This is a genomic window from Streptomyces sp. NPDC034099 (assembly GCF_055575415.1).
The window spans coordinates 534,026-590,898 of the sequence record NZ_JBVISR010000004.1 but is presented as its reverse complement, the minus strand read 5'-3'; the positions used below and the strand labels follow the sequence as shown (position 1 = coordinate 590,898).

50 protein-coding genes and 1 tRNA gene (2 of these 51 running past the window's edge) are annotated in these 56,873 nt (G+C 71.5%); 29 read left to right on the top strand and 22 right to left on the bottom strand.

Translation table 11 applies throughout. The annotated features are described in order from the left end of the window. On the top strand, positions 1-598 hold the 3' portion of the coding sequence (locus ACZ56V_RS15155; RefSeq protein ID WP_468942489.1) for a tyrosine-type recombinase/integrase. Its footprint begins 779 nt before the window's first position; the window shows 598 of its 1,377 coding nt (coding positions 780-1,377); its start codon lies off the left edge, out of view; its stop codon occupies positions 596-598. Between the two features lie 137 nt (positions 599-735). Here ACZ56V_RS15155 and ACZ56V_RS15150 read toward each other — a convergent pair. Continuing rightward, a tRNA-Ser gene (locus ACZ56V_RS15150) sits at positions 736-820 on the bottom strand. Positions 821-884: 64 nt separating this feature from the next. Beyond that, positions 885-1,475 (bottom strand): TetR/AcrR family transcriptional regulator, encoded by a 591-nt coding sequence (locus tag ACZ56V_RS15145; protein WP_398911277.1) that lies wholly within the window; start codon positions 1,473-1,475, stop codon positions 885-887. A gap of 71 nt (positions 1,476-1,546) precedes the next feature. Here ACZ56V_RS15145 and ACZ56V_RS15140 point away from each other — a divergent pair, with 71 nt between their 5' ends. Beyond that, the gene (locus tag ACZ56V_RS15140; RefSeq protein ID WP_468942486.1) at positions 1,547-2,440 is read left to right on the top strand and encodes an NADP-dependent oxidoreductase; all 894 of its coding nucleotides are present in this window, start codon (positions 1,547-1,549) and stop codon (positions 2,438-2,440) included. An 86-nt stretch (positions 2,441-2,526) separates the two neighbouring features. On the opposite strand, the gene ACZ56V_RS15135 is transcribed toward ACZ56V_RS15140, so the two are convergent. Further along, the gene (locus tag ACZ56V_RS15135) at positions 2,527-4,140 is read right to left on the bottom strand and encodes a S1C family serine protease (RefSeq protein WP_468942483.1); all 1,614 of its coding nucleotides are present in this window, start codon (positions 4,138-4,140) and stop codon (positions 2,527-2,529) included. Positions 4,141-4,402: 262 nt separating this feature from the next. On the opposite strand from ACZ56V_RS15135, the gene ACZ56V_RS15130 reads away from it, so the two are divergent. The 3 genes from ACZ56V_RS15130 to ACZ56V_RS15120 all read left to right on the top strand — a co-directional run bounded on the left by ACZ56V_RS15130 (position 4,403) and on the right by ACZ56V_RS15120 (position 7,144). Beyond that, the gene (locus ACZ56V_RS15130; RefSeq protein WP_468942480.1) at positions 4,403-5,230 is read left to right on the top strand and encodes a glycerophosphodiester phosphodiesterase family protein; all 828 of its coding nucleotides are present in this window, start codon (positions 4,403-4,405) and stop codon (positions 5,228-5,230) included. 127 nt (positions 5,231-5,357) lie between these two features. Next, on the top strand, positions 5,358-5,996 hold the full coding sequence (locus ACZ56V_RS15125; RefSeq protein WP_356366657.1) for an ATP-binding protein: 639 nt from the start codon (positions 5,358-5,360) through the stop codon (positions 5,994-5,996). Between the two features lie 182 nt (positions 5,997-6,178). Then, entirely contained in the window at positions 6,179-7,144 is a 966-nt protein-coding gene (locus ACZ56V_RS15120; RefSeq protein ID WP_398911283.1) for a DUF5926 family protein, read from the top strand. A gap of 243 nt (positions 7,145-7,387) precedes the next feature. Here the strand turns inward: ACZ56V_RS15120 and ACZ56V_RS15115 are convergent, their stop codons facing one another. Next, positions 7,388-8,137, bottom strand: coding sequence for a hypothetical protein (locus ACZ56V_RS15115; RefSeq protein ID WP_468942476.1), 750 nt, complete (start codon positions 8,135-8,137; stop codon positions 7,388-7,390). Between the two features lie 54 nt (positions 8,138-8,191). Continuing rightward, a complete protein-coding gene (locus tag ACZ56V_RS15110; protein WP_467378667.1) occupies positions 8,192-8,857 on the bottom strand; it encodes a bifunctional DNA primase/polymerase in 666 nt (221 codons plus the stop codon). A gap of 649 nt (positions 8,858-9,506) precedes the next feature. Here ACZ56V_RS15110 and ACZ56V_RS15105 point away from each other — a divergent pair. Together ACZ56V_RS15105 and ACZ56V_RS15100 are read left to right on the top strand one after the other, a co-directional pair. Next, complete coding sequence (locus tag ACZ56V_RS15105) at positions 9,507-10,940, top strand: PP2C family protein-serine/threonine phosphatase (RefSeq protein WP_468942472.1); 1,434 nt, start codon at positions 9,507-9,509, stop codon at positions 10,938-10,940. Positions 10,941-11,073: 133 nt separating this feature from the next. Beyond that, a complete protein-coding gene (locus ACZ56V_RS15100) occupies positions 11,074-12,567 on the top strand; it encodes an aminopeptidase P family protein (protein WP_398911291.1) in 1,494 nt (497 codons plus the stop codon). Between the two features lie 69 nt (positions 12,568-12,636). On the opposite strand, the gene ACZ56V_RS15095 is transcribed toward ACZ56V_RS15100, so the two are convergent. Continuing rightward, a complete protein-coding gene (locus ACZ56V_RS15095) occupies positions 12,637-13,101 on the bottom strand; it encodes an ATP-binding protein (RefSeq protein WP_356366669.1) in 465 nt (154 codons plus the stop codon). Positions 13,102-13,342: 241 nt separating this feature from the next. Between ACZ56V_RS15095 and ACZ56V_RS15090 the strand changes: the two genes are divergently transcribed. The 9 genes from ACZ56V_RS15090 to ACZ56V_RS15050 all read left to right on the top strand — a co-directional run bounded on the left by ACZ56V_RS15090 (position 13,343) and on the right by ACZ56V_RS15050 (position 23,411). Next, entirely contained in the window at positions 13,343-14,191 is an 849-nt protein-coding gene (locus ACZ56V_RS15090; RefSeq protein ID WP_398911294.1) for a hypothetical protein, read from the top strand. Positions 14,192-14,321: 130 nt separating this feature from the next. Beyond that, complete coding sequence (locus ACZ56V_RS15085; RefSeq protein ID WP_356366673.1) at positions 14,322-15,080, top strand: YcnI family copper-binding membrane protein; 759 nt, start codon at positions 14,322-14,324, stop codon at positions 15,078-15,080. Positions 15,081-15,212: 132 nt separating this feature from the next. After that, entirely contained in the window at positions 15,213-15,863 is a 651-nt protein-coding gene (locus ACZ56V_RS15080) for an SCO family protein (protein ID WP_468942467.1), read from the top strand. Positions 15,864-15,907: 44 nt separating this feature from the next. Further along, positions 15,908-16,393, top strand: a complete 486-nt coding sequence (locus ACZ56V_RS15075; RefSeq protein ID WP_468942464.1) for a copper chaperone PCu(A)C — start codon at positions 15,908-15,910, stop codon at positions 16,391-16,393. A 13-nt stretch (positions 16,394-16,406) separates the two neighbouring features. Further along, the gene (locus ACZ56V_RS15070) at positions 16,407-18,389 is read left to right on the top strand and encodes a copper resistance CopC/CopD family protein (protein WP_468942461.1); all 1,983 of its coding nucleotides are present in this window, start codon (positions 16,407-16,409) and stop codon (positions 18,387-18,389) included. Positions 18,390-18,397: 8 nt separating this feature from the next. Next, complete coding sequence (efeB, locus tag ACZ56V_RS15065) at positions 18,398-19,774, top strand: iron uptake transporter deferrochelatase/peroxidase subunit (RefSeq protein ID WP_467378680.1); 1,377 nt, start codon at positions 18,398-18,400, stop codon at positions 19,772-19,774. 78 nt (positions 19,775-19,852) lie between these two features. Next, entirely contained in the window at positions 19,853-20,785 is a 933-nt protein-coding gene (gene pheA / locus ACZ56V_RS15060) for a prephenate dehydratase (protein ID WP_468942457.1), read from the top strand. Positions 20,786-21,294: 509 nt separating this feature from the next. After that, positions 21,295-22,572 (top strand): serine--tRNA ligase, encoded by a 1,278-nt coding sequence (gene serS, locus ACZ56V_RS15055; RefSeq protein ID WP_356366684.1) that lies wholly within the window; start codon positions 21,295-21,297, stop codon positions 22,570-22,572. Beyond that, positions 22,569-23,411 carry an HAD family hydrolase gene (locus tag ACZ56V_RS15050; protein ID WP_398911306.1) on the top strand — a complete coding sequence of 281 codons (843 nt, stop codon included), beginning with the start codon at positions 22,569-22,571 and terminating at the stop codon, positions 23,409-23,411. Before serS ends, ACZ56V_RS15050 begins: the two co-directional genes overlap by 4 nt. A gap of 218 nt (positions 23,412-23,629) precedes the next feature. Here the strand turns inward: ACZ56V_RS15050 and ACZ56V_RS15045 are convergent, their stop codons facing one another. Genes ACZ56V_RS15045 through ACZ56V_RS15030 form a run of 4 tightly spaced genes read right to left on the bottom strand, consistent with a single transcriptional unit; the run spans position 23,630 to position 27,129 of the window. After that, positions 23,630-24,349, bottom strand: coding sequence for an ABC transporter permease subunit (locus ACZ56V_RS15045; protein ID WP_076975264.1), 720 nt, complete (start codon positions 24,347-24,349; stop codon positions 23,630-23,632). An 11-nt stretch (positions 24,350-24,360) separates the two neighbouring features. Then, a complete protein-coding gene (locus tag ACZ56V_RS15040) occupies positions 24,361-25,272 on the bottom strand; it encodes an ABC transporter ATP-binding protein (RefSeq protein ID WP_356366690.1) in 912 nt (303 codons plus the stop codon). After that, positions 25,269-26,177 (bottom strand): ABC transporter permease, encoded by a 909-nt coding sequence (locus ACZ56V_RS15035; protein ID WP_356366692.1) that lies wholly within the window; start codon positions 26,175-26,177, stop codon positions 25,269-25,271. Before ACZ56V_RS15035 ends, ACZ56V_RS15040 begins: the two co-directional genes overlap by 4 nt. After that, the gene (locus tag ACZ56V_RS15030) at positions 26,167-27,129 is read right to left on the bottom strand and encodes an ABC transporter ATP-binding protein (protein ID WP_087808431.1); all 963 of its coding nucleotides are present in this window, start codon (positions 27,127-27,129) and stop codon (positions 26,167-26,169) included. The genes ACZ56V_RS15035 and ACZ56V_RS15030 overlap by 11 nt, the downstream gene beginning before the upstream one ends. 265 nt (positions 27,130-27,394) lie before the next feature. Between ACZ56V_RS15030 and ACZ56V_RS15025 the strand changes: the two genes are divergently transcribed. The 6 genes from ACZ56V_RS15025 to ACZ56V_RS15000 all read left to right on the top strand — a co-directional run bounded on the left by ACZ56V_RS15025 (position 27,395) and on the right by ACZ56V_RS15000 (position 33,047). Continuing rightward, entirely contained in the window at positions 27,395-28,240 is an 846-nt protein-coding gene (locus tag ACZ56V_RS15025; RefSeq protein WP_468942451.1) for a M24 family metallopeptidase, read from the top strand. Next, positions 28,237-29,994, top strand: a complete 1,758-nt coding sequence (locus ACZ56V_RS15020) for an SDR family oxidoreductase (RefSeq protein ID WP_468942448.1) — start codon at positions 28,237-28,239, stop codon at positions 29,992-29,994. Before ACZ56V_RS15025 ends, ACZ56V_RS15020 begins: the two co-directional genes overlap by 4 nt. Positions 29,995-30,104: 110 nt before the next feature. Then, positions 30,105-30,653 carry an RNA 2'-phosphotransferase gene (locus ACZ56V_RS15015; protein WP_398911314.1) on the top strand — a complete coding sequence of 183 codons (549 nt, stop codon included), beginning with the start codon at positions 30,105-30,107 and terminating at the stop codon, positions 30,651-30,653. A gap of 6 nt (positions 30,654-30,659) precedes the next feature. Next, entirely contained in the window at positions 30,660-31,118 is a 459-nt protein-coding gene (locus ACZ56V_RS15010) for a hypothetical protein (RefSeq protein WP_467378690.1), read from the top strand. A gap of 52 nt (positions 31,119-31,170) precedes the next feature. Then, complete coding sequence (locus ACZ56V_RS15005) at positions 31,171-32,076, top strand: LLM class flavin-dependent oxidoreductase (RefSeq protein ID WP_468942443.1); 906 nt, start codon at positions 31,171-31,173, stop codon at positions 32,074-32,076. Between the two features lie 86 nt (positions 32,077-32,162). Beyond that, positions 32,163-33,047: an HAD family hydrolase gene (locus ACZ56V_RS15000; protein ID WP_398911320.1), complete on the top strand. Its 885-nt coding sequence runs from the start codon at positions 32,163-32,165 to the stop codon at positions 33,045-33,047. Positions 33,048-33,092: 45 nt separating this feature from the next. Here the strand turns inward: ACZ56V_RS15000 and ACZ56V_RS14995 are convergent, their stop codons facing one another. From ACZ56V_RS14995 to hisC, 6 genes are all read right to left on the bottom strand, one after another. Next, positions 33,093-34,142 (bottom strand): M23 family metallopeptidase, encoded by a 1,050-nt coding sequence (locus ACZ56V_RS14995; protein WP_468942439.1) that lies wholly within the window; start codon positions 34,140-34,142, stop codon positions 33,093-33,095. Between the two features lie 122 nt (positions 34,143-34,264). Next, a complete protein-coding gene (locus ACZ56V_RS14990; RefSeq protein WP_467378698.1) occupies positions 34,265-35,947 on the bottom strand; it encodes a sensor histidine kinase in 1,683 nt (560 codons plus the stop codon). Between the two features lie 79 nt (positions 35,948-36,026). Then, positions 36,027-39,545, bottom strand: coding sequence for a thiol reductant ABC exporter subunit CydD (cydD, locus tag ACZ56V_RS14985; RefSeq protein WP_468942435.1), 3,519 nt, complete (start codon positions 39,543-39,545; stop codon positions 36,027-36,029). 80 nt (positions 39,546-39,625) lie between these two features. Further along, a complete protein-coding gene (gene cydB, locus ACZ56V_RS14980; RefSeq protein WP_468942432.1) occupies positions 39,626-40,630 on the bottom strand; it encodes a cytochrome d ubiquinol oxidase subunit II in 1,005 nt (334 codons plus the stop codon). A 20-nt stretch (positions 40,631-40,650) separates the two neighbouring features. Then, positions 40,651-42,156: a cytochrome ubiquinol oxidase subunit I gene (locus ACZ56V_RS14975; protein WP_398911330.1), complete on the bottom strand. Its 1,506-nt coding sequence runs from the start codon at positions 42,154-42,156 to the stop codon at positions 40,651-40,653. Positions 42,157-42,447: 291 nt separating this feature from the next. Further along, positions 42,448-43,527: a histidinol-phosphate transaminase gene (gene hisC, locus ACZ56V_RS14970; protein ID WP_356366716.1), complete on the bottom strand. Its 1,080-nt coding sequence runs from the start codon at positions 43,525-43,527 to the stop codon at positions 42,448-42,450. 401 nt (positions 43,528-43,928) lie between these two features. Between hisC and ACZ56V_RS14965 the strand changes: the two genes are divergently transcribed. From ACZ56V_RS14965 to ACZ56V_RS14955, 3 genes are all read left to right on the top strand, one after another. Beyond that, positions 43,929-45,041, top strand: coding sequence for a LacI family DNA-binding transcriptional regulator (locus ACZ56V_RS14965; RefSeq protein ID WP_003975000.1), 1,113 nt, complete (start codon positions 43,929-43,931; stop codon positions 45,039-45,041). Between the two features lie 346 nt (positions 45,042-45,387). Beyond that, positions 45,388-46,494 (top strand): Ser/Thr/Tyr protein phosphatase SppA, encoded by a 1,107-nt coding sequence (sppA, locus tag ACZ56V_RS14960; RefSeq protein WP_398911333.1) that lies wholly within the window; start codon positions 45,388-45,390, stop codon positions 46,492-46,494. A 182-nt stretch (positions 46,495-46,676) separates the two neighbouring features. Next, complete coding sequence (locus ACZ56V_RS14955) at positions 46,677-47,549, top strand: hypothetical protein (protein ID WP_356366720.1); 873 nt, start codon at positions 46,677-46,679, stop codon at positions 47,547-47,549. Positions 47,550-47,573: 24 nt separating this feature from the next. On the opposite strand, the gene ACZ56V_RS14950 is transcribed toward ACZ56V_RS14955, so the two are convergent. Then, positions 47,574-49,025, bottom strand: coding sequence for a VWA domain-containing protein (locus ACZ56V_RS14950; protein ID WP_468942427.1), 1,452 nt, complete (start codon positions 49,023-49,025; stop codon positions 47,574-47,576). A 79-nt stretch (positions 49,026-49,104) separates the two neighbouring features. Next, the gene (thiC, locus tag ACZ56V_RS14945; protein ID WP_468942425.1) at positions 49,105-50,931 is read right to left on the bottom strand and encodes a phosphomethylpyrimidine synthase ThiC; all 1,827 of its coding nucleotides are present in this window, start codon (positions 50,929-50,931) and stop codon (positions 49,105-49,107) included. Positions 50,932-51,184: 253 nt separating this feature from the next. Here thiC and ACZ56V_RS14940 point away from each other — a divergent pair, with 253 nt between their 5' ends. Continuing rightward, positions 51,185-52,732 (top strand): YibE/F family protein, encoded by a 1,548-nt coding sequence (locus ACZ56V_RS14940; RefSeq protein WP_468942422.1) that lies wholly within the window; start codon positions 51,185-51,187, stop codon positions 52,730-52,732. Positions 52,733-52,780: 48 nt separating this feature from the next. Here the strand turns inward: ACZ56V_RS14940 and ACZ56V_RS14935 are convergent, their stop codons facing one another. The 4 genes from ACZ56V_RS14935 to ACZ56V_RS14920 form a co-directional block, all read right to left on the bottom strand. After that, positions 52,781-53,218: an SsgA family sporulation/cell division regulator gene (locus ACZ56V_RS14935; protein ID WP_007388906.1), complete on the bottom strand. Its 438-nt coding sequence runs from the start codon at positions 53,216-53,218 to the stop codon at positions 52,781-52,783. 100 nt (positions 53,219-53,318) lie between these two features. Beyond that, the gene (locus ACZ56V_RS14930) at positions 53,319-54,044 is read right to left on the bottom strand and encodes an IclR family transcriptional regulator (protein WP_468942678.1); all 726 of its coding nucleotides are present in this window, start codon (positions 54,042-54,044) and stop codon (positions 53,319-53,321) included. Between the two features lie 318 nt (positions 54,045-54,362). Next, complete coding sequence (locus ACZ56V_RS14925; protein ID WP_007388908.1) at positions 54,363-54,575, bottom strand: DUF5326 family protein; 213 nt, start codon at positions 54,573-54,575, stop codon at positions 54,363-54,365. 143 nt (positions 54,576-54,718) lie between these two features. Beyond that, entirely contained in the window at positions 54,719-55,036 is a 318-nt protein-coding gene (locus ACZ56V_RS14920; RefSeq protein WP_468942675.1) for a cupin domain-containing protein, read from the bottom strand. A 59-nt stretch (positions 55,037-55,095) separates the two neighbouring features. On the opposite strand from ACZ56V_RS14920, the gene ACZ56V_RS14915 reads away from it, so the two are divergent. The 3 genes in view from ACZ56V_RS14915 to ACZ56V_RS14905 are tightly spaced (at most 5 nt apart) and all read left to right on the top strand, a layout consistent with a single transcriptional unit that may run on beyond the window. After that, positions 55,096-55,473, top strand: coding sequence for a phage holin family protein (locus tag ACZ56V_RS14915; RefSeq protein ID WP_104633764.1), 378 nt, complete (start codon positions 55,096-55,098; stop codon positions 55,471-55,473). A gap of 5 nt (positions 55,474-55,478) precedes the next feature. Then, the gene (locus tag ACZ56V_RS14910) at positions 55,479-55,973 is read left to right on the top strand and encodes a low molecular weight protein-tyrosine-phosphatase (protein WP_356366730.1); all 495 of its coding nucleotides are present in this window, start codon (positions 55,479-55,481) and stop codon (positions 55,971-55,973) included. Next, positions 55,970-56,873, top strand: the 5' portion of a protein-coding gene (locus ACZ56V_RS14905; RefSeq protein WP_467378710.1) for a cystathionine gamma-lyase. It continues 275 nt past the right edge of the window; the window shows 904 of its 1,179 coding nt (coding positions 1-904); its start codon is at positions 55,970-55,972; its stop codon lies beyond the right edge, outside the window. Before ACZ56V_RS14910 ends, ACZ56V_RS14905 begins: the two co-directional genes overlap by 4 nt.

Here is a 56,873-nt window from a genome sequence, read left to right as displayed (position 1 = left end):
GTTCTTCGCATGCATCTACTACGCCGCCCTGCGACCCGAGGAAGTGTCCATGCTCAGCGCCGACCAGTGCGACCTCCCCACCGAGGGATGGGGGCGGCTCCTGCTCGCCGGCGCTCGGCCGCAGGTGGGCTCCGCGTGGACGGACGACGGCAAGCCGTACGAGGAGCGTCAGTTGAAGCACCGTGCCCGCCGGGCGGTCCGGCCCGTGCCCATCCCGCCGGTGCTGGTCGGCATCCTGCGTGCTCACCTGGACTCGTGCGGCACCACGGCAGAGGGACGACTGTTCAGCGCTGTACGCGGCGGGCCGGTGCGGTCGCAGGAGTACGGCGCGGTATGGAAGGAAGCTCGCAGGAAAGCGCTCACGGCCGCGCAGGTGGCCTCTCCGCTGGCCGCGATCCCGTACGACCTGCGGCATGCGTGCGTATCGTTCTGGCTTCGCTCCGGGGTGAGCCTCGCCGAGACCGCCCGACGCGCGGGACAGAGCGTCGCCGTCCTCCAGCGCTACTACGCCAAGGTGCTGGACGGCGAGGAAGCCAAGATGAACGCGCTGATCGAGCGGGGGTTGGCCGAGCACGAGGGCGACGCCGACGGCTCCTGATTCTTGGCCGCAGGTTGGCCGCACGCACTGGTCAGGGGTGGGAAACCGGCGAGTCAGGGTGAGACAAGGTCACGCGGAAGGGGTGCCGCTCCGGAGAGCTGCACCCCTTCTGACCTGCTAGGTCTCTGACCTGCCTGCGGTGGGTGTGGGATTTGAACCCACGGTGACTTGCGCCACGACGGTTTTCAAGACCGTTCCCTTAGGCCGCTCGGGCAACCCACCTCCGCACCGTCCCGCCCTGGGGCGGAGCGGGTACAGCCTACCGGCAGCGTCCGCCGTGCGGGGCTCACGTATGGCGTGGGGGGCGGGCCGCCTGCCAGGCCGCCTCGATCATCGGGAAGATCTCGTCGAGGGCGGCCTCCGGGTCGGGGGCCTCGCGGGACAGTGAGTAGGCGTCGATCACGAACCGCGCGAGGGTGCGGGCGGCGGTTTCGCTCCGGGTCAGGGTGGGGTCGGCGGCGATGGCCTCGGCCAGGGCTTGCGCGTGACGCAGACGGACCGACTCGTCGTACTTCCGCAGGGCGGGGGAGGTGTCGATCATGCGCCAGATCGGGGCGGCGCTGTCCGCGGTGCAGTGCCGGACCAGGGCCAGGACCTCGCGGCGCAGCGCGGGGATCAGTGGCTCGTCCGGCGCCCGCTCGGTGACCGCGCGCGTGAGGCGGTGCTCGAAGTCCTCGTCCTGCTCGAAGACCAGGGCCTCTTTGGAGGCGAAGTGGGAGAAGAGCGTGGTGACGGCCACGTCGGCCTCGGCGGCCACGTCACGGATGCCCACCGCGTCGTACCCGCGTTCCAGGAAGAGCCGCAGCGCGGTGTCGGCGATCTTCTGACGGGTCGCGGCCTTCTTGCGCTCACGGCGGCCCGACTGCTGCACGGTCATGCCCCGCAGGCTAGCAGGTACGAAACAATAACCGTTATGAAAAACTATCCGTTAGTGCTACGGTCGGCCGCATGAAGAAAGTGAGCTTCGAGGAATTCGGCGGTCCGGACGTGCTGCGGCTGGTCGACGCCGAGGAGCCCCACGCGGGCCCCGGCCGGATACGCGTCGCCGTGCGGGCGGCGGGAGTGAATCCCGTCGACTGGCGGGTCAGGGAGGGGCAGGTGCTCGGGGCGCATCCGGTCCGGCTGCCGGCCGGGGTCGGGCTGGACGCCGCAGGGGTGGTGGACGAGATCGGCGAGGGGGTCACCGGGGTCGAGATCGGGGACCGGGTGTTCGGCGAGGGCACCGACACCTACGCCGAGTTCGCCGTGCTCGGGGCCTGGGCGCGGATGCCGGAGGGGCTGACCTTCGAAGAGGCGGCCGGGTATCCCTCCGTGGTGGAGACCGCGTTGCGCGTCATCCGCGAGGTCGGCGTACGGCCCGGACAGACGCTGCTGGTCAGCGGCGCGTCGGGGGGAGTCGGGTCGGCGGTCCTGCAGATCGCCCGCGCGCGCGGCATCAGGGTGATCGGCACGGCCGGTGCCGCCAACCAGGAGTACCTGCGCGGCCTCGGTGCCGTCGCCACGACGTACGGCGAGGGCTGGGTCGAGCGGGTGCGGCGGCTCGGCGACGTCGACGCGGCTCTCGATCTGGCCGGTTCGGGTGTGATCCGCGAGCTGGTCGAGCTGGCCGGGGCGCCGGAGAAGGTCGTCAGCATCGCCGATCTCGGGGCGCCCGAGTTCGGTGTCCGGTTCTCCGGCGTGGCCGGGAGCGTGCCGGTGGCGCTCGCCGAGGCCGTCGACCTGATCTCGCGGGGGAAGCTCCACATCCCGGTCGAGAAGTCGTACTCGCTCGCCGAGGCCGCGGCCGCGCACAGCGACAGTCAGGCCGGTCACGCGCGCGGACGCCGGGTCATCGTCGTCTGAAGCGAGTCCCCACCCCCTGACGCACTTCGCCACCGGGGCGACCCCGGTGGCGAAGTGCGTTGGACGTGAGGGGTGGAGAGCGCCGGTCAGTCGTCGCCGAGCTTCGAGCCCAGGGTGACCTCGGTCGTGTGCTGCTTGCCGCCCCGCTCGTAGGTGACGGTGACCTCGTCGCCGGGCTTGTGGGTCCAGATCTCGCCGATCAGGGTCGGACCGCTGTCGATCACCCGGTCGTCGAGCTTGGTGATCACGTCACCGGGCTTGAGGCCCGCGTCGTCGGCGGGGCCGCCCTTCTCGACCGGGTCGGAGCCGCCCACGCCCTGCTCGGTGAGCTTGGCGCCGTTCGTCGTCTCCTCCAGGGAGACGGAGGCACCGATCTTCGCGTACACCGGCTTGCCGGTCTTGATCAGCTGCTGGGCGACGAACTTCGCCTGGTTGACCGGGATCGCGAAGCCCAGGCCGATGGAGCCGGCCTGGCCGGTGCCGAAGCCGCCGTTGCCGGTCGACTGGATCGCGGAGTTGATGCCGATGACGTTGCCCTGCGCGTCGAGCAGCGGGCCGCCGGAGTTGCCCGGGTTGATCGACGCGTCGGTCTGCAGGGCGCTCATGTAGGACGCCTTGCTGTCGGCGCTGCCGTCGCTGGAGGCCACGGGACGGTTCTTGGCGCTGATGATGCCCGTGGTCACGGTGTTGGACAGGCCGAAGGGGGCGCCGATGGCGATCGTCGAGTCGCCGACGGCGACCTTGTCGGAGTCGCCGAGGGAGAGCGGCTTCAGGTCCGAGGGGGCGTTCTCGAGCTTGATGACCGCGACGTCGTAGCCCTGGGCGTGGCCGACCACCTCGGCGTCGTACTTCTTGCCGTTGGGGAAGGTCGCGCTGAGCTTGCCGCCGTCGACCGCCTCCGCCACCACGTGGTTGTTGGTGACGATGTGGCCTTCCTTGTCGAAGACGAACCCGGTGCCGGTGCCGCCCTCGCCGTTGCTTCCCTCGGCCTGGATGGTGACCGTGCTCGGCAGCGCTTTGGCGGCCACGCCGGCGACGGTGCCCGCTTCGCGCTTGACGGAACCGCCGGTGTCGGAGGCGGAGACCGTGGTGGAACCGCCGTCGTCGTTGTTCCTGGCAAGGGTGTAGCCGAGACCGCCGCCCAGACCGCCCGCGACCAGCGCGGCGATCAGCACACCGGCGAGCACACCGCCACGTCCGCGGCCCGGCTTCGGCCCGGGCTGCTGGTACGAGGCGCCCCAGCCGCCCGCTCCGCCGCCCGCCCCGCCACCGGGGCCTTCGCCGAAACCGCTGCCGTAGCCGTTGTGGCCGCCTCCGCCGTACGTCGGAGTCTGGGCGCCGGGGGCGCCCGGGGTACCGGGCGGCGGGGGCGGGGGCCACGAAGCGTCGGGAGCGGTGGATCCCTGCGGGACCTCGCCGCCCTGGGATGCCTGATGCCCCTGGGGCTGGGGTGCCTGATGCGCCTGATGCGCCTGGGGCGCCTGGTGGTCCTGCGGCGACGCGCCCTGAGGCACCGTGTGACCCTGCGCCGCGGTCGGGGCCTCGGCGGGGGGAGCCGCCGGGGCGTCGGGGGCGGAGGCGGGCGCCTGGTGCGGGGCGGGCGGCGCGGGAGGCTGGGCGGAGGCAGCGGGAGCATCCACCGGCACGGGAGGTGCGGACGGGGCCGGGGGTACCGCGGTGCCCTCGTTCTCGGTGCTCACAGCTTCTCTCCTCGTTCCACGGCTGGTTGTCGCTCACCCTGGTCGCGCTCAGCCACGCTCACGCGCTGCTCCACGGTCCGGCGCGATGCGGATGTGCTGGTGCTTTTGTATGCCATCAGCTTTTCCCACGGGCCGTCAGAGCACCATAAGCGGTAGCTGTGGGTCCCCGACCGTCCTTTATATAGGTCATCCAAGACTAAACGGACGCGTTGTCGTTTCAGCCGATGGCACGTCTACCCGCCCGCGGTGGCACCATGACGCGGTGACTCACGCACGACAGCACCGGATTCAGGTCGTCGCCCACCGTGGCGCCTCCGAGGAGGCACCCGAGCACACCCTCGCCGCATACCGTAAGGCGATCGAGGACGGGGCGGACGCCCTGGAGTGCGATGTGCGCCTGACCGCCGACGGCCACCTCGTCTGCGTCCACGACTGGCGCGTCAACCGTACGTCGAACGGCCGCGGCGCGGTGTCCGCGCTGGAGCTGGCCGACCTCGCCGCCCTCGACTTCGGCACCCGCCGCACCCGGGAGTTCTGGCGCACGCGCGACGAGCAGCCCGACTGGGAGCACCGCCCCGAGGACCGGGAGGAGACCTCCGTCCTGACCCTGGAGCGGCTGCTGCAACTGGTCGCCGACGCGGGGCGGCGCGTGGAGCTGGCGATCGAGACCAAGCACCCCACACGCTGGGCGGGGCAGGTGGAGGAACGACTGCTGCTGCTCCTGAAGCGGTTCGGACTCGACGCCCCGGACTCGGTCGAGGAGTCCCCGGTGCGGGTGATGAGCTTCTCGGCCCGGTCGCTGCACCGGGTGCGGGCCGCCTCGTCGACGCTGCCGACGGTCTATCTGATGCAGTTCGTCTCGCCCCGGCTGCGCGACGGGCGCCTGCCCGCGGGTGTCCGGATCGCGGGCCCCTCGATGCGGATCGTGCGCAACCACCCCGCGTACATCGAGCGCCTGAAGCGGGCCGGTCACCAGGTGCACGTGTGGACGGTGAACGAGATCGCCGACGTGGATCTCTGCTCCGACCTGGGCGTGGACGCCATCATCACCAACCGGCCGCGCGCGGTCCTGGACCACCTGGGCCGCTGATTCGTCCGCGGCTCTTGACCCGGCGACCCGGCTGCTCCATTCTCCGGTCTCGGCCACACCGGCCAAATCCAGCCAGGCGATTACGGGGAGTGCTCCGGCGCGTTCGGTACGTGTTCGACCGTGTCGAATGCGTCACCGTGCGGCGATCGGCCGGTTTCCGGCTCAGGGCGATGGGGCATCCACACCGTGGCGTGGGGCGAAGGAGGTCTCGGGGGTGGCGTTGGTGGTGGCACAGGAAGTGCCCACGTCGTCGAGCATGGCCGTGCCCCATGGCCCTGCGGGCGTGGGGGAAGCGAGACACCGCATGCGCGATCAGTTGCGCAGGGGCGGGGTGGCGGAATCGGTCATCGACGACGCTGTACTGGTCCTTTCCGAGCTGTTGAGCAATGCGTGCAAGCACGGTCGCCCCCTGGGCGACGCCCTGGCCGGGGACGGCGACGTCCGGGCCGCGTGGCAGGTGGACGCGGGCGGCCGGCTCCTCGTGGAGGTCACGGACGGTGGCGGCCCGACCCGCCCGGCGCCGGCGACGCCCTCGGTCACCGCGCACGGCGGCCGCGGGCTGAACATCATCACGGCACTCGCCGACGACTGGGGCGTACGGGACGACGCCCGCGGAGAGGTCACGGTCTGGGTCGTCGTCCACGACGACGTGCACGACCCGGACGCCGGGCACCGGCGCGACGACTTCGCCACCCGCATCTCGGCACCGGCGGTGTCGGAGATCCCCGGCCTGGACTTCGCGGACGCCTTCGAGGACCTGGCCTGACCCGTACGACGACCTGCCTGAGCCGTACGACGACGCGCGCCGGTCCGGTGGCGGTGTACGGGGCCGGGCTTGGCGGCGAGTTGTCCACAGGCGGCCCGTCGTCCACAGGGTCCCGACGGCCGGAGTGGGAACGGCTAGGCTCGCGCCCGTACGAGTAGAGCCGTAACCGGGAGACACCCACGATGGCCAAGAAGCGACCCCAGACGAAGGCCAAGCGGCCCCAGCTCGACGATGCCGAGATCCCGGTCGTCGGCGCCCGCGAGCCCTGCCCCTGCGGCAGCGGCCGCCGGTACAAGGCCTGCCACGGCCGGACCGCCGCGCAGGCCACGACCGCGCTGGTGCAGCGCCCGTTCGAAGGGCTGGCCGGCGAGTGCGACTGGGTGGCGCTGCGGGAGCTGGTGCCGGCGGCCACGGTCGAGCTGACCCTGCGGGACGGCCTGCCCGAGGGCGTCCCCTCCGTCACGCTGGCCACGGTGCTGCCGATGGCCTGGCCGGCCCTGCGCCGCGACGACGGCTCGGTCCTGCTCGGCCTGCAGAACGACACGGCGTCGGGCGACATCAGCCGCGACCTCGCCGACACCCTCGCGCGGGCGCTGACCGCCGAGCCTGGCACCCCGGTGCAGGGGCGCCGCGCGCCGGCCGACGGTCCGCGGCTGCAGGACCTGCTCGCGCCCGACGGCGCGTTCGAGCCGGAGGTGCACTCGGGCTTCGAGTTCTGGGTGCCGGACCCGGCCAACGCCACGCCGGACGTCACCGCCTCCCTGGAGCGGGCCAACGCCGCGGCCATCCCGACCGTCCGGCTGCAGGGCGTGGACGCCGCCTACTGGTGCGAGACGCCGGACAAGAACCACCTGCGCTGGGTCATGCCGCACGAGGAGGAGCGGCTTCTGGACGCTCTTGCCCGGCTGCACGCCGCGGGCCGGTCGTCCCTCGGCGAGGGCACCCGCCTCGTCGGTTCCTTCCGCGCCCACGGTCTCACCGTGCCGGTGTGGGACCTGCCGAGCGAGGTCACCGCGCAGGACATCGAGAAGCCGGCCGCGGAGTTCGCCGAGCGGCTCGCCGAGGCCCTGGCCACGGACGCTCCGCTCACGCACGACGAGCGCCGGGCGCGCGGTGGCCTGACCAACCGGCAGGTGACCCTCAGCTGACGTACAGCCGTGCGGGCCGCTCCGGCTGACCGACCGGTCAGCCGGAGCGGTGGCTCGCGGTCGGGTGACTCCGGTCACAACTCCCGTTGCGGACAAGCCAGTCGGTGACCGGAAACAAGAGATCGAATTTGCTAACCGCCGATCTCTTGTTACCGTTCCAGTAGCCCGGTTGCTGGTGCATCCCCCGTCGCCAGCAACCGGGTCTTTCCATGCGCCCGGTCGCGCACTCACCGCAGTCGCCGGTCAACTCCCCGTCCCCGCAGGCAGTTTGCCGACGTCACTCCCGTCGCCCCCGCCGTCTCCGTCGCCGCCGCTCCCGGCCCGCAGCAGCAGCGGCCCGTACCCGGCCCGGTGCGCGAACTCCGCGACCGCCGCGTACCCCGCCAGGCCGCCCCCGCTCGCGCCCTCGGTGTCCTCCGGCGGCGTCTCGCAGGTGCCCGGCGCGTCCTCGACGCCCACCGCGCAGCTGGTCCGCACGCTGCGTCCGTCGGGTCCCATGAGGCTCAGTACGGACTCGAGCGGGCCGCCGGTGGCGTTGCGGTAGTAGGTCCGCGCCCAGGTCTCCGTCCCCCGGGCCAGCACACAGGTCTGCGCCTCGATGCCCGCGGGCGAGGTGAGTTCGGGGCCGCAGCGCGTGGCCAGTGCGGGGCCGAGCGGCAGCGGCGAACGGGACGGCGCGAGTCCTTCCGTGGCGCGGTCGACTCCCCCCGCCCCAGACCCGGATTCGGGCCCCGCCCCGAGCCCGGGCCCCGATCGGTCCCCCGCCCCCGCGACGGAGGCCGACGCCTTGCCGTCACCGCCCCGCGCGAGGAGCGGCACGGCCGTCGCGACCTCGGCGTCCGGGTCGCCCGAGGGCCCCGCGGACGCCACCGCGAACGGCAGTACGACCGCGCAGACCACGACAGCCGCGAGTCCGTACAGACGGATCCGCCGGCGGTCCGGCCCATTGCGGCGCGGCCCGACGGCGCGGTGCTCCCCTGCGTGTTGCGGCATGCTCGGACGATAACGACCGGGGGCGGGCGCGGACTTCCGCGCGCGCCGACACCCCTACAACTCGGGCGCGCTCACACCCGTACGAGTGAGGGCGTCGACCACGGCGTCCACCACGGCCTCCACGTCGGGCACCCAGGGCGAGGCGGAGCCGGGCAGCGGCGCCCGCTCCCAGCGGACGCCACCGGCGCCGGTCTCGGACGGGGGCAGCGCGAGATAGCCGCCCTCGCCGTGGAAGCGCAGGGAGCCGGGGACGAAGTCCTTGGCGTAGAGCAGCTCGCCCAGCTGCTCCATGGAGTACGGCTTCACCAGCAGCGCCCAGCGGGTGGGCGAGGCGACGACCGGGCCGAGCCGCAGCCCGGCGCGGTCGAGCGCGGTGAGGGCGTGGGCGGCCGGCAGGGCGGGCAGGGAGACGGCGCACGGGGCGCTGCCTCCGGTGGCCATGACGATCGGCGCGGTCGGCCTGTTGGTCCACCACCAGCGCACCATGCGGGCGTCGGTGGTCGCCGCGAGGAGACCGGGGTCGAAGGGATGTGCGCCCGGCACCGTGCACTCCGGGTCGGGGCAGCCGCAGCGTGACCGCGCCCGCGGTTCCGCCGCCGCGCCCGGGAGTACGGGCCACTGCCATTGTGTCGCGTAGGTCAGGGCCGCGCCGATCAGCTCAGGCTGCCCGTCGTCGTGCCGGGACAGGAGCCTGCGTCGCCTTCCGAGGATCTCGCGCATGAGCGCTCGTTCCTTTCCGTTGCACGCCTGGCAACACCGTGGTCTCTTCACACCATGTGTCGATCACTTCGCTGTGCGTTGCTGGTGGCGCATCACACCCCTGCCGAGAGACGTCCCCACGGGGGCACGTCTCCGCCAAGGGCAAGGGAAACCCCTGTGGGTCGAGCACTGACTGCGTCCGTGACGGTTCCGGCCACTGCGTCTGGCAAGAGCATGGCGTGGCGCGGGGGTGGCGAAGTCTGGCGTTTTGCCGTCGCGCGTATTTCTCTCCGCCTCCGCCACGGGAGGATGGGGCACGGTCGTCGGTGGATAGGACGCCCGGGTCCGTCGCCGGGTTCCAGGTGGTCCCCAACCACCCCCGGCCTTCTCCGAGTACGTACCCATCACGACCGCTGTGACGCTCCGTGAAGCACCCCCAGTCGACCGCAACAAGGCGTCCTCTGGGGCAGTTTCAAGCCAATTTCGCTTTTCCGCAAGGGGCCGGGAACGATGCCGCTCCGACCCCACGGACACCAGGAATCCCAGCAGGACAATGCTGGACATCCCCTTACGAGTGCGTGTACATGTGGAGACACTGCTGGCGGCGCAGAATGACATGGGGGTTCGCGATGCTTTTGAGCAGTAAGCGCCGGTCGGAAGACCGGACGCCATGAACGCCCCGCAGCCTGCGAAAGTGGCTGGAATCGATTCAACGGTTCCGTCTCCCGCACACACTGTCGCGTCCGCCGCCACGGGCACCGCCCAGGCGGCCGACCCCCCCACCACGGACGCCGCGGCCGTCGCGGACGGCTCGGGCACTCCTTGTGCCCCCGGGGCCCTGCTCCAGGACCGGCTCGCCGGCTGGGTCTCGGACCTCACGACCCTGCACGAACTGACCGAACGCCTGGTCCGCACGGACACCCTCGCCGACGGCCTCCAGGAAGTACTGCGCGCCGGAGCCGCCCTGGTCGGCGCCCGGCGCGGGCTCGTCGTGCTGGAACCGGCCGACGGACTCGGCCCCGGCACCACCGTCGGCCTCGGCCTGGCCCGCGCCGACCTCGGCCACATCGAGACCGTGCCCCGCAGTTCCCTGACCTACGGGCGGATCCTGGACGGACTGCCGGTCGACCAGGACGGCATCGCCGAACCCGACCTGCTCGCCGAGAAGACCCTCGACCCCCGCCACCGCGAGGTCGCCGCCCGCCTCGGCTACGCCGCCAGCTACACGCTCCCCCTGTCCGCCGAGGGCACCGGGCGCCTCGGCGCAGCCGTCTGGCTCTACGACGAACCCGCCGAACCGGGTGAGCGGCAGCGCCACCTCGCCGGTCTGTACGTCCGGTACGCCACCCCGCACCTGGCCCGCCTCCTGGAGGTCGAGCGCACCCGCGCGTCCATGGCGACGATGGCCGAGGAACTGCTGCCCTCGCGACTGCCCCGGGTGCCCGGCGTGCAGCTCGCCGTCCGGCACCGCACCGGACCGCCGGGCGGCGGCGACTGGTACGACGCCCTGCCGCTGCCGGACGCCGCACTCGGCCTCGCCGTCGGTTCCGTCACCGGGTCGGGGCCCAGCGCGGTCGCCGCGATGGGGCGGCTGCGCGCCTCGCTGCGGGCGTACGCCGTGATGGAGGGCGAGGACCCGGTCGCCGTCCTGTCCGACCTGGAACTGCTGCTGCGGCTCACCGAACCGGCCCGCTCGGCCACCGCGCTGTTCGGCTACTGCGAGCCCGCGCTGCGCCGGATCACCCTGGCCGGTGCCGGACACAGTCCGCCGCTGCTGATCGGCCAGCGGCGCACGGAGTTCGTCGAGACCTCCGTCTCCGCGCCGCTCGGCATGCTCGCCTGCTGGGAGGCGCCCAGCGTGGAGCTGCAGGCCGAGCCGGGAGAGACGGTTCTGCTCTACACCGACGGGCTGCTGCACCGCACCGGCGACCGGGCCGACCGTGCCTTCGCCCGGCTGCACGCGGCGGCGGCCGGCGTCCCCCGGGCCGCACGGCAGGACCCGGACGCGGTCGTCGAGCACGTCCTGCGCACCGTGCTCCCCGACGGGAAGGCGGAGGCGCACTCCGAGGAGGACGTCGTTCTGCTGGCGGTCAGGTTCGATTAACGGTCACTGACGCCCCGCATGCCACGAATAACGGACGGTAGTGCGCGGGGCGTAACAGGCCCTTCGGCCCTGGGCCCCCTTCTGTACGACCGTACGATGGGGGGTGGTCCAGTGCCGTACTAGGAGGATGACCGTGGCGGATGAGCTCACCCCGGCAGTATCTGATCTTGCTGCTGACGCAGCGGGCCCGGAGACCCCGGACGAGTCCGAAGAGCCGATCAAGCAGCGCAAGAACGGCCTGTACCCGGGCGTGTCCGACGAGCTGGCCGAGAACATGAAGTCCGGCTGGGCCGACACGGAGCTCCGCGACCTGGAGCCGATCCCCCAGGCCGCCGAGACCGCCGCCCGCCGTGCCGCCCTGTCCGCCCGCTTCCCCGGCGAGCGCCTGGTGATCCCCGCGGGCAACCTCAAGACCCGCTCCAACGACACGGAGTACTCCTTCCGTGCCTCGGTCGAGTACACGTACCTCACCGGCAACCAGACCGAGGACGGCGTCCTGGTGCTGGAGCCCAGGGGTGACGGCCACACCGCGACGATCTACCTCCTGCCGCGCTCGGACCGGGAGAACGGCGAGTTCTGGCTGAACGGGCAGGGCGAGCTGTGGGTGGGCCGCCGCCACTCCCTCACCGAGGCCGGAAAGCTGTACGGCATCCCCGCCTCCGACGTCCGCGAGCTGGCCGACAGCCTGCGCGAGGCCACCGGTCCCGTGCGCGTCGTGCGCGGGTACGACGCCGGCATCGAGGCGGCCCTGACCGACAAGGTCACCGCCGAGCGCGACGAGGAACTGCGCGTCTTCCTCTCCGAGGCCCGTTTGGTCAAGGACGAGTTCGAGATCGGCGAGCTGCAGAAGGCCGTCGACTCCACCGTGCGCGGCTTCGAGGACGTCGTGAAGGTCCTCGACAAGGCCGAGGCGACCAGCGAGCGCTACATCGAGGGCACCTTCTTCCTCCGCGCGCGCGTCGAGGGCAACGACGTCGGCTACGGCTCCATCTGCGCCGCCGGACCGCACGCCTGCACCCTGCACTGGGTCCGCAACGACGGCCCGGTCCGCTCCGGCGACCTGCTGCTGCTGGACGCGGGCGTGGAGACGCACACGTACTACACCGCCGACGTGACGCGCACCCTGCCGGTCAACGGCACGTACAGCGAGCTGCAGAAGAAGATCTACGACGCCGTGTACGACGCCCAGGAGGCCGGCATCGCGGCGGTCAGGCCGGGCGCCAAGTACCGCGACTTCCACGACGCCGCCCAGCGCGTGCTGACCGAGCGGCTGGTCGAGTGGGGCCTGGTCGAGGGCCCCGTCGAGCGGGTCCTCGAGCTGGGTCTGCAGCGGCGCTGGACGCTGCACGGCACCGGTCACATGCTCGGCCTGGACGTCCACGACTGCGCCGCCGCGCGCGTGGAGTCCTACGTCGACGGCACGCTGGAGCCCGGCATGGTGCTCACCGTCGAGCCGGGTCTGTACTTCCAGGCCGACGACCTGACCGTGCCCGAGGAGTACCGGGGCATCGGCGTGCGCATCGAGGACGACATCCTCGTCACCGCCGACGGCAACCGGAACCTGTCCGCGGGGCTGCCGCGCCGGTCGGACGAGGTCGAGGAGTGGATGGCCGCACTGAAGGGCTGATCCGCACCCGCCGTTCGACGGCCGGGCACCACGCGGGTGCCCGGCCGTCGGCGTGTCCGGACCCTGGCGTCACACCGCCACCAGCGGGGCGTTCTCGCGCCACTTGAGGATCTTGTCGAAGCTCACCACGGCACCGGCCCGCCCCGGCGCACTGCCGATGTGGACATGGTCGGCGAGCTCCCGGATGAGACACAGGCCGCGGCCGCTCTCCGCCTCCTGGGGCGCCGGGTGGACAACGCCCTGCGGCCCGCCCGGAGCGGCGGCGGGGAAACCGGGGCCCGTGTCGGCGACCTCGATACGGCAGCGCTCACCGTCCAGGTAGGCCGTGACGCGGTACGCCTCGCCGGGGCCGCCGCACCCGTCGTCCCCGCCGTGCTCGACCGCGTTGGCGCAGGCCTCGCTCAGCGCGACGGAGAGGTCGAAGGAGATGTCCGGGTCGACGCCCGCGGTCTCCATGGTGCCGATCAGCAGGCGGCGGGCCAGGGGGACGCTCGCAGCCTCGCGCCGCAAATGGAGTGACCACCAGATGCTCATGCTCCAGCCTCCCGGCCGCGGCTCGACATACCGATACGTATTGCCCCTCACACCCCGGCGTAAGCACGCCGAGCCCGTGACACCGCTCATCTGGCGGATGCGTCGCCCTCGTCGGCCGGTGTATGCGGGGCGACTCGTACCAGAGGGTGACCTTCCCTCCCGTTCCCCGTCTTCCGGTCGTACGGCATCTTGTGGACCTGCCGTACGGCGTGCGGGCCGTGAGTGCGATGATGAGCCCGCCATGACTGCCCCCCACCCGCCAACGGCGCGCTCCGGGAACGATCTCCGGATCCTGCGGGCCGCGGTGTTCGCCGCGGTCTGCGTCGTGCTGGCCGCGGCGGGGCACACCCTCGCCTCCTGCGCCACCGTTCCGCTGTGGTCGCTGGGCGCGGGATTCCTCGGGGCGGTCCTGGTCGCCGTGCCGCTCGCCGGCCGCCTGCGCTCGCTGCCCGGCATCGCGCTGCTGCTCGCCGTCGGACAGACCGCGCTGCACGCCCTGTTCGGGCTGGGCCAGCACGGCACCACCGCGGCCACGGCGTCCGGTACGGCCGCCGCGTCCGGCGGTGGGGCGGGCGCGCTGTCCGACGCCTCCCTGGTCCAGCAGGCCGCGCGGCTGGTCTGCGGCACCACCGCGGCGGCGATCAGCCCGACCCAGGCCGAGCGGATCCTCACCGACGCGCGGGTCGCCCCGGACGTCACCGCCGGCGCGGCGCACCACCCGGCCGACGCGCTGTCCACCGCCGGTACCTCCGCCTCGTTGCTGCCGTCGCTGCCGATGCTCCTCGGTCACGTCCTCGCGGCCCTGGCCGCCGGCTGGCTGCTGCGGCGCGGGGACCTGGCCCTGGCCCGGCTCGTCGAACTGTCGGCGCACTCGGCCCACTCCATGGCCGAAGCGGCGTTCGTCCGCGCCCTGCGCGCGGCGCTCTCCCTGGTGCGCGCCCTGCACGCCGGGCTGGCCGGCGCCCCCGGCACCGGCCCGCGTCGGCCGCACACCACCCTGTGGGTGCCGCCGCGGCCCCGTACCACCGCACTCCAGCACACGGTCATCAGGCGCGGCCCGCCGAGTGACGCGTTCGCCCTCGCCGCCTGACACGACGCGACCGTCATCCCGCTTCGGGAGGGGACGCCGTCGTGCGGCACGCGCGCGTGCGCGCATCCCTCCCGTCACCCGGCACCGGCTGCCCGGCACCGGTGTCCCCACGAAGCGGAGTACTCCGTCCATGAAGGCTTCCCGTATCGCCGCCGCCGGCGCCGTGTCCGGCATCGCCGTCCTCGCCCTGTCCGCCCCCGCCTTCGCGCACGTCAGCGTGCAGCCGGAGGGCCCGGCCGCCAAGGGCGGCTACGCGGTCGTCGACTTCAAGGTCCCCAACGAGCGCGACAACGCCTCCACCACCAAGCTGGAGGTCAACTTCCCGACCGACCACCCGCTGGCGTCCGTCATGCCCCAGCCGGTGCCGGGCTGGAAGGCCGAGGTCACCAAGGCCAAGCCGGCCAAGCCGCTGGAGTCGCACGGCAAGCAGATCACCGAGGTGGTCACCAAGGTGACCTGGACCGCCGACGGCAAGGGCGTCGAGCCCGGCTACTTCCAAAAGTTCCCGGTCTCCGTCGGCGCGCTGCCCGAGGACGCCGACCAACTGGTGTTCAAGGCGATCCAGACGTACTCCAACAAGGAGGTCGTGCGCTGGATCGAGGTGCCGCAGGAGGGCCAGGAGGAGCCCGAGACCCCGGCGCCCGTGCTCAAGCTGTCGGCCGCCGAGGACGACGCCCACGGCGCGTCGGGCTCCTCGGACGCGAAGGCCGACGACACCGGGGCGGCCGCGCAGAACACCGCCGCCGACGCCTCGTCGGACTCCGGCTCCGGCAACGGCAGTGACACCACCGCCCGGGTCCTCGGCATCGTCGGCATCGTCGTCGGTGCGGCGGGCGTCGGCTACGGCGTGCTGGCCGGCCGTCGGCGCGACTCCGGCGCGGCGGCGTAACGACGCCGCGCCGGTGCGCCGGCACCACCTCGCCGGCGCATCCTCACGTCCGGTGCGCGCCGCACACCGTCCGTCGGTCCTCCGACGGACCCCGGCGCGCACCGGAGCACCTCACATCTGGGACATTTTTCTATGCGCAAGAAGACGTTCGCCACGGCCGCCCTGCTCGCCGCCGCCTGCCTGACGCTGTCCGCCTGCGGCAGCGGCGCCGACAGCGACAAGCCCGTGACCGTGGTCTCCGAGGACAACAGCCAGCAGGCCGCCACCGTCCTCGACAAGCCCTTCGAGAAGCCCGACCTGGTCCTCACCGACACCCAGGGCAAGAAGTACGACCTCCGCGAGCAGACCGCCGGCAAGCCCACCCTGATCTACTTCGGCTACACCCACTGCCCCGACGTCTGCCCGCTGACCATGAACAACATCGCCGTGGCCAAGAAGCAGCTCCCCCAGGCGGAGCAGGACAAGCTCCGCGTCGTGTTCGTCAGCACCGACCCGGAACGCGACACCCCGGCCGCGCTCGGCAAGTGGCTCAAGGGCATCGACGCGCAGATCGTCGGCCTCACCGGCGACTTCGACACCATCCAGGCGGGCGCCCGCACCCTCGGCATCTCGATCGATCCGCCGACCAGGGACAAGGACGGCAAGATCGTCTCGACCCACGGCACCCAGGTCGTCGCCTTCTCCCCGAAGTCGGACGCGGGCTACGTCCTCTACGGCGAGGACGCCACGGTCGACGACTACACCAAGGACCTCCCCAAGCTCATCAAGGGGCAGAACCCGTGAGGCCGCCCGCGCGAGGGCCCGTGCGGCGGCCCGCGGGGAGGCTTGTGCGGCGCCGTCCCGCCCTCGCCGCCGTCGCGGTGATCGGCGCCCTGGCCCTCACGGGCTGCGGCGGCTCGGACTCCGCGGCCTCAGGCGCCGAACTCTCCGTCGGCACCGCCTACATGCCGCAGCCCGTCTCCGCCTCGATGGCGGCCGGGTTCCTCACGATCACCAACGAGGGCGACTCCGCGGACGAACTGACCTCCGTCACCAGCGAGGCCGGCGAGGTCACCGTGCACGAGACCGTCGGCGGGACCATGAAGGAGGTCGACCGCCTCGAGGTCCCCGCCCACGGTCAGCTCGTGTTCAAGAGCGGCGGAAACCACCTGATGTTCGAAAAGCTGAAGCAGCAGCCGAAGCAAGGACAGTCCGTCGCCGTTGAACTGCACTTCGCGCACTCCGACCCCGTCACGGTCAAGCTGCCCGTGAAGGCGGCCACCTATCAGCCCAACACCGGACACTCCGGGCACTCCGAAGACTCCGGACACTGAGGGAGGGACCACCTTGACGCAGACCATCGCCCCGCGCCTGCGGACCCTGGTGCTGCTGCTCCTGGCCGCGGCCTGCGCGCTGCTGGCCGGCGCCGGACCGGCCTCCGCGCACGCCGCGCTCACCGGCAGCGACCCCCGGGAGGGGGCGGTGGTCGACAGGGCTCCGGCCCAGGTGTCGCTCACCTTCTCCGAGTCGGTCTCCATGGACGACGACTCGCTGCGCGTCCTCGACCCCAAGGGCAAACGCGTCGACGACGGCAAGCCGTCCGGCACGGGCGGCACGACGTACTCCGTGAAACTGCACGCCGGGCTGCCCGACGGCACCTACACGGTGACCTACCAGGTCGTCTCCGCCGACAGCCACCCCGTCTCCGGCGCCTACACCTTCTCCGTCGGCGCCCCCTCCGAGACCTCGGTCACGGTCTCCGGGCAGGAGGCGGGCGGCGGATTCGTCGGCGGTCTGTACGGCGTCGGACGGTACGTGTCGTACGCCGCCTTCGCCGTCCTGGTGGGCGGCGCCGCCTTCGTGCTCGCGTGCTGGCCACGCGGCTCCGGGGTGCGCGTCGTACAGCGGTTCGTCGTCTCCGGCTGGCTCGCGCTGACCGCCGCCACCCTCCTGCTCCTCCTGCTGCGCGGCTCCTACACCGGTTCCGGGAAGGTCGCCGACGTCTTCGACCTGGGCCTGCTCGGCGAGGTGCTGCAGACCAAGTCCGGCGCCGCGCTGGTCTCCCGGCTGCTGCTGCTGGCGGCGGCCGCGCTGTTCATCGCCGTGCTCTTCGGCGCGTACGACAAGCGGGAGGACGAGGAGAGGCGGGACCTCACCTTCGGGCTCGCGGTCGGCGGGAGCGTCGTGGCGGCGGGCCTCGCGGCGACCTGGGCGATGTCCGAGCACGCCTCCGTCGGTCTCCAGGCGGGCCTCGCCATGCCGGTCGACGTCGTCCACCTGATCGCCGTCGCCACCTGGCTCGGCGGACTCACCGCGCTGCTCGTCGCCCTCTACCGCGGCCCGGCGGACACACCGGTCCCCGCCGTCGCCGTACACCGGTTCTCGCGCATCGCCTTCGGCAGCGTGATCGCGCTGGTGGTGACCGGCACCTACCAGTCCTGGCGCCAGCTCGGCTCCTGGACGGCCTTCACCGACACCCGGTACGGGCAGCTGCTCCTCGTGAAGCTCGGGCTCGTGGCGGTGCTCGTCGGCGTCGCCTACTTCTCGCGCCGGTGGACGGCACAGCTGGCGGAGGCGACGCCCGCCGGGGCCGCGCGGGGCGCGGCGACGGCGTCCGCGAAAGCCGCCGTGAAGGCGGCCTCCAAGACTGCCGGGAAGGCGTCCGCGAAGAGCTCCGGGAAGCCGACGGGCTCCGGGAACGCGAAGGTCGCCGAGAAGGCGTCCGGCGCGGGAAAGGACTCCGGCGGCTCCCGGCGAGCCGCCCAGCTCGCCCGACAGCGCGCGGCCGTGGACGCCGCCCGGCAGAAGCGGCAGCGGGACGCCGACCCGAACCGCTTCGGACTGCGCCGCTCCGTGCTCGCCGAGGCGAGCGTCGCCGTCGTCCTGCTCGTGGTGACCACCGTCCTGACCCAGACCGAGCCGGGCCGCACCGAGGAGGAGGCCAAGGCCGCCGGCACGTCCTCCGCCACCAGCTCAGCGCCCTCCACCGGCGCGGTGACGCTGGACATGCCCTTCGACACGGGCAGCCAGAACGGCAAGGGCGTCATACGGGTCGAGCTCGACCCCGCCCGGGTCGGCGCCAACGCCATGCACCTCTACGTCGAGCGCCCGGACGGGACCGCCTTCGACATCCCCGAGGTGAAGGTGGCCCTCACCCAGAAGGCGAAGGACATCGGGCCCCTGCCCGTCGTCCCCGACCACATCACCACCGGCCACTGGTCGGCGAGCGGAGTACAGATCCCGATGGCCGGCGACTGGGAAGTCGCCGTCACCGTGCGCACCTCCGACATCGACCAGGTCACCGTCTCCAAGAACGCGCAGATCGGCTGAATCGCACCATGGCTGACCAGTCCATCCCGGAGGCCCGGAACCACGGGGCGACCCGTGCGAAGCCCGGCGGCGACACCGGACCGACCGGGCCACTCGGCTCGGAGAGCACCGGGACCGCCAAGAACGCCGAGAGCACCACCGCTGCCGGAGGCATCTCACGACGGCGACTGCTCGGCACCGCCGGTGCCACCGGGCTCGTCCTCGGCGCGGCGGGCGCCGCCGCGGGTTATGCCGCCGCGCCGTCCTCCGCCGCGACTCCCCTCACCTCGCTCGGTAGCGAGCAGGCGATGTTTCACGGGAAACATCAGCCCGGCATCACCACCCCCCTGCAGGCCCGCGGCCACCTCATCGCCTTCGACCTCGCGGCCGGGGCCGGCCGCAGGGAGGCCGCCGCGCTGCTGCGTCGCTGGTCCGACACGGCCCGACGGCTGATGGCGGGCGAGCCTGCCGGAAGCCGTGACACGGACGTGGCCCGGGACGCCGGGCCCTCCTCGCTGACCGTCACCTTCGGATTCGGGCACAGCTTCTTCGCCCGGACCGGCCTCGACAAGCAGCGCCCGGTCGCCCTCGATCCGCTCCCCGACTTCTCCTCCGACCACCTCGACAAGAACCGCAGCAACGGTGACCTGTGGGTGCAGATCGGCGCCGACGACGCCCTGGTGGCCTTCCACGCCCTGCGCGCGATCCAGCGCGACGCCGGGACGGCCGCCCGTGTCCGCTGGCAGATGAACGGCTTCAACCGTTCGCCCGGCGCCACCGCCCACCCCATGACGGCCCGCAACCTCATGGGCCAGGTCGACGGCACCCGCAACCCCAAGCCCGCCGAGGCCGACTTCGACAAGCGGATCTTCGTGCCGGAGGAGCCGGAGCCCGGGAGGGGCGCTCCGGCCTGGATGGCGAACGGCTCCTACGTCGTCGTACGCCGCATCCGCATGCTCCTCGACGACTGGGAGAAGCTGTCGCTCAAGGCCCAGGAGGAGGTCATCGGACGCCGCAAGTCCGACGGGGCACCGCTGTCCGCGGGGAGCGACGCCACCGAGACGACGGAAATGGACCTGGAGAAGACGGACGGCTCCGGAAAGCTCGTCGTTCCGATCAACGCCCACGCCCGCATCACCCGGCCCGACCAGAACGGCGGCGCGGCCATGGTCCGCCGACCCTTCTCGTACCACGACGGATTCGACGCCGACGGCGTCCCGGACGCCGGACTGCTCTTCATCTGCTGGCAGGCCGATCCACTGCGCGGCTTCGTGCCCGTACAGCGCAAGCTGGACCGGGGCGACGCGCTGTCGCAGTTCATCCGGCACGAGGCGAGCGGCCTGTTCGCGGTCCCGGGCGGGGCGTCGGAGGGAGAGTACGTGGGGCAGCGGCTGCTGGAGGGGTGAACCGCGACGCGTCACCCCCGGGAGGGGCTCGGGCGGGACGCGTGAGCCGGGCCTCCCCGGGCCCATTAGGGTGAGTACATGCCAGCCAGTTACGCGTATCTCGGCCCTGAAGGCACCTTCACCGAAGTCGCCCTGCGCACCCTCCCGGAGACGGCGACCCGGGAACTGGTCCCCTACGTCTCCGTGCAGTCCGCACTCGACGCGGTGCGCACCGGCGAGGCCGAGGCCGCGTTCGTGCCGATCGAGAACTCCGTCGAGGGCGGCATCACCACCACCCTCGACGAGCTGGTCGCCGGCCAGCCGCTGATGATCTACCGCGAGGTGCTGCTGTCCATCACCTTCGCGCTGCTGGTCCGCCCCGGCACCAAGCTGTCGGACATCAAGACGGTCACCGCCCACCCGGCCGCGCAGCCCCAGGTCCGCAACTGGCTCAAGGCGCACCTCCCGGACGTCGCCTGGGAATCGGCCGCCTCCAACGCGGACGGCGCCCGCCTGGTGCAGGAGGGGCGGTACGACGCGGCCTTCGCCGGTGAGTTCGCCGCGGAGCGCTACGGTCTCGAGGTGCTGGAGGCCGACATCCACGACGCGGAGAACGCCCAGACGCGCTTCGTGCTGGTGGGCCGCCCGGCCCGGCCCGCGGCACCGACCGGGGCGGACAAGACGTCGGTCGTGCTCTGGCAGCGTGACGACCACCCCGGCGGCCTGCGTGATCTGCTGGGCGAGTTCGCCACCCGCGGTATCAACCTGATGCTGCTGCAGTCCCGCCCGACCGGTGCCGGTATCGGCAACTACTGCTTCTGCATCGACGCCGAGGGGCACATCTCGGACCGCCGGGTGGCCGACGCGTTGATGGGCCTGAAGCGGACCTGCCTCCAGGTGCGCTACCTCGGGTCGTACCCGCGCGCGGAGGTCGAGCCCTCGGAGGTGGACGCGCTGCGGCCGGGCACCTCGGACGAGGCGTTCGTGGCGGCGGCGGACTGGGTGGCGCGCTGCCAGGACGGCCGGTTCTGATCGCCGGGCCTATCTGCTGATTTTCGTTGTCCACAGAAGTTATCCACAGGTCCGCTTCTCGACCTGGGGACAAGTCGATAACGAAGTGGCATTTGGTCGACAAATCCCCCTACGGGCCCCCACTTCACCCACCGAGGTCCAGGTCACCCTTCGTCCACCTGTTTCTTGCGCCCCATTCTCCGGAGTGACACCGGGTGCCCCGTTTCCACTCGAAAGTGGGGGCGTGGAGGGTTTGGGCAGCTCGGCTCCACGAATTGGGAACGATCACTTCCGTGCATCCACAGATCTTTCGCACACCCTGTGGATAACTTTCCCGGACTGTGGATTCCTGTGGACAGCCACGCCCCAAGTCCCGTTCTCCACAAGGGGATCCGGTCAACCCGACGCCCATGCGACGCCTCGTTCCGGGGAGGCCGCAACACTTCATTGACCCGTCGGACGGGACGTGAGGGCCGCGTACGGCTATAGCGGGTCGAGAGCCGACACCGCGCACCGGTAGCCTTGACCGCGTGATTGACCTTCGCCTGCTCCGTGAGGACCCCGACCGTGTGCGCGCCTCGCAGCGCGCCCGTGGAGAGGACGTCGCGCTCGTCGACTCCCTCCTGTCCGCCGACGAACGGCGCAGGTCGTCCGGCGTCCGCTTCGACGAGCTGCGCGCCGAGCAGAAGGGCCTCGGCAAGCTGATCGGCAAGGCCACCGGGGACGAGAAGGCCCAGCTCCTCAAGCGGGCCGAGCAGCTGAAGACCGACGTCAGGGCCGCCGACACCGAGCGCGACGCGGCCGACGCCGAGACCCAGGAGCTGCTCCAGCGGCTCGGCAACCTCGTCCATCCCGACGTGCCCGTCGGCGGCGAGGAGGACTTCGTCACGCTGGAGACGCACGGCACGCACCGCGACTTCGCCGCCGAGGGCTTCGAGCCCAAGGACCACCTGGAACTGGGCCAGCTGCTCGGCGCCATCGACGTGGAGCGCGGCGCCAAGGTCTCCGGCTCGCGCTTCTACTTCCTGACCGGCGTGGGTGCCCTCCTGGAGCTGGCGCTGGTCAACGCGGCGATCGCCCAGGCCACGGCGGCCGGCTTCACGCCGATGCTGACCCCGGCGCTGGTGCGCCCGCAGTCGATGGCCGGCACCGGCTTCCTCGGCCAGGCCGCCCAGGACGTCTACCACCTCGACAAGGACGACCTGTACCTGGTCGGCACGTCCGAGGTGCCGCTAGCCGCGTACCACATGGACGAGATTCTGGACGCCGAGCGCCTGCCGCTGCGCTACGCGGGCTTCTCGCCCTGCTTCCGCCGCGAGGCGGGCTCGCACGGCAAGGACACCCGGGGCATCTTCCGCGTGCACCAGTTCGACAAGGTCGAGATGTTCTCCTACGTCCTCCCCGAGGACTCGCAGGCCGAACACCAGCGCCTGCTGGAGTGGGAGAAGCAGTGGCTGACGTCGCTGGAGCTGCCGTTCCGGGTGATCGACGTGGCCTCGGCCGACCTGGGGTCCTCGGCCGCGCGCAAGTACGACTGCGAGGCGTGGATCCCGACCCAGGGCAAGTACCGCGAGCTGACCTCGACCTCGGACTGCACCGAGTTCCAGTCCCGCCGGCTGTCGATCCGCGTCCGCGAGGGCAAGAAGGTCCGTCCGCTGGCCACGCTCAACGGCACGCTGTGCGCCGTACCGCGCACGATCGTGGCGATCCTGGAGAACCACCAGCAGGCCGACGGTTCGGTCCGCGTGCCCGAGGTGCTGCGCCCCTACCTGGGCGGCCGGGAGGTCCTGGAGCCGGTGGCCAAGTGACTGACACCGGCACCGCCACGGTCCCCGGCACCGGACCCGCCGGGGGCTTCCCCTACCGGTTGGTCGCGACCGACCTCGACGGCACGCTGCTGCGCGGCGACGACACGATCTCGCAGCGCACCCGTGACGCGCTCGCCGCGGCCACCGCGGCGGGCGCCGCCCACATCGTGGTCACCGGGCGGGCGGTGCCGTGGACCCGGCACATCCTGGACGACCTCGGCTACGACGGGCTGGCCGTCTGCGGTCAGGGCGCGCAGGTCTACCACGCCGGGGAGCACCGGCTGCTGACCTCCGTCACCCTGGACCGGCAGCTGGCCGGGGTGGCGCTGGCCAAGATCGAGGCGGAGACCGGCCCGCTGTACCTGGCGGCGAGCCGGGACGGCCTGGAGGGCGACGTGCTGGTCGGCCCGGGCTACGCGGTCGGGGGCGACCTGCCGGCCGTGCCGTTCACCGACGCCTCGGACCTGTGGTCGGCGCCGCTGAACAAGATCTACATCCAGCATCCGACCCTGTCCGACGACGAGCTGGCCGAGGTCGCCCGACGTGCGGCGGGCGGCTTCGTCACGGTCGTCATGGCCGGCGCGGGCGTCGTCGAGCTGCTGCCGCTGGGGCTGTCCAAGGCCACGGGTCTGTCGCTGGCGGCCCGCCGGCTCGGTCTGAAGGCGGCGGACACGATCGCCTTCGGCGACATGCCCAACGACATCCCGATGTTCGGCTGGGCCGCCCGGGGCGTGGCGATGGCCAACGCCCACGAGGAGCTGAAGGCGGTGGCCGACGAGGTGACGTCCTCCAACGACGAGGACGGCATCGCGGTGGTACTGGAGCGGCTGGCCGCCTGATGCCGGCCCGGAGCTCTTCGGCGTAGCTCCCGCGACGCACGGTCCGGACGGCGCCGGCGTCCCCGTCGGTCGGCCCACGCGGGGCATCCCGCGTGCTCGAAGCGGCCTCCCGTTGCGCCGTCACCGTCCGGCCTCGTGCATCCCCCACAGTGCCGTCACGGGAAGCCGGACGCCACCGATTAAAAGGGGACGTAGGTCGCGTTACCGACGGGCCGCGATCACTCCTCCCCGGCGAGCGTCAGCGACCGCAGCTTCTGGCCGGCGTACCAGGTGGCGAGCACGGTCACCGCGGCGAGCAGCACCGTCGCGGTCGGCAGGCCGACGTCGGAGGTCACCAGGTTCCCGTCGGCGACCTTCTGGGCCACCGCCAGCGACCACTGCTGGACGCTGAGCGTGCGGGCGCCCGGCACCAGGGAGCCGAACAGCGCCTCCCAGACCAGGGCGTAGACGAGCCCGAAGACCACCGCGTGCCGGGACACCGTGCCCAGCAGCAGGAACAGCGCGGCATAGGCGATGGAGGCGACCAGCGCGGCGATCGTGTAGGCGACGGCGATCTGCTGGCCGTTGCCGTTGAGGAGCAGACCGGCGAGCAGCGTCGGCACGGCGGAGAAGACCATCGTCACGGCTATGGCGACGATCAGCTTGGTGAAGATGATCGTCGGCCGCTTGATCGGCTTGGACAGCAGGTACACCACCGAGCCGTCGTCGATCTCGGGGCCGATGGCACCGGTGCCGGCGATGACGCCGATGATCGGCACCATGGTGGCGAGGGCGAACCCGCCCAGCACGTCCGCGGTGGTCTGGTCGTCGGCTCCGGCGAGCGCGCGCACCGCGACGGCGATGACGAGCAGCAGCAGGGGGAGCGCGCCCAGGATGAGCGCCCGGCGGCGGCCGAGCAGGGCCCGGTAGGTGAGCCGGGCGACTGTGGGGTCGTACATTCTTCGGCCTCCTACGCCGCGACGAGATACGAGAAGACGGACTCGAGGGACTCGTCGGACGGCGAGACCGTGAGCAGCCGGATGCCGTGGTCGCGGGCGACCTTCGGCAGCAGGGCCGTGAACCGGCCGAAGTCGACGGCCTGGATGCGCAGGGCGCCCTCGGCGAGGTCGACCTCGATGCCGGACGTCGACGGATCGGCGATCAGCGCCGCCGCGAGGGCCCGGTCGTCGCTGGAACGCACCAGGTACCGGTGGGGCCGGTCGGTCATCAGGCGGCGGATCTTGCGGAAGTCGCCGCTGGCCGCGTGGCGTCCGGCGACGATCACCTCAATGTGCCAGGCGAGCTGTTCGACCTCTTCGAGGATGTGCGAGGAGAACAGCACGGTGCGGCCCTCGTCGCCCATGCGCCGCAGCAGGTCCATCAGCTGCATGCGCTGGCGGGGGTCCATGCCGTTGAACGGCTCGTCGAGCAGGAGCAGCGACGGCTGGTGGACGAGGGCGGAGGCCATCTTCACGCGCTGGCGCATGCCCTTGGAGTACGTGGCGATCTTGCGGTCCTGGGCGTAGGCCATCTCCACGGTGGCGAGGGCCGCGTCGGCCGCCTTGGCACCCAGGCCGTGCAGTTCGGCGTTGGCGAGGACGAACTCGCGGCCGGTGAGGAAGTCGTACATCGCCTCCCGCTCGGGGACGATGCCGATGTGCCGGTAGATGTCCTCGTTGCGCCAGACCGGCTGGCCGTCGAGGGTGACGCTGCCGGTGGAGGGGGCGAGGAAGCCGCCCATCATGTTGATGAGGGTGGACTTTCCCGCGCCGTTCGGGCCGAGCAGGCCGGTGACACCGGGGCCGATCGTCATGGTGATGTCGTTGACGGCGACCACGTTGCCGAACCAGCGGGAGACGTGGTCGATGTTCAGCGTGGTCACAGTCCCACCTTCTTGTAGCGGCGCATCAGCAGGCCGTAGGCGCCGGCGATCAGGCCGAGGGTGACGAGGACGTAGACGGCGCCCTCCCCGTTGCCCGGGCCGACCCCGCCCGGGAAGGCCGATGTGGCGCCCAGGAAGGCCGATGACACTCCGTCGATCAAGGTGATCGGCGAGAACAGGCCGATCCATACGACGGCCCCGGAGCTGCTCTGGACGTCCGCGATGGCCTGGAGCGTGGAGACCGCGCCGTAGGTGATGGTCAGGACGGCGATGACGGCGGCGATGCCGAAGCCGCGGCGCGGGGTGACCGAGGCCACGACCAGTCCGAGACCGGCGAAGAGCAGCGAGAGCAGTGCCACGGAGACCAGTCCCTGGGCGAACCCCTTGGTCTGGTCCGCGAAGTCGAGTTTGGCGAGCAGTGCGCCCACGTAGAGCACCAGCAGCGGTGCGGCGGTGAGGATGAACAGGGCGGAGGCCAGCGACGCGTACTTGGCGCGGACGTAGTCGGCGGTCTCGATCGGCCGGGAGAAGTACAGCGGCACGGTCTTGAAGCGCAGGTCGCGCGAGACGGACTGGGGGGCCTGGGACGCGACGTAGAGGCTGATGACGGCTTGCAGGACGATCGCGTAGCGCGTGTAGTCCACGGGCAGGTCGTTGGCCTTGGTGGCGACGGCGACCGCGACCATGATGGCCGCCGGGAGGCACATCACCACGAACAGCAGCATCGGCAGCACCTTGGACTTGGCCGAGCGGCCGAGGCCGTAGGCGCCGCGCAGGGACTGCGAGTACAGCGAGCGGCGGGCGTAGGCGCGGCCGAGGCGGGGGCCGTCGTAGCTGCGATAGCCGATGTTGTGGATGCGGGTCTGGTCACCCGGGACCGTGGCTGTGGGCTGTTCAGCTGCCATGGCCGACCGCCTCCTTCCGTTCTGCGTCGCTGTCGGTGAAGACCTCCGAGATGTGGTGCCGGCGCTGCTCCATGCGGACCAGGCCGAGGCCGAGGTCGGCTATGACGTCACGGACCAGGTCGTAGGTCTCCTCGCCCGCCGAGGTGAGCAGCAGGACGTGGCCGGCGCCGGGCAGGCCGCTGCCGTCCTGGACCGTGACCCCGCGCGCGTCGAGCGCGTCGCGCACCGCGCGGGTGCCGTCGGGGTGTTCGTCGGTGTCGGTGACCTCGATCGCGAGGGTCGTGGTGGTCTGGGTGAAGTCCGTGGTGGAGCTGGAACGCAGCAGCTTGCCGCCGTCCACGACGACGACGTGGTCGCAGGTGCGCTCCAGCTCGCCCAGCAGGTGCGAGGTGACCAGGACGGAGATGCCGAAGTCGGTGTGGATGCGCCGGATGAGGCCGAGCATCTCGTCGCGGCCGACCGGGTCCAGGCCGTTGGTCGGCTCGTCGAGGAAGACCAGCTGGGGGTCGTGGACGAGGGCCTGCGCCAGCTTCACGCGCTGCTTCATGCCCGTCGAGTAGCCGCCGATGGGGCGGTAGCGCTCCTCGTACAGGCCGACGTGGCGCAGGGTGTCGGCCGTGCGCTCGCGGGCGGCGGTGGGCGGCAGGCCGGACATGCGTGCCATATGGACGACGAACTCGGTGGCCGAGACGTCGGGTGGCAGGCAGTCGTGCTCCGGCATGTAGCCGACCCGCTCGCGGATGTCGGCGCCCTTGGTGGCGACATCGAGTCCGAGCACTTCGGCCCGGCCCTCGGTGGCGGGAGACAGACCCAGCAGGATCTTGATCAGGGTGGATTTGCCGGCGCCGTTGGCACCGACGAGTCCGGTCACACCGGGTCCGACGTCCACGGAGAGCCGGTCGAGCGCGGTCACCCGGGGGAACCGCTTGCTCAGGCTTTCGGTCGCGATCACAGTCACGTGAATGACAGTAGTGACGCCCGCCACTGCCGTCGTCAGACCGCAGAGCCGTCTTGGCGTCAGACTCGAGTAGTACGGGCCCGTAGGGGATGCCGTACCTGAGAGCCACGGGCGGGCCTTCCGGGCCGCACGGGCCGCCTGACGGACCGCCCTATTGACGTTGGGTCTAACAACTGGGAGATTCGGCGGCGTCACGTTACGGGCGAGTAGCACGGTCGGCGCGGACCGCGCCGGGACGGCGGAACGGGGGTGGCACGGCATGGGGGGCACGACGACGGCGGCCGGACTCCGCACGGAGCTGCGGGGATTCCGGGAGGCGCAGCGTCTCGCCTACGCGTGCGCCGAGGCCGTGGCCGCCCGGCTGGAGCCGGGCGTGACCGAGCGGGACGCGGCCCGCATGCAGCGCGAGTGGCTGCGGGCGCGGGGCGTGCGGGACTGGTTCCACCTGCCCTTCGCCTGGTTCGGCGACCGCACGGCGTTCACGGGCTTCCGCATCCCGCTGCAGTTCTTCCCCACGGGCCGCCGGCTGGAGCCGGGGATGCCGTTCATCCTTGACATGGCCCCGGTGCACCGCGGTTTCACCGCGGACATCGGCTACTCCGGAGCACTCGGCCCCAACCCGGTGCAGCACCGGCTGGCGGCCGACCTGGCCGCCCACCGCGAGCTGATCCTGCGCGAGGTGCGCGAACGCAGGCCGCTGCGGGAGATCTACGAGGACGTGGACCGGCTCATGGTCCGCCAGGGCTGTGCCAACCGGCACCGCGCCCATCCCTTCGGCGTCATCGCCCACAAGGTGGACCGGGTGCGGGAACGGCGGCTGTCCCCGCGCCTGTTCGGGTTCGGCACCCAGTCGCTCAAGGGCTCGGCGGGCGACGCGCTGCACGGCCACCGCGAGGGCTGGTCCCCGCTGTGGTCGCCGTACCGCTTCTCCGACCACCCGCCCCGCGCGGGGCTGTGGGCGGTCGAACCCCACCTCGGTTTCCGGGGTACGGGCGCGAAGTTCGAGGAGATCCTGGTCGTGACCGACTCCGCGGATCCCGAGGAGAGCGCCTTCTGGCTGGACGACGATCTGCCGCACGTGCGGCGCTGGGCGGAGGAGACATGACGGTGCTGAACGGGGCGCGGGAGCGCCGGGTGCGCACGGGCGGGGTCGAGCTGTGCGTGGCCGAACTGGGCGATCCGCGGCAGCCCACGGTCGTCCTGGTGCACGGCTACCCGGACAGCAAGGAGGTCTGGTCCGAGGTCGCCGCCCGCCTGGCCGGTGCCTTCCACGTGGTCCTCTACGACGTCCGCGGCCACGGCCGGTCCACCGCGCCGAGCCCACTGCGCGGCGGGTTCACCCTGGAGAAGCTGACGGACGACTTCCTGGCCGTGGCCGACGCGGTCAGCCCGGACCGCCCGGTGCACCTGGTGGGCCACGACTGGGGCTCGGTGCAGTCCTGGGAGTTCGTCACGGTCAAGCGCACCGAGGGCCGCATCGCCTCCTTCACCTCGATGTCCGGGCCTTCCCTGGATCACTTCGGGCACTGGATCGACAAACGCCTCAAGCGGCCCACCCCGCGCCGGGTCGGACAGCTCCTCGGCCAGGGCGCCAAGTCCTGGTACGTCTATCTGCTGCACACCCCCGTGCTCCCGGAGCTGGCCTGGCGCGGCCCCCTCGGCAAGCGCTGGCCGGGCATCCTGGAGCGCGTCGAGAAGGTGCCCGGCGGCGGCTACCCGACCGCCTCCCTTCCGTCGGACGCGGCGCACGGAGCGTGGCTGTACCGGGACAACGTGCGGCCCCGGCTGCGCAGGCCGCGCAAGGACGCCTACGCGCACGTGCCCGTGCAGCTCATCACGCCCCTGGGCGACGCGTTCCTGTCGGAGCGGCTCTACGACGACCTGGAGCTGTGGGCGCCGCGGCTCACCCGGCGCACGCTCCCCGCGAAGCACTGGGTGCCGCGCACCCGGCCGGACCGGCTGGCGGACTGGATCACGGAGTTCGTCACCGCCACCGAGGACGGCCGCTCCGGGACCGGGGCGAACGGCAAGCACGCCGACCGTTTCGGCGGGCAGCTGGTCCTGGTCACCGGTGCGGGCAACGGCATCGGGCGGGCGACGGCGTTCGCCTTCGCCGAGGCCGGCGCGCGCGTGGTGGCCGTCGACCGGGACGCCGAGGCCGCCGCCCGGACCGCGGAGCTGTCCCGGATGATCGGTGCGCCGGCCGCCTGGGCGGAAACCGTCGACGTCTCCGACGAGCAGGCCATGGAGAAGCTGGCGGCCAGGGTCGCCGCCGAGTACGGCGTGGTGGACGTGCTCGTGAACAACGCCGGGATCGGCCTGTCGGGCTCCTTCTTCGACACCACGCCGGAGGACTGGAAGAAGGTCCTCGACGTCAACCTGTGGGGCGTGATCCACGGCTGCCGCCTGTTCGGCCGGCAGATGGCCGAGCGCGGGCAGGGCGGTCACATCGTCAACACCGCGTCGGCGGCGGCCTTCCAGCCCTCCAGGGCGCTGCCCGCCTACAGCACCTCCAAGGCGGCCGTGCTGATGCTGAGCGAGTGCCTGCGCGCCGAGCTTGCCGATCAGGGGATCGGTGTCACGGCGATCTGCCCCGGCCTGGTCAACACCAACATCACCGCCACCGCGCACTTCGCGGGCGTGGACGCCGCGGAGGAGAAGCGCCGGCAGCAGCGCACCGCGCGGCTGTACGGGGCGCGCAACTACCCGCCGGAGAAGGTGGCGGACGCCGTCCTGGAGGCGGTCGTGCACAACAGGGCGGTGGTGCCGGTGACGCCGGAGGCGCGCGGCGCTCATCTCATGTCCCGCTTCGCGCCACGGGTGCTGCGGCGCCTCGCCCGGGTGAAGCCGCCTCTCTAGTTTCCACAGAGATCCCCAACCAGCCTGTGGATAACTGCACTTGACTGTGGATCAAACCTCGACGGCTAAATGGTTCGCGTGACGCGTGTCTCACTAGGCAGGCTGGTGCCATGCAACAGGAACGCTCGGTGAAGGTGTCCAAGTATCTGTCGAAGCACCTGCGCCACCAGCCGGAGAGGATCGGGCTCACGCTCGACGAGGGCGGCTGGGCCGAGATCGACACGCTGATCGCCGCGGCGGCCGCGCACGGCTTCCGCTTCACCCGCGAAGAGCTGGACCACGTGGTCGCCACCAACGACAAACGGCGCTTCGCGGTCGAGGGCACCCGCATCCGGGCCAGCCAGGGCCACAGCATCGACGTGGATCTCCAACTGCCCTCGGCGACCCCGCCGCCGTATCTCTACCACGGGACCGTGGTCCGGCATCTGGAGGCCATTCGCGCCGAGGGCCTGCGGCCGATGAACCGGCACGCCGTGCACCTCTCGCCGGACCGCGAGACCGCGACCCGGGTCGGAGCCCGACGTGGCCGGCCGGTCGTGCTCCCGGTGGATGCCGCCGCCATGCACCGCGCCGGTCACGTCTTCCACATCAGCGCGAACGGGGTCTGGCTGACGCAGCACGTGCCGTCCCGCTACCTGCGCTTTCCCGCTCCGCACTGACCCCGCATGATCGAGGGCATGGAGCACCTGCCGAGCACCCAGTCCGCCGTCACCGCCCTCCGTGCCGTCGCCGAGGAGCACGCGCTGGAGATCGAGGTCACCGACGACATCGGCGCCGACCAGACCTCCCGTGGCATGGCCGCGGGCGTGGGGGTGACCACCGACGCCGACGGCTCCCTCCCGCACGAGGCGTTCGTCGAGTTCGGCGGGGTTCCCCGGGTGAGCGTCCGGCTCTTCCACGAGGGCGATGCCCTGGTCACCGTCGAGAACGTGGAGTTTCCCGATGTCGAACGCGACGACGTGCCCGCGTTCCTGCGCTCCGTCTTCGGCGGCCTCGCCTACGTCCATGGGCGCCGTTTCCCGCCCGGATACCGCCTGATCGTGCCGCTGCCGGGCGACCGGGCGCACAAGGAGCACGTGTCGATGCTCCTCCTCACGCCGTGGCTGAGCAGTCGCGTACGGTGACGCCGCACGCTGTTTCACGTGAAACCGACGAGGGCCGCATAGGCTCGGAGACATGAGTCTGCGCCTGAGCACCGTGATCCTTCCGTACCGCCGCTGGCACGAAGGCGGCCGTTCGACCTGGACGCGGGCCGAGCAGCTCGGCTTCCACACGGGTTACACCTACGACCACCTCTCCTGGCGCAGCTTCCGGGACGGACCGTGGTTCGGTGCCGTACCGACCCTCACGGCCGCCGCGGCCGTGACCGAGCGGCTGCGACTGGGCACCCTGGTCACCTCGCCGAACTTCCGGCACCCGGTGACGCTCGCCAAGGAACTGATCTCCCTCGACGACATCTCCGGCGGACGGATCACGCTCGGCATAGGAGCGGGCGGCACCGGCTTCGACGCCACGGCGCTGGGCCAGGAGCCGTGGACGCCGCGAGAGCGGGCGGACCGGTTCGGCGAGTTCCTGCCGTTGCTCGATCGGCTGCTGACCGAGGACGCCGTGTCGTACGAGGGCGATTTCTACTCGGCGCACGAGGCCCGCAACATCCCGGGCTGTGTACAGCGGCCCCGGCTGCCCTTCGCGGTGGCCGCGACCGGCCCACGGGGGCTGGCGCTCGCCGCCCGGCACGGTCAGGCGTGGGTGACCACCGGCGACCCGAAGCTGTTCGAGAACGGCACCCCCGAGCAGTCGGACCGGGCGCTGCGGCAGCAGGGCGACCGGCTGGCCGACGCCTGTGCCGCGATCGGCCGCGATGTGGGAGAGCTGGACCGGGTCCTGCTCACCGGTTTCACACCGGAGCGCAGTCGCCCGCTGGAGTCCGTGGACGCGTTCGTGGACTTCGCCGGACGCCACCGGGACCTGGGCTTCACCGAGCTCGTCGTCCACTGGCCGATCCCCGACTCGGACTTCGCCGCGGACGAGAAGGTCTTCGAGCGGATCGCCATGGAGGCACTGGCACAACTGAAGGAATGAGGGCGTGGCATCGAGCGGCCACGGGGAGTCACGCATGCGAGCCGTAGCTCACAGATGTGCGGACCCTCGCACGGGCGTGCACGCACATGCGTGACAATGACCGGGTGACCTCAGCGACCCGACAGCCCGAGCCCCCGGCCGCCGCCACCCGCCCGCGGCTCATCGCCACCGACCTCGACGGCACCCTGCTGCGCGACGACAAGTCGGTCTCCCCGCGCACGGTCGCCGCGCTGGCCGCCGCGGAGCAGGCGGGCATCGAGGTCTTCTTCGTCACCGGCCGCCCCGCCCGCTGGATGGACGTCGTCAGCGCCCACGTCCACGGGCACGGCCTCGCCATCTGCGGCAACGGCGCCGCCGTGGTCGACCTGCACGGCGGTCCCGGCGGCCACAGGTTCGTGAAGGTCCGCGAGCTGCCCCCGGAGAACGCGCTGGACGCCGTACGGCTGCTGCGGGAGGCGGCGCCGGGAACGGTCTACGCGGTCGAGCAGACGTACGGCTTCCACCAGGAACCGGCGTACCCGAAACTGCACATGGAGGTCCCCGACGATCTCCTGCCCGCCGAGGAGATCCTGGCGCCGGGCGGCCGCGCCACCGCCGAGCCCGTCCTCAAGATCCTTGCCTTCCATCCGGAGCTGGACCCCGACGGCTTCCTCACGCTGGCCCGCCTCGCCATCGGCGACCGCGCCAACGTCACCCGGTCCAGCCCCAGCGCCCTGCTGGAGATCAGTGGCCCCGACGTCTCCAAGGCCAGCACGCTCGCCCTGTGCTGCGCCGAGCGCGGCATCTCGCACGAGGAGGTCGTGGCCTTCGGCGATATGCCGAACGACGTCGAGATGCTCACCTGGGCGGGTCAGTCGTACGCGATGGGCAACGCGCATCCGGACGTGATCGCCGCCGCCTCGGGGCGGACGGTCGCCAACAACGACGACGGAGTGGCGGTCGTGATCGAGCGGATGCTGGCCCTGCCCTGACGCCCTCCTCCACGGGCGCCCGGCCCCGCGGCACGCCCGGTGCCGTCACAGCGGCACCCCGCGCTGCGACAGCCACGGCACCGGATCCAGCGCCGAGCCCATCTCCGGGGTGACCCGTACTTCGAAGTGCAGGTGGGGCCCGGTGGAGTTGCCCGTGCTGCCGGTCTGGCCGATCCATTGCCCGGGCTCGACCCGGTCGCCCTGGTCGACGGCGACGGCGGCGAGATGGGCGTACTGCGTGTAGTAGCCGCCCGCGTGCTCGATGACGACCTGGATGCCGAAGGCCCCGCGGCAGGACATCTTCAGGACCCGGCCCGCCCCGACCGAGCGCACCGGTGTCCCGACCGGCACCGCGAAGTCCTGGCCGGTGTGCCGGTTCGCCCACCGCGATCCGCCGCTGCCGAAGGACGCCGACAGTTCGTAGGTCTCGACCGGGGCCACCCAGGACGGGCCGGCGGGCACGTCCGGCTGGTCGAGGCGGACCGCGCCGGGGCACGATCCGGCCGCGACGGAGGAGTCCGCCTGTCCCTCCAGCCGTGACCGCGCCACCTCCAGCTTGCTCTCGATCTTCTTCTTCAGCTTCCCCAGGTCGGCGTTGCGCTTCTCCAGCGCCTGCCAGGCCGCCTGCGCCTTGGCTTCCTCGGCGGTGAGCCGGGCCTCCGCGCGCAGATGCCTGCCGATGGCCCTGTCCACGGCGAGATTCGCGCGGGAGACCGCCCGCTGACCGCGCATCAGCTCGTCGGGGTCGTCGGCGAGGAGCATCCGCGCGGTGAGCGGGAGACCGCCGCCGTCGCGGTACTGGGCCCGGGCGATGCGGCCCAGGTCCTCCTGCATGGCGTCGATCTTCCGCCGTTGCCCGTCGAGCCGCCGCTCGTACTCCAGTGCCTTCGACCGCTGCGCCTCGGCCTCTCGCCGCCCGTCCTCGTACCGGCGGGTCGCCTTCGCCGCGTCCTCGTACAGTCGCGCCACCTGCGGCCCGAGACCGGTGCCCGGCCCGCCGTCCCCGTCCAAGCCATCGGTGGGGCGGGCCGCCGGCACGGCGAGGGCGCACAGCAACACCGGAACGAGCCACGGGTGCCGGCGGGATGAGCGCATGTCAGCGATGGTGGACCAGCGCGGGCCCCGCGGTCCCGTTCGGCTCGTACGAGTGGGGGACCCGTTGCTGCACATGGCCCAGTGCGACTGCTGCACACGGGGCAACACGGCGTCGGTCGCGCTCAGTACGGCGCTTCCCACAGCACCGTCGTGCCGGCGCCGTCCGCGCCGATGCCCGGCCCGAGCCGACTGGCGCCGCCCACGGACTCGGCGCGGCGCTCCAGGTTGCGCAGGCCGCTGCGCCGGCCGCCCTCGGGAACGCCGACACCGTCGTCCGCGACGGTCAGGCGCACGCCCGGCCGGCCGTCCGGCAGGGTCGCCGTCGCGTCCACGACCACCTCGATCCGGCCTGCGCGGGCGTGCCGGAAGGCGTTGGACAGGGTCTCGCGCAGCGCGGCGATGAGGTTCTTGCCGGTCAGGTCGCCGACGGCGGTGTCGACCGGGCCGACGAAGCGGTGCGAGGGCGTGAAGCCCAGCGGAACGGCGGCCATGGTGATCTCGCGCAGTACGCGGGTGCGCAGTCCCGTGGGGGCCTCGGCCGGCTGCTGGAGCGCGAAGATCGCCGAACGGATCTCCTGGATGGTGACGTCGAGTTCGTCGACGGCCCCTCCGACCCTGTCGCGCACCTCCGGCACGGCCGACCTGCGCTGGGCGCTCTCCAGCATCATCCCCGTCGCGAAGAGCCGCTGGATGACGAGATCGTGCAGGTCCCGGGCGATCCGGTCCCGGTCCTCGTACACGGCGAGCCGCTCCCGGTCGCGCTGTGCCTCGGCCATCGTGAGCGCCAGTGCCGCCTGCGAGGCGAACCGGTCGCCGAGCGCACGCTCCGTCCGGGTGAACGGGCGGTCCCCCCGGGCGCGGGGCAGGACGAGGCACCCGAGGACCTTCCCGTCCCTGCGCAGCGGCAACAGCATGACCGGCCCGTAGGAGCGCGCCGGTCCGTCGTCCAGGCGGGGGTCGGTGGTGGCGTCGTCCACGAACACGGGGCGTCCGGCGAGCAGTTCCGTCACGATGCCGTTCTCCGGCGGGACGACCGCGCCGAGCGCGTTCGTGGGGCGCGGCGCGTCGACGGCCACGATCTCCAGGCCACCCCCGTCGGCGGGGAGCAGCACCATCCCGGCGGCCGCCCCGGAGAGGCGGCGGGCCTGCTCGGCGACGATCTGCAGGGCGTCGTCGGTGTCGCCCCCGGCCAGCAGGGCGGTGGTGACGGCGACCGATCCGTCGATCCACCGCTCCCGCTGCTGGGCCGCTTCGTACAGCCGCGCGTTGCCGATGGCGATACCGGCCTCCGTGGCCAGGACCCGGACCATCGCGAGGTCGTAGTCGTTGAAGGGCTCACCCGCGTGCTTGTCGGTCAGGTAGAGGTTGCCGAAGATCTCGCCCTGCACACGGATGGGAACGCCCAGGAAGCTGCGCATCGGCGGGTGGTGCTCGGGAAAGCCGCACGAGCGCGGGTCCTCGGTCAGGTCGGTCAGCCGGACCGGCTCGGGCTCGCGGATGAGCGCGCCGAGCAGGCCCTTGTGGCCGTCCGGGAGGCGGCCGACGCGGCGGACGGTCGCCTCGTCGACGCCGTGGTGCACGAAGTCGGCGAGGCCCTCGCCGTCCTCGGCGACGACACCGATGGCCGCGTACCGGGCGTGCGCCAGGTCGGCGGCCGTCTCGCAGATCCGGTTCAGCGTGGAGTGCAGTCCCAGTCCGCTGCCGACGGAGCGCATCGCGTCCAGCAGTTTCGGCACCCGTGCCAGTAGCTCGGCCGAGGCGCCCTCACGGGGCGGCGGGGGGCCGGGAGGCGGAGCTGGGGACATGACCCGAGCCTAATGAGACCCCTTTGTTCGGGAAAGTCGGATTACCGGAATCTTTCGCGAATGTGGCCGGGCCGGCCGGTCACCGTGCTCCCACCAGCAGGTCCGCCGCCTCCTCGCGTCCGGCCATCTCCCGCAGCGGCCCCGGCACGGCCGCCAGCTCCGCGTACGTCCCGCGCTGCACGACCCGGCCCCGGTCCAGGACGATCACCTCGTCCACGGCCCGCAGTCCCGCCAGCCGGTGAGTGATCAGCAGGCTCGTACGGCCCTCAGTGGCGGCCAGCAGATCAGCGGTGAGCGCGTCGGCGGTCGGCAGGTCGAGGTGCTCGGCGGGCTCGTCGAGCACGAGGACGGGGAAGTCGGCGAGCAACGCCCGGGCCAGGGCGAGCCGCTGTCGCTGGCCACCGGACAACCGGGCCCCATGCTCACCGACCAGCGTGTCCAGCCCGTCGGGCAGACCGTCGGCCCACTCCAGCAGCCGGGTCCGCGCCAGCGCGTCGCGCAGCTCGCTTTCGGTGGCGTTCTTCCTGGCCAGGAGCAGGTTCTCGCGGACCGAGCTGTCGAAGAGGTGCGCATCCTGGGCACACAGCCCGACCAGTCGCCGTACGTCGTCCCCGGCCAGGGCGTAGGCGTCGACACCGGCCAGCGTGTAGGAGCCCGTGTCCGGGTCGAGGAAGCGCAGCAGCACCTGGGCCAGGGTCGTCTTGCCGGACCCGGACGGCCCGACCACGGCGACGCGGCGCCCCTCGGCCAGCGTCAGCTCCAGCCCCGCCAGCGCGTCCCTGTCCTGCCCGGCGTGACGTGCGGCCAGCCCCTTGAGGACCACCGGGAACGGCGAGGCGGGCGCCTGCCCGGGCACCTCCGGATCGCGCACCGGCTCCGGGGCGTCGAGCACCTCGTGGACGCGCTCGGCGCTCCTGCGTACGCGCTGGCGGTACTGCACGGCGAGCGGCAGTCCGAGTACGGCCTCGAAGGCGGCCAGCGGGGTGAGGACGACGACGGCCACGGCCACCCCGGCGAGTCGGCCGTCGGCGACGGCCTGGACTCCGACGAGGGCGGCGACTGCGACGGTCAGGCCGGAGACGAGCGCGGTGAGCCCGTCGCCCAGCGCGGTGGCGGTGGCGGCCCGCGAGGCGATCCGGGTGAGGGTGCCGTCGGCCCGCCGTGCCTCGGCGGCACGACCGGGCAGGGCACCGGCGACGGTGAGCTCGGCGGTGCCGGTGAGCAGGTCGGTCACGCGGGTGGCGAGCACGCCCCTGGCGGGGGCGAGCCTGCGCTCGGCCCGCCGTGCCACGGCCGCGGTGACCAGCGGAACACCGGCTCCGGCCACGAGCAGACCGACCGCGAGCACGGCGCCCGCCTCGGGGAGCAGCCAGGCCGTGAAACCGACCGAGGCGGCCGAGACGAGCAGCGCGCTGCCGGCCGGCAGCAGCCAGCGGAGCCAGTAGTCCTGCAAGGCGTCGACGTCGGCGACGAGCCGGATCAGCAGGTCGCCGCGGCGGCTGCGGCGGAGCCCCGCGGGGGCCAGCCGCTCCAGCCGCCGGTACACGGCGACCCGGGTGTCGGCCAGCATCCGCAGCACGGCGTCGTGCGACACGAGCCGCTCCGCGTAGCGGAACACGGCCCGCCCGATGCCGAACGCCCGCGTCGCCGTCACGGCCACCATCAGGTACAGCACCGGCGGCTGCTCGGAGGCCCGCGAGATGAGGTACCCGGAGGTCGCCATCAGGCCCACGGCGCTGCCCAGCGCCAGACCGCTGAGCAGCAGCGCGAGGCCGAGCCGCCCGCGCCGGGCGCCGGACATGGCACGGACCCGGGCCAGTACACCCCCGCGCGCCTCCGCGGCAGGCTCGGCGGGCCGAGCGGACTCGGCGCCCGCTTCGTCGGAGAAGCCCGGAGCGGCAGCGCGGAGGCCCGCCTCCGCGGCGACCGGCAGTCCGTCGGCGTCGGCGGAGGCGGCGGCCATGGCCGGCGGGTCCAGCCGCACCACCCGGTCGGCCACCTCCAGCAGTGCCGGGCGGTGCACCACCAGCAGGACCGTCCGCCCCTTCGCCAGCCTGCGCACGGCGTCCACGACCTCAGCCTCGGTGGCCCCGTCCAGGGCCGCCGTCGGCTCGTCGAGCAGCAGCACCGGCCGGTCCGCGAGAAACGCCCGGGCCAGCGCCAGCCGCTGCCGCTGCCCGGCGGACAGCCCGGTTCCGTCCTCCCCGAGGACGGTCGCCGTGCCCTCGGGCAGCGCGTCCACGAACTCCAGGGCGCCCGCGTCCCGCAGGGCCCGGCGGACGGCCGTGTCATCGGCGTCGGGCCGGGCCAGCCGTACGTTCTCCGCGATCGTGCCGGCGTACAGGTGCGGGTGCTGCGGCACCCACGCGACGCGGGCGTGCCACTGCGCCAGGTCGAGGGAGGAGAGGTCGGTTCCCCCGACCCGGACCCGCCCCCCGGTCGGGGTGACGAAGCCGAGCAGGGCGTTCACGAGCGTCGACTTGCCCGCCCCGCTGGGTCCGACGAGCGCGACCGTCTCCCCGGGCTCGACGGTGAGGTGCACGTCCGTGACGGCCGCCGTGACGCGTCCGGGGTAGCGGACTGTCACGCCCTCGAAGACCAGGGCACCGTCCGCCGGAACCGGCCCGGTCCCCGACGCCGGTACGGGACGCTCCAGCACGGAGAAGATGTCCTCGGCGGCGGCGAGGCCCTCGGCCGCCGCGTGGTACTGCGCTCCCACCTGCCGCAACGGCAGATACGCCTCGGGTGCGAGGACCAGCACGACCAGGCCGTCGTACAGGGCCATGTCACCGTGGACCAGACGCATGCCGATGGTGACGGCGACGAGCGCGACGGAGAGTGTGGCGAGCAGTTCCAGCGCGAAGGACGACAAGAAGGCGATCCGCAGGGTCCGCATGGTCGCCTGGCGGTACTCGCCGGTGATGCGCTTGATCGACTCCGCCTGTGCCTTGGCCCGGCCGAAGACCTTCAGCGTCGGCAGCCCCGCGACCACGTCCAGGAAGTGTCCGGACAGCCGGGAGAGCAGCCGCCACTGGCGGTCCATCCGGGACTGGGTGGCCCAGCCGATCAGCATCATGAAGACCGGGATGAGGGGCAGAGTGGCGACGATGATGGCCGCCGAGACCCAGTCCTCGGTGACGATGCGGGCCAGCACCGCCACGGGCACGACCACCGCGAGGCCCAGCTGCGGCAGATAGCGCGAGAAATAGTCGTCGAGGGCGTCGACGCCCCGGGTGGCGAGGGCGACCAGCGAGCCGGTCCGCTGTCCGCTCAGCCAGCCGGGGCCGAGCGCGGTGGCCCGCTCCAGCAGCCGGCCCCGCAGCTCGGACTTCACCGCCGCGCTCGCCCGGTGTGCGGCCAGTTCGGTGAGCCAGCCGACCAGCGCCCGGCCGCAGGCGACGGCCACCAGCAGCAGCAGCGGCGTACGGAGTCCGGCGGCTGACGTGCCGTGCTGGAAGGCGCCGACCACCACCTCGGCGATGAGCATCGCCTGCGCGACGAGCAGTCCGGCACCGACGACGCCCAGGGCGACGACCGCCACCAGGAAGATCCGGGTGGCGCGGGCGTACCGCAGAAGACGTGGATCGATGGGTTTCACGTGAAACAGGCCTTCCTGCCCCTGGGGTCCGGTTTCACTGTGTTTCACGTGAAACGCAGTGAAACCGGACCCCGTTGGACTCAGTGCGCGGCGTCGGCGAGGTGCTGGGTGCCGATGCGCTTGCGGAACACCCAGTACGTCCAGCCCTGGTAGAGCAGGACGACCGGTGTGGCGATCACGGCCAGCCAGGTCATGATCTTGAGCGTGTAGGCGCTGGACGAGGCGTTGGTGACGGTGAGGCTCCAGTCCGCGTTCAGCGTGGACGGCATGACGTTCGGGAAGAGCGTCAGGAAGAGCATCGCCACGGCGGCCACGATGGTGACGCCGGACAGGGCGAACGCCCAGCCCTCGCGCCCGGCCTGGTTCGCTGTCAGCGCGGCGATCAGGGCGACGACGGCCATCACCAGGGCGACCAGGCTCTTGGCGTCCCCGCTGTCGGCCTGCGTCCAGAGCAGGAAGGCCAGGGCCAGCACGGCCGTGACCAGACCGACCCGCAGCGCCAGGGTCCGCGCCCGCTCACGGATCTCACCGACGGTCTTGAGGGCGGTGAACACCGTCCCGTGGAAGGTGAACAGCGTCAGCGTCACCAGGCCGCCGAGAAGGGCGTACGGGTTGAGCAGGTCCCAGACCGAGCCGACGTACTCCAGGTCCCGGTCGATCTTCACGCCGTGGACGATGTTGCCGAAGGCCACGCCCCACAGGAACGCGGGGATCAGCGAGGTCCAGAAGATCGCCGTCTCCCAGTTGCGCTGCCACTTCTCCTCGGGCCGCTTCACCCGGTACTCGAAGGCGACGCCCCGGACGATCAGGCAGACGAGGATGGCCAGCAGGGGAAGGTAGAACCCGGAGAAGAGCGTGGCGTACCACTCGGGGAAGGCGGCGAACGTGGCACCGCCGGCCGTGAGCAGCCACACCTCGTTGCCGTCCCACACGGGGCCGATGGTGTTGATCAGCACCCGCTTCTCGGCCCGGTTCCGGGCAAGCAGCTTGGTCAGCACACCGACCCCGAAGTCGAAGCCCTCCAGGAAGAAGTAGCCGGTCCACAGGACAGCGATCAGAACGAACCAGACGTCGTGCAGTTCCATGACTGTGCAGCTCCCTCGGCCTAGTACGAGAAGGCCATCGGCTTGTCGGCGTCACGGAGATCGCCACCGATCTTCGTGGGCGGATTGAGGTCGGCCTCGGTCAGCTCGGGCGGCCCCGCCTTCACGTACTTCGCCAGGAGCTTGACCTCGATGACGGCCAGGACGGCGTACAGCAGGGTGAAGACGGACATCGAGATGATGACCTCGGCGGTGGAGACACCGGGGGAGACCGCGTCGCGGGTCTGCATCACGCCGTAGACGACCCAGGGCTGCCGGCCCATCTCGGTGAAGATCCAGCCCCAGGAGTTGGCGATCAGCGGGAACGCCATCGTCCACAGCGCCACCAGCCAGTACATCCGGGAGAGCTTCGCCCCGAGCGGCTTCTTCAGCAGCACCAGCCGCGGGACCTCGTCCTCCCCGGTGCGCAGGGCCGGTGGCAGCAGGAACCGCTTCCGTGTCAGCCACAGGCCGAGCAGGCCGAGGGAGAAGGACGCCATGCCGAAGCCGATCATCCAGCGGAAGCCCCAGTAGGCGACGGGGACGATGGGCTTGTAGTCGCCGGGGCCGAACTGCTCCTGGAGGGCCTTGTTGGTGTCGTTGATGCCGGGCACGTAGGACTCGAAGTCGCTGTGTGCGAGGAAGGACAGCAGTCCGGGGATCTCCAGGGCGACCTTGTTGTGCCCCTCGTCGACGTCCCCGTAGGCGAAGACCGAGAAGGGTGCCGGCTTCTCGCCGTCCCACAGGGCCTCGGCGGCTGCCATCTTCATCGGCTGCTGCTCGTACATGACCTTGCCGAGGGTGTCGCCGCTGACCGCGGTGAGCAGGCCGCCGACCGCCAGGGTCACCAGGCCGAGCCGGAGCGAGGTCCGCATCACCGGGATGTGCTTCTTGCGCATCAGGTGGAAGGCGGCGATGCCGACCATGAAGGCGCCGCCCGTGAGGAAGGCCGCCGAGAAGCTGTGGAAGACCTGGTTGAGGGTGGTGTTCTGGGTGAGGACCTGCCAGAAGTCGGTGAGCTCGGCGCGGCCCTTCTCCTCGTTGATCCGGTAGCCGACGGGGTGCTGCATCCAGGAGTTGGCCGCGAGGATGAAGTACGCCGACAGCAGGGTGCCGATCGAGACCATCCAGATGCAGGCCAGGTGGATCTTCTTGGGCAGCTTGTCCCAGCCGAAGATCCACAGCCCGATGAAGGTGGACTCGAAGAAGAAGGCGATCAGCGCCTCGAAGGCGAGCGGAGCACCGAAGACATCACCGACGAAGCGGGAGTAGTCGGACCAGTTCATGCCGAACTGGAACTCCTGCACGATGCCGGTGACGACACCCATCGCGATGTTGATCAGGAAGAGCTTGCCCCAGAACTTGGTCGCCCTGAGGTACTTCTCCTTCTCCGTGCGGACCCAGGCGGTCTGCAGTCCGGCCGTGAGAGCGGCCAGCGAGATCGTCAGCGGGACGAACAGGAAGTGGTAGACGGTCGTGATGCCGAACTGCCATCGCGCCAGCGTCTCCGGCGCCAGAGCCAAGTCCACGTCGTCACTCTCCTCACATCGCCACACCGCCGTGGTCAGCGGCGGTTTGAGCGTGTTTGTCACACCCAACGCGGGCGCAATCGGGACACGCTTGTGAACGCGTTCACATTCACAAGCAATTATGACCTACTGCTTTTCGACACCGGAAGGGGGGTCCCCTGTGACGTCAACCCCTTCGCCGGAACTTCGGCAGACCGTTGAATCCGAGGGGCGGGAGCCGTGCCCACCGCATGCGAAATCGCGGGACGGCGCCCGGCCGTCCCGCGATGCGTCGTCCTGCCCCGGCGGGGGCTACAGCTCCTTGCGGAACTCCTCCGACACCTTCAGAAAGATGTCGTTCGCCTCGCTCTCCCCGACCGTCACGCGCACGCCCTCGCCCGCGAAGGGGCGGATGACCACGCCGGCCTGCTCGCAGGCCTCCGCGAAGGCGAGCGTGCGCTCCCCCAGCCGCAGCCAGACGAAGTTGGCCTGGGTCTCTGGCACCGTCCAGCCCTGCGCGCGCAGCGCGTCGACGACGCGGGAGCGCTCGCACACCAGCGAGCCGACCCGGCCGATCAGCTCGTCCTCCGCGCGCAGCGAGGCGATCGCCGCCTCCTGCGCGATCTGGCTGACCCCGAAGGGCACCGCCGTCTTGCGCAGCGCCGCCGCCACCGGCTCGTGGGCGATCGCGAAGCCGACCCGCAGACCTGCCAGGCCGTAGGCCTTGGAGAAGGTGCGCAGGACGCAGACGTTGGGCCGCTCACGGTAGAACTCGACGCCGTCCGGGACCTCCGCGTCACGGATGAACTCGCGGTAGGCCTCGTCGAGGACCACCAGGACATCGCTCGGCACCCGGTCCAGGAACCGCTCCAGCTCGGCCCGCCGTACCACCGTGCCCGTGGGATTGTTGGGGTTGCAGACGAAAATCAGCCGGGTCCGGTCGGTGATCGCGTCCGCCATCGCGTCCAGGTCGTGCACCTCGCCCGGCGTCAGCGGCACCTGCACGGACGTCGCACCGCTGATCTGGGTGATGATCGGGTACGCCTCGAAGGAGCGCCAGGCGTAGATCACCTCGTCGCCGGGGCCCGAGGTCGCCTGGATCAGCTGCTGGGCCACACCGACCGACCCGGTCCCGGTGGCCAGGTGGGCCAGGGGCACCCCGAAACGGTCCGACAGCTCACTCATCAGCGAGGTGCAGGCCATGTCCGGGTACCGGTTGAAGGAGGCGGCCGCGGCCGTCACCGTCTCCATCACACCCGGCAGGGGCGGATAGGGGTTCTCGTTGGAGGACAGCTTGTAGGCCACCGGCCCGTCGGCCGCGGCGGGCTTGCCCGGCTTGTAGGTCGGAATCCCCTCCAGCTCGGCGCGCAGCTTGGGGCTCTTCTCGCTCACCGCAGTCCTCCTCGTGACCACCACCGGCATCGAATACTCCTCACCTTAAGAGGATTCGCTGCCGCTGCGTATAGGTGGGAGGTGACCTCGTCCGTCACACTGGCATCAAGGGCATCAGGGCACGAAGGCGCACGATTCGGGGGGCGCGCCGCACATATATCTACGCGCCGGTGGCTCGCGCCGTGGCGCGCATCCCTCGTGCAGGTGAGTTGAGACCTCTTCGCAACATCCACCACCCCGCAGGCCCTCACTGGTCAACACGTCAGGTAATGGGATGAGTGGACCCAACTGGCTTGCTTTCCAAGGGTGTTCACCGCTAATGATCATGCAGAAACGTGACTGTCAACGCGTGCATATGCGTCCGCACTACCCCACCCCATGAGCCCTACTATCGGCTCGCCATGACAGCAGCAGGGAAGCACCAGGTGAGCCGCGCGGAAACCTCACGTCGAGGCAGCCGGCCGGGCCGGGCGGGCATCAGGGACGTGGCCGCCGCCGCCGGAGTATCCATCACTACCGTCTCCGACGCCCTCAACGGCAAGGGCCGACTCCCGGATGCCACCCGGCGCCATGTGCGCGAGGTCGCCGACCGACTGGGCTACCGGCCCTCGGCCGCCGCCCGCACGCTCCGCACCGGCAAGTCCGGACTCATCGGCCTGACCGTCACGACGTACGGGGATGAACCTTTCACCTTCACCGAGTTCGCGTACTTCGCCGAGATGGCGCGCGCCGCCACGTCGGCCGCGCTCGCCCGCGGCTACGCGCTCGTCATCCTCCCGGCGACCTCCCGTCACGACGTGTGGTCCAACGTCGCGCTCGACGGCACGGTCGTCATCGACCCCTCGGACCACGACCCGGTCGTCAGCGAGCTGGTCCGCCAGGGTTTACCCGTCGTCTCCGACGGCCGCCCGGCCGGCTCGCTGCCGGTCACCGCCTGGGTCGACAACGACCACGAGGCGGCCGTACTCGGCATCCTCGACCACCTCGCCGACGCGGGCGCGCGCAGGATCGGCCTGCTCACCGGCACCACCACCGACACGTACACCCACCTGTCGACCACCGCCTACCTGCGCTGGTGCGAGCGCGTCGGACAGGACCCGGTCTACGAGGCCTACCCGGCCCACGACCCGTGCGCCGGCGCGGTCGCCGCCGACCGGCTGCTCGCCCGCCCAGACCGGCCCGACGCCGTCTACGGCCTGTTCGACCCGAACGGCACCGACCTGCTCGCCGCCGCCCGCCGCTACGGACTGCGCGTCCCCGAGGACCTGCTGCTGGTCTGCTGCAGCGAGTCCACCGTGTACGCCAGCACCGAGCCGCCCATCACCACCCTGTCGCTCAAACCCCGCCGCATCGGCACCGCCGTGATCCAGGTCCTCATCGACGCGATCGAGGGGCTGCACTCCGACCAGCCGGTCGAGCAGGTGATACCGACCGAACTGATCGTGCGCACGTCGTCGCAGCGGCGCCCGCCGCGTACGACGGTCAGCCCGCCGCGGTCGCCGGAGGGCGAGTAGGGGCGGGCCCGGGAGCGCAAATGCGGGGCCGGGGCGCGGTCGCGGGGCGGTGGCGCACCGCGCGTCCCGGTCGGAGCGGGGCGCGCAAGAGCGACGGGGGCGACGGCGCGGAACGACGCGAAACAGGGCGGCGAAGACCACATCCGCCACGTCCGGAACACGGGTGACCCGCGGTCACGGACGGGCGAAGCCAGGCCCAATCGGGGCGAAAGCCGCAGGGAACCGGAGTCCTGTCCTGATTCACCACCCCTGGGTCATCACACAGCGCGATCCGCATTCCTATGATGGGCCCACACACCGCGGGCCGCTGCGACCAGGCAGTCCGAAGCGGTGCAGATGCGGCGCGATGGTGGAGGGGTCGATGACTCAGGGGGCCGGTCAGGGACCCGAGGTGGAGCGGACGGCGACGGTGCGCGACTTCCGGGTACCCGCGTACGTCCACGAGACCGCTCCGTACGCTGCCCCCGGCACGCACGCGAGCGACTCGGCGCCGCCCGCCGAGGAAGGGCTCGAGGAGTCCCTGCCCGAGGGCTACACACCCACCCAGCGCGATCTGCCCGTCATCCGTCGGGGTGACACGGTCCAGGTCGCGGTCGACCCCGAGCCGGTCGTGGTGCAGCAGCCCACCACCGGCCAGGGTCCCCTTTTCGTCGTCGGCGACGTGCACGGCTACCTCGACGAGCTGCTGGCCGCCCTGCGGGAGAAGGGCCTCGTCGACGAGGCCGGCCAGTGGTGCGCGGGCACCTCCCGGCTGTGGTTCCTCGGCGACTTCACCGACCGCGGCCCGGACGGCATCGGCGTCATCGACCTGGTGATGCGGCTGTCCGCCGAGGCCGCCGCTGCGGGCGGCTACTGCAAGGCCCTGATGGGCAACCACGAACTGCTGCTGCTCGGCGCCAAGCGGTTCGGCGACACCCCCGTCAACTCCGGCGCGGGCACCGCCACCTTCCAGGCCGCCTGGCTGCTGAACGGCGGCCAGAAGACCGACATGGACCGCCTGCAGGACCACCACCTGCAGTGGATGGCCCGCCTCGACGCCATGGAAGAAGTGGACGACCACCTCCTGGTCCACTCGGACGCCACGACCTACCTCGACTACGGCCGCTCCATCGAAGAGGTCAACGACACCGTCCGCGAGACGATCACGCGCAACGACGCGGAAGAGGTGTGGGACCTGTTCCGCAAGTTCACCAAGCGCTTCTCCTTCCGCGACGAGGGCGGCGCCGACGCCGTGCGCTCCCTGCTGGATACGTACGGCGGCACCCGGATCGTTCACGGCCACAGCCCCATCCCCTACCTGCTGGGCGAAGTCGGCTCCGAGGACGGCGAGGACGACACCCGTACCGTGGTCGAGGGACCGCACGTCTACGCGGACGGCCTGGCCATCGCGATGGACGGCGGCGTGACCATGGCCGGAAAGCTGCTGGTCCAGCAACTTCCACTGGACGCCTGACCGTTCACCGGACGGCTTTTCGGGCGGCGCCGTCGGTACGGACCGGCACCCAATTTCTGGAAACCCCCTGTCACCCTCCACCGTCACCGCTCTACCATCGGCTTATCCGTAGCAGGCTCCCCTCCGTTTCTGCCCGACGGCTCGTTGGCATGCGAGCCCCAAGCCCTACGGAGCATCGGGGGATGCACATGAACAGCGTTCCGCAGCACCTGTCGAACGAGGACCGCCAAGAGTACGAGCGGGTCCTCGACGAGGCGCTGCGCTCCGCACCACACCGCCCGGAGCTGGCCGCGGTCGGTCAGCGGCTCAACTCCGAACAACTGCGCACCATGGCACTCAACGCCACCGCCCTCATCACGGCGGCGGCCACGACCGAGTACCAGCACTACGTGAAGGTCCGCGAGGAACTGCGCCACCCGGCGCCCTCGGGCCCGTCGTCCGCCACGCGCGAATCCGGCTCCCAGGAGCAGGGCACGAGCGCGGGGGGACTCGCCGCCACCATGGGCGAGATGGCCGAGGCGACCGGCGCGGGGGCCGTCGCCGTCGTCGCCGTCCTGGCACCGGTCCTGGCCGGCACCGCGGCGGCGATATTCCTGCTGGTCGGCTACCTCCTGAAGATGCTCGACCCGGAGGAGACCTTCGCACAGACCATGCTCACCACCGGATGGGTGTTCGGTGCCTTCACCGCGGTGGCGATCCTCGTCGCCGCGGTGGGGCTGCTGCTCACCGCGCTGCGCAACCGCCCCTCCGCCGAGTCCGGCTTCTACAGCGCCCGCGACGAGGAGGTGACCCGGGCCAGGGATGCCTGGCACGAGGCGCTGCTGGAACGGGGCATCCTGCCCTTCCTCCGGGAGGCGCTCAGCGAACCGGGCACGGCGGCACTGCACCGCACCGGACCGGCCGCCCCGAGCGGCAGCCGCATGCCGCACCTCGGCTACGGCCGTCCCGGGTTCACCAGCCCCGACGGCGGCCCTGACGCGGGACCGCGTCCGAGCTACTCGAGCCCGGACTACAGCAGCCCGGACTTCGGTGGCCCGGAACACCGGCCCGAGTAGCCACCGGCACGGGCGGGCAGCGCTTCAGAGGATGCCCGCCCGGCCGGCGGCAGTGATCCAGGACGGGAACTCGGACAGCAGACGGTCGTACAACTCCGGGTCCGGTACGGTGCCGATGTCGTCGACGGCGAAGAAGCCCACGTTGTCTACGCGGCGGCCCGGCAGGGTGTCGAACCGCTCCAGCACCCCGTATTCGGCGCGCCCGAGCCCCACGAACTGCCAGAAGACCGGTTCCTCCACGGCCTCCCGCAGCTCCCGCTCGATCTCGGCGTTGCGGTAGACGCCACCGTCGGAGAAGAACAGCACCAGGGTCGGAACCGGCGCCGGGTGGTCCCGGACGAAGGCCCGGACCTCGGCGATCACCTTCTGCTCCTCGTTCTGGATGCCGACCGCCCGCATGTCGACCTGCTCGGGGTGCAGGCCCTTCTTCCTGCCTCGCCGGAACAAACTGATCTCCCCCACGCGCACGTGCAGCCGCAGCCATTCGGGCAGCTCGCCCAGGCGCAGGTCGGGCAGGCGTGCCGGGTTGGAGGCGAAGGTCCATGCCTGCATCTCCCCGTCGTCGTCCAACTGCGCGGCGACGGCGGCCATCCGCTCCACGACGTCCGCGACGACGCCCTTGGAGTAGAGGAAGGACATGGACCCGGAGGCGTCCAGTACGAGGAGGACGCGCGCGGTGACCCCGGCCGCCCCGTGCTTGCTCAGGCTGACCGCGACCTGCTCCTTGCGCAGGGACAGCCGCTTGCGCATGTCCACGGGCAGGCGTTCCTCGCCCTTGGTGAGACGGGGGCCCGGAGCGGTCGGAGCCGGGGCCGGTGGCGGCGGCACGGGTGCGGCCGGTGGGGCGGGCACCGGGGGAGCCGTCGGCGGGGCCGCCGGGGCAGCCGCCGACGGGGCGGAGGCCGGGGGCGCGGCCGCCGCCGGGGGAGCGTCGTCGTCCACGGTGATGCCGAAGTCGGTCGCCAGCCCCGCGAGCCCGGAGGCGTAGCCCTGTCCGACCGCACGGAACTTCCACGTCCCCTGGCGCCGGTACAACTCGCCGCCGACCAGGGCGGTCTCCGTCCCGGCCGTGATGTCGAACCGGGCCAGTTCGGTGCCGGACGCGGCGTCCAGCAACCGCAGCGACAGCCCGGGAACCCGGCCGAAGGTACCGCCGTCCGCCGAGGCGCACAGGACGATGCGTTCGACCGACGACTCCACCGAACGCAGGTCCACCTCGACGGCATCGGTCGTGACACCCGCGTTCGCGCCGGGGCCGACCCGCTTGCCCAGGTGGCCCACCGCGCCGGACGTGTGGCGGGGCTGGTTGTAGAAGACGAAGTCGCCGTCGTCCCGCACCCGTCCGGCCGAGGTGAGCAGCAGCGCCGAGGCGTCGACCTCGGGGACGCCCGGCCCGGCGGACCACACGAGTTCGGCGCGCACCGCGGGGGAGTCGACCGCGACGTTGGCACCCTTGCTCAGGGAGGTGGCTTTCATGCGTCCAGTCTGCCGAGCAGGACCCCTTGACGGGGAGAGGGCCGACCGGGCGGCCTGTCCCCTCCCCGCGCCGGTGTGCTCAGTCCGCGATCGGCAGGTACACGCGGTTGCCCGCCGCCGCGAACTCCTTCGACTTCTGCGCCATGCCCTCCTCGATCTCGCCCTTGCTGCTCCCGTGCTGCCGGCGAATGTCCTGCGAGATCTTCATCGAGCAGAACTTGGGCCCGCACATCGAGCAGAAATGGGCCGTCTTGGCGGGCTCGGCCGGCAGGGTCTCGTCGTGGAACTCCCGTGCCGTGTCCGGGTCGAGGGCCAGGTTGAACTGGTCCTCCCACCGGAACTCGAACCGGGCGTCCGACAGCGCGTCGTCCCACTCCTGTGCACCTGGGTGCCCCTTGGCGAGGTCGGCGGCATGGGCGGCGATCTTGTAGGTGATGACGCCGGTCTTGACGTCGTCACGGTTGGGCAGGCCCAGATGCTCCTTGGGCGTGACGTAGCAGAGCATGGCCGTGCCCCACCAGGCGATCATCGCGGCACCGATGCCGGAGGTGATGTGGTCGTACGCCGGCGCGACGTCCGTGGTCAGCGGGCCGAGCGTATAGAACGGAGCTTCATCGCAGATCTCCTGCTGAAGGTCGATGTTCTCCTTGATCTTGTGCATCGGGACATGTCCCGGGCCCTCGATCATGGTCTGTACGTTGCAACGCTTGGCGATCCGGTTGAGTTCCCCGAGGGTGCGCAACTCGGCGAACTGCGCCTCGTCGTTGGCGTCCGCGATCGACCCCGGGCGCAGGCCGTCGCCGAGGGAGTACGTGACGTCGTAGGCGGCGAGGATCTCGCAGAGTTCCTCGAAGTTCTCGTAGAGGAACGACTCCTTGTGGTGCGCCAGGCACCACGCCGCCATGATCGAGCCGCCGCGCGAGACGATGCCGGTCTTGCGGTTCGCGGTCAGCGGTACGTACGGCAGGCGCACACCGGCGTGGACCGTCATGTAGTCCACACCCTGCTCGGCCTGTTCGATCACGGTGTCCTTGTAGATCTCCCAGGTCAGCTCCTCGGCCCGGCCGTCGACCTTCTCCAGGGCCTGGTAGAGCGGCACGGTCCCGATGGGGACGGGGGAGTTGCGCAGGACCCACTCGCGCGTGGTGTGGATGTTGCGGCCGGTGGAGAGGTCCATGACCGTGTCGGCGCCCCACCGGGTCGCCCAGGTCATCTTGTCGACCTCCTCCTCGATGGAGGACGTCACCGCCGAGTTGCCGATGTTGGCGTTGACCTTCACCAGGAACCGCTTGCCGATGATCATCGGCTCAATCTCGGGGTGGTTGACGTTGGCGGGCAGCACGGCACGTCCCGCGGCGATCTCCTCGCGGACCACTTCCGGCGAGACGTTCTCCCGGACGGCCACGTACTCCATCTCCGGCGTGATCTCGCCCCGGCGTGCGTACGCGAGCTGCGTCACCGCGTTGCCGTCACGGCCGCGGCGGGGCTGGCGCGGCCGGCCGGGGAAGACGGCGTCGAGGTTGCGCAGGCCGCCGCGCGGCGAGGTGTGCTTGACGCCGTCGTCCTCGGGACGGACGGGACGGCCCGCGTACTCCTCGGTGTCACCGCGGGCGATGATCCAGTTCTCCCGCAGCGGTGCGAGGCCCCTGCGGACATCGGTGTCGACGAGTGGATCGGTGTACGGGCCCGAGGTGTCGTACAGCGTGACCGACTGCCCGTTGGTGAGGTGCACCTGACGGACCGGCACCCGCAGATCGGGGCGCGAGCCCTCGACGTACGCCTTGTGCCAGCCGATGGACTTCCCGGCCTCCGTGGTCTCCGCGGTGTCCTCCTGGGCGGAGTTCTGCGCGGAGTTCTGAGCCGAATTCTGTGCGGAGGCAGGCGTGCGTGCGTCCTTGATGGTCATGAGACCTACTCCCTACGCCGGCATTACCCGGTAACAGGTTCGGCGGTCGACGCAGCGGATTCCGTCCGGCGGCGCTTCGTGGGATACATCACTCGACTTCGATGACGTTTCCCGTGAAACATCGCTGGGACGGAGGTCAGCGCCCTCTCAGCCCGGTGCTCCGAGCTCCCGCGTGTACAAAGGTGCCTCCACGCTAACGCCCATTCGGGCGCGGTGAACAGAGGGCCCCCCTTGTTCTTGCGATGATCGGGCGGTGACCACACCGCAGCATCCCTCCTTCCCGCCGCGTCGGCCCGGCCGCGGACCGAACGCCGAAGAGGGCGACGGCCGGGCAGCCGACCACGTCCCCGTCGTCGCTCACGGCGCGGGCGACGGCAGACCTGAGGCTGGTCACGGAGACGGAGCGGGCGACGCGCACGGTGCGGGAAGCGGGCATGGTGCGGGCGGTGGGCACGGTGCGGGCGGTGGGCACGGTGCGGGCGGTGGGCACGGGCACTCGCACAGTCACGGACCGGCGGCCCCCGTGTCCCGGCATCTGCGGAAGGTCATCGCCGCGGTCCTGATCCCCTTCGCCGCGGCCGTGCTGGTCGGACTCGCGGTGCTGTGGCCGGGCGGCGCACCTCCGCACGAACGCACCGGAGTCGGCTTCGACCGCCAGACACAACAGGCCACCGTCACCAAGGTGGTCGAGCTGAGCTGTCAGTCCGTCAACGCCTCGGGCGGCACCCCGACCGGCGACACGTCCACCGCCGAGGGCTCCTCCGCCGTGCAGCAGGCGAAGGGCGAGTGCAAGCGGGCGACCATCCGCGTGGGCACCGGCGACGACAAGGGCCGTACGTTCGAGGAGATCGTGCAGCCGGACCAGTCACGGCAGTTGCACGAGGGCCAGGAGGTGGTGGTCGCCTACGAGCCCTCCGCGCCCAAGGACCTGCAGTACTCGGTGACCGACATCAACCGCCGGCTCCCCCTGGCCCTGCTCGCGGGCATCTTCGCCCTCGCCGTCGTGGTCGTCGGACGGCTGCGCGGTCTCATGGCGCTGGTCTCGCTGGCCATCAGCTTCATGCTGCTGAACTTCTTCATCCTGCCCGCCATCCTGCAGGGTTCGAACCCCCTGGTCGTGGCGGTGATCGGGTCCAGCGCCATCATGCTGATCGCGTTGTACCTGTGCCACGGGCTGTCGGCCCGCACGTCCGTGGCGGTGCTCGGCACCTTGATCTCGCTGCTGCTGATCGGTGTGCTCGGGTCGCTCTTCATCGGCTGGGCCGCGCTCACCGGCAACACGGACGACAACACCGGGCTCATCCACGGCCTCTACCCGTCGATCGACATGAGCGGCCTGCTGCTCGCGGGGGTCATCATCGGTTCGCTCGGTGTCCTCGACGACGTGACGGTCACGCAGACGTCGGCGGTCTGGGAACTGCACGAGGCCAACCCCACGATGGGCTGGCGCGGCCTGTACCGCGCGGGCATCCGCATCGGCCGCGACCACATCGCCTCGGTGGTGAACACGCTGGTCCTGGCCTACGCGGGCGCCGCGCTGCCCCTGCTGCTGCTGTTCTCGATCGCGCAGAGCGGGGTGGGGACGGTCGCCAACAGCGAACTGGTCGCGGAGGAGATCGTGCGGACGCTGGTCGGCTCGATCGGCCTGGTGGCGTCCGTGCCGGTCACCACGGCCCTCGCCGCCCTGGTCGTGTCGGCGGACCGGCCGGCCGGAGGAGCGGCCCAGGCGGCGGGAGCCACGGCGGCCGCGGGCCCGGGTGCCCCCGCCCGGGGCGGGCGGGGGCGGCGCCGTAAGCGCTGAGGCGCCCGACGAAGCGTTACGCCACCGCCCCGGGACTGCCGTAACGGTTCAGCCCGCGCTCTGCTCCTCGGCCAGGATGCGGTCCAGGGCTTCGTCGAGGTGGCTGTCGAAGTCGGCGAGCGCACCCTCCTGGCCCAGGGGCACCAGCTTGTCGGTGCGGTCGAGGAAGGCCACGAGGGGCGCCGCCGAGGAACGGAACAGGGCCTGGTCGCTGCCGACCTGAAGACGGATCAGCACCTCGGCCAGGGGCTCGGGGTCGACCGGTGCGATGCGCACATCACCGTCGCCGCACGGCCGGCCCACCCCGTCGACCAGCAACTCCCGGCCGAAGGCCCAGGTCACCGGCGCGTCTCCGGGCAGATGGAAGGTCAGGCGTACGGCATAGGGATCCCGGGTCTCGTAGCGCAGCTCCACCGGGATGCGGAAAGAGAGCTCCTCGGACACGAGAAAGCTCATCATGACCTCCGCCTGTACGGACTCGCCCATTCGCCTACCCCGTCATTCGCCGTCGACTGTCCGGGAATCAAACCTCTAACACTGGTGGCATCTTGCTCAACGTACACACCAGATCACAAGGAGTGAGTTTTCAGATACTGATAGAGAGCGCGAGCGAGCCCAGACGCCGCCCCACCTCGTTCTGCAAGCGCTGGGCCGCGGGCAGCAGCCGGTCCGCCTGGTGCAGGGGCAGTGAGATGGCCATCGTGGCGGCCGTGGTGCCGACGGTGATCGGGATCGCCGCGCAGACCGTCCCCAGCGCGTACTCCTGGCGCTCGGTCACCGGCGTCATCCGGCGCATGCGTTCCAGCCGCCTCAGCAGACTGTGTCCGTCACGCACCGTGTACGGCGTGATCGGCTGCACCGGGTAGCGGTCCAGGTGGTCGCGGCGGGCATCCTCGTCGAGCTGGGAGAGCAGACACTGCCCGATGGCGTGCGCGTGCCCGGTCTCACGGAAGTCCGCCCACTCCTCGACCGCCGGATTGCCCGGGGTGTCGGAGACGCACATCACCTCGATCTCGCCGTCCCGGTACATGGCGTAGTACACGGGGACGCCGATCGCGTCCCGCCAGCGCGCCATGGTGTCCACCACCGTGCTGCGACGTTTCTGCTCGGCCCCGCTGCTGCCCAGCCGCTCGGCGGCCTCGCCGAGGAAGAACAGCCCCTTGTCCCGGCGCAGATAACCCTCGTGGACCAGGGTGCGCAGCAGGTGGTACGCCGTGGGCAGCGCGAGCCCCGTCTCGCGGGCCAGTTGTTTGGCGGGGGCTCCGTACTGGTGCTCAGCGACGCACTCGAGCAGGCGCATCGCCCGCTGCACGGAGCCGATCAGCGTCGCGGAAGGCGGGTCGGCTGCGGACGGTGCGGGGGATGTCCCGGGCGTAGAGCGGGGCTGCACGGGAAGGGCGTGCAGCTGAGCGAATGCGGTGTCAGCCGTGGCCAAGGGTCACTCCCGGAACGCGAGGTGGCAGCCCGTGCGGAGAACACGGGTGGGGGTGTGCGCCGTTCGCGAGGTCGCCCCCGCCTGGAGTTCCGGACTCTAACCGCCGGTCACCGCTCACCGACGACCCGTCCGGGAAACTTCCCTCGCCCGAGGGAACCGGTGGTTCCTGTTACCGCCACCGGTGTCCCAAGGCTCTCACCAGTCGCTGCGGGACGACGAGCTCGACATGAACTTGCGTACGACATAGATCAGTCCGCCAACGAGCGCGACGAAGACCAGTAGCTTGAACAGCAGTCCGATCACGAACCCGACCACGCTGGCGATCAGCCCGCCGAACACGACCAGGGCGATGACCGGCACCGCGATCCACTTCACCCACCACGGAAGTCCCGTGAAGATCTCTCGCATCGCCCTTGCCCTTACCTTTCGGGGAATCCTGGGGAGTCCTCTGATGTCCTGCACTCGATGCTAGGGCCGCGAGCGTCACGACAGGGGCCTCGCATCCCTTGTCTCCCCCTGACCGATCCCCTAGGGAACCCCGGGGCCGGGCCTCAGCTCTCCGGCGGAGAGAACACCACCAGAACCCGCAGGTCCTCGCTGATGTGATGGAACTTGTGGGCGACCCCGGCCGGCACGTAGACCACGCTGCCGCGGGCGACCTGGGTGGTCTCCATGCCGACGGTGATCGCGGCCCGGCCGCTCACCACGAAGTACACCTCGTCCTGCGCGTGCGGCTTCTGCGGGTCGGCCGTCCCCGCGTCGAGGGCGTACAGGCCGGCCGACATGTTCCGCTCCCGCAGGAACTGCAGATAGGCACCGTCGTTGGCGGCGCGCTCCGCCTCCAGTTCGTCCAGCCGGAATGCCTTCATCGCCTCGTCCGCCCCTGCCTCACCGTTCGTGTCCGATCGCATCTGCCACGATCAGACACATGAAGAATTTCCTAGTCAAGACGATCGCCAACGCGGGCGCCCTCGCGGTCGCCGTGTGGCTGCTCGACAAGATCACCCTGACCGGGGGCAGCACCGGGGAGAAGGCGGTCACCCTGATCGTGGTCGCCCTGGTGTTCGGCCTGGTCAACATGGTGGTCAAGCCGATCGTGCAGGTGCTGACCTTCCCGCTGTTCATCCTGACCCTCGGCCTGTTCACGCTGGTGGTCAACGCGCTGATGCTGTTGCTCACGTCGTGGGTGGCCGACAAGCTCGACGTGAGCTTCCACGTCGAAGGGTTCTGGACCGCCGTCCTGGGTGGCCTGATCATCTCGATCGTCTCCTGGGCCCTCAACGCGTTCCTGCCCGACGGGGACTGATCCCGATGACCTACCGCGTCTGTTTCGTGTGCACGGGCAACATCTGCCGCTCCCCGATGGCCGAGGCAGTCTTCCACGCGCGCGTGGCGGACGCCGGGCTCGACGACCTGGTCGAGGCCGACAGCGCCGGCACCGGCGGCTGGCACGAGGGTGAGGGCGCGGACCCGCGCACCGTGGCCGTCCTGGCGGAGCACGGTTACGGTCTCGACCACACGGCCCGGCAGTTCCAGCAGTCCTGGTTCTCCCGTCTCGACCTGGTCGTCGCCCTTGACGCCGGCCACCTGAGGGCCTTGCGGCGTCTCGCCCCCACGGAGCGGGACGCGGCCAAGGTGCGCCTGCTGCGGTCGTACGACCCCGCCGCCGAGGGCGGTGACCTGGATGTCCCGGACCCGTACTACGGGGGCCAGGACGGCTTCGAGGAATGCCTTGAGATGGTGGAGGCGGCGAGCACCGGACTGCTCGCCGCGGTACGCGAGCAAGTGGAAGGACGGGCGGCATGAGCGATTCCGCTACGAACGACAGCGCAGGCACCGGCACGGAGAGATCCCCTTCCGGCCCCGGCGACGGCACGCGCGCGGTGCGGGCCGGGCTGCCCGAACCCGTCAAGCACGAGCCGACCCTGCCCGGCCCGGTGTTCGCCGCCCACTACCACCTGCCGGGCGACCCGACCGGTCCCTACACCTACGGCCGCGACGAGAACCCGACCTGGACCCGCCTCGAGAGCGCCATCGGCGAGCTGGAGGCGCCCGGACAGGACGGCGTGGAGACACTCGTCTTCGCCTCGGGCATGGCCGCCATCTCCTCGGTGCTCTTCTCCCAGCTGCGCGCCGGCGACACGGCCGTCCTGCCCGACGACGGCTACCAGGCACTGCCGCTGGTCCGCGCGCAGCTGGAGGCGTACGGCATCGAGGTGCGCACCGCGCCGACCGGCCAGGACGCCCAGCTCGACGTCCTGGACGGGGCGAAGCTGCTGTGGATCGAGACGCCGTCGAACCCCGGGCTGGACGTGTGCGACGTACGGCGGCTCGTCGAGGCGGCGCACGCGCGCGGTGCCCTGGTCGCCGTCGACAACACCCTCGCCACCCCGCTCGGGCAGCGCCCGCTGGAGCTCGGCGCCGACTTCTCGGTGGCCAGCGGCACCAAGCAGCTCACCGGCCACGGCGACGTCCTCCTCGGCTACGTGGCCGGTCGCGACGCCGGGGCGATGGCCGCCGTACGGCGTTGGCGCAAGATCGTCGGCGCGATTCCCGGGCCCATGGAGGCGTGGCTCGCGCACCGCTCGATCGCCACTCTCCAGCTGCGCGTGGACCGGCAGGACGCCACCGCGCTCAGGGTGGCCGAAGCGCTCCGGGCACGGCCCGAGATCACCGGCCTGCGGTACCCCGGGCTGCCCGACGACC

Bases quoted from the DNA above. Each gene is read 5' to 3' on its own strand.
- ACZ56V_RS15145 (WP_398911277.1), bottom strand. From the start codon at position 1,475: ATGACCGTGCAGCAGTCGGGCCGCCGTGAGCGCAAGAAGGCCGCGACC.
- ACZ56V_RS15140 (WP_468942486.1), top strand. From the start codon at position 1,547: ATGAAGAAAGTGAGCTTCGAGGAATTCGGCGGTCCGGACGTGCTGCGG.
- ACZ56V_RS15125 (WP_356366657.1), top strand. From the start codon at position 5,358: ATGCGTCACCGTGCGGCGATCGGCCGGTTTCCGGCTCAGGGCGATGGG.
- ACZ56V_RS15120 (WP_398911283.1), top strand. From the start codon at position 6,179: ATGGCCAAGAAGCGACCCCAGACGAAGGCCAAGCGGCCCCAGCTCGAC.
- ACZ56V_RS15115 (WP_468942476.1), bottom strand. From the start codon at position 8,137: ATGCCGCAACACGCAGGGGAGCACCGCGCCGTCGGGCCGCGCCGCAAT.
- ACZ56V_RS15110 (WP_467378667.1), bottom strand. From the start codon at position 8,857: ATGCGCGAGATCCTCGGAAGGCGACGCAGGCTCCTGTCCCGGCACGAC.
- ACZ56V_RS15105 (WP_468942472.1), top strand. From the start codon at position 9,507: ATGAACGCCCCGCAGCCTGCGAAAGTGGCTGGAATCGATTCAACGGTT.
- ACZ56V_RS15095 (WP_356366669.1), bottom strand. From the start codon at position 13,101: ATGAGCATCTGGTGGTCACTCCATTTGCGGCGCGAGGCTGCGAGCGTC.
- ACZ56V_RS15090 (WP_398911294.1), top strand. From the start codon at position 13,343: ATGACTGCCCCCCACCCGCCAACGGCGCGCTCCGGGAACGATCTCCGG.
- ACZ56V_RS15085 (WP_356366673.1), top strand. From the start codon at position 14,322: ATGAAGGCTTCCCGTATCGCCGCCGCCGGCGCCGTGTCCGGCATCGCC.
- ACZ56V_RS15080 (WP_468942467.1), top strand. From the start codon at position 15,213: ATGCGCAAGAAGACGTTCGCCACGGCCGCCCTGCTCGCCGCCGCCTGC.
- efeB (WP_467378680.1), top strand. From the start codon at position 18,398: ATGGCTGACCAGTCCATCCCGGAGGCCCGGAACCACGGGGCGACCCGT.
- pheA (WP_468942457.1), top strand. From the start codon at position 19,853: ATGCCAGCCAGTTACGCGTATCTCGGCCCTGAAGGCACCTTCACCGAA.
- ACZ56V_RS15045 (WP_076975264.1), bottom strand. From the start codon at position 24,349: ATGTACGACCCCACAGTCGCCCGGCTCACCTACCGGGCCCTGCTCGGC.
- ACZ56V_RS15035 (WP_356366692.1), bottom strand. From the start codon at position 26,177: ATGGCAGCTGAACAGCCCACAGCCACGGTCCCGGGTGACCAGACCCGC.
- ACZ56V_RS15025 (WP_468942451.1), top strand. From the start codon at position 27,395: ATGGGGGGCACGACGACGGCGGCCGGACTCCGCACGGAGCTGCGGGGA.
- ACZ56V_RS15020 (WP_468942448.1), top strand. From the start codon at position 28,237: ATGACGGTGCTGAACGGGGCGCGGGAGCGCCGGGTGCGCACGGGCGGG.
- ACZ56V_RS15015 (WP_398911314.1), top strand. From the start codon at position 30,105: ATGCAACAGGAACGCTCGGTGAAGGTGTCCAAGTATCTGTCGAAGCAC.
- ACZ56V_RS15010 (WP_467378690.1), top strand. From the start codon at position 30,660: ATGATCGAGGGCATGGAGCACCTGCCGAGCACCCAGTCCGCCGTCACC.
- ACZ56V_RS15005 (WP_468942443.1), top strand. From the start codon at position 31,171: ATGAGTCTGCGCCTGAGCACCGTGATCCTTCCGTACCGCCGCTGGCAC.
- ACZ56V_RS15000 (WP_398911320.1), top strand. From the start codon at position 32,163: ATGCGTGACAATGACCGGGTGACCTCAGCGACCCGACAGCCCGAGCCC.
- ACZ56V_RS14995 (WP_468942439.1), bottom strand. From the start codon at position 34,142: ATGCGCTCATCCCGCCGGCACCCGTGGCTCGTTCCGGTGTTGCTGTGC.
- ACZ56V_RS14990 (WP_467378698.1), bottom strand. From the start codon at position 35,947: ATGTCCCCAGCTCCGCCTCCCGGCCCCCCGCCGCCCCGTGAGGGCGCC.
- cydB (WP_468942432.1), bottom strand. From the start codon at position 40,630: ATGGAACTGCACGACGTCTGGTTCGTTCTGATCGCTGTCCTGTGGACC.
- ACZ56V_RS14965 (WP_003975000.1), top strand. From the start codon at position 43,929: ATGACAGCAGCAGGGAAGCACCAGGTGAGCCGCGCGGAAACCTCACGT.
- sppA (WP_398911333.1), top strand. From the start codon at position 45,388: ATGGTGGAGGGGTCGATGACTCAGGGGGCCGGTCAGGGACCCGAGGTG.
- ACZ56V_RS14955 (WP_356366720.1), top strand. From the start codon at position 46,677: ATGCACATGAACAGCGTTCCGCAGCACCTGTCGAACGAGGACCGCCAA.
- ACZ56V_RS14950 (WP_468942427.1), bottom strand. From the start codon at position 49,025: ATGAAAGCCACCTCCCTGAGCAAGGGTGCCAACGTCGCGGTCGACTCC.
- thiC (WP_468942425.1), bottom strand. From the start codon at position 50,931: ATGACCATCAAGGACGCACGCACGCCTGCCTCCGCACAGAATTCGGCT.
- ACZ56V_RS14935 (WP_007388906.1), bottom strand. From the start codon at position 53,218: ATGGGCGAGTCCGTACAGGCGGAGGTCATGATGAGCTTTCTCGTGTCC.
- ACZ56V_RS14925 (WP_007388908.1), bottom strand. From the start codon at position 54,575: ATGCGAGAGATCTTCACGGGACTTCCGTGGTGGGTGAAGTGGATCGCG.
- ACZ56V_RS14920 (WP_468942675.1), bottom strand. From the start codon at position 55,036: ATGAAGGCATTCCGGCTGGACGAACTGGAGGCGGAGCGCGCCGCCAAC.
- ACZ56V_RS14915 (WP_104633764.1), top strand. From the start codon at position 55,096: ATGAAGAATTTCCTAGTCAAGACGATCGCCAACGCGGGCGCCCTCGCG.
- ACZ56V_RS14910 (WP_356366730.1), top strand. From the start codon at position 55,479: ATGACCTACCGCGTCTGTTTCGTGTGCACGGGCAACATCTGCCGCTCC.